General features: G+C 62.9%; 46 protein-coding genes and 1 pseudogene (2 of these 47 running past the window's edge). 27 read left to right on the top strand and 20 right to left on the bottom strand.

Translation table 11 applies throughout. The annotated features are described in order from the left end of the window. Positions 1-2,166, top strand: the 3' portion of a protein-coding gene (locus tag BV82_RS05925) for a membrane-targeted effector domain-containing toxin (protein WP_036993997.1). 765 nt of this gene lie to the left of the window's left edge; only the last 2,166 of its 2,931 coding nucleotides appear in the window; its start codon lies beyond the left edge, outside the window; its stop codon occupies positions 2,164-2,166. A 65-nt stretch (positions 2,167-2,231) separates the two neighbouring features. Here BV82_RS05925 and guaA read toward each other — a convergent pair whose 3' ends face one another. The 4 genes from guaA to BV82_RS05905 all read right to left on the bottom strand — a co-directional run bounded on the left by guaA (position 2,232) and on the right by BV82_RS05905 (position 6,849). Next, complete coding sequence (gene guaA, locus BV82_RS05920; RefSeq protein WP_010220149.1) at positions 2,232-3,809, bottom strand: glutamine-hydrolyzing GMP synthase; 1,578 nt, start codon at positions 3,807-3,809, stop codon at positions 2,232-2,234. 126 nt (positions 3,810-3,935) lie between these two features. Further along, positions 3,936-5,405, bottom strand: coding sequence for an IMP dehydrogenase (gene guaB, locus BV82_RS05915; RefSeq protein WP_010220150.1), 1,470 nt, complete (start codon positions 5,403-5,405; stop codon positions 3,936-3,938). An 85-nt stretch (positions 5,406-5,490) separates the two neighbouring features. Beyond that, positions 5,491-6,048, bottom strand: a complete 558-nt coding sequence (locus BV82_RS05910) for a hypothetical protein (RefSeq protein WP_026001132.1) — start codon at positions 6,046-6,048, stop codon at positions 5,491-5,493. A gap of 18 nt (positions 6,049-6,066) precedes the next feature. Further along, positions 6,067-6,849, bottom strand: coding sequence for a sulfite exporter TauE/SafE family protein (locus BV82_RS05905; protein ID WP_103143271.1), 783 nt, complete (start codon positions 6,847-6,849; stop codon positions 6,067-6,069). 102 nt (positions 6,850-6,951) lie between these two features. Between BV82_RS05905 and BV82_RS05900 the strand changes: the two genes are divergently transcribed. From BV82_RS05900 to BV82_RS05870, 7 genes are all read left to right on the top strand, one after another. Next, positions 6,952-7,833, top strand: a complete 882-nt coding sequence (locus tag BV82_RS05900) for a LysR family transcriptional regulator (protein ID WP_036993993.1) — start codon at positions 6,952-6,954, stop codon at positions 7,831-7,833. Between the two features lie 85 nt (positions 7,834-7,918). Next, entirely contained in the window at positions 7,919-9,298 is a 1,380-nt protein-coding gene (gene xseA, locus BV82_RS05895; protein WP_010220154.1) for an exodeoxyribonuclease VII large subunit, read from the top strand. A 3-nt stretch (positions 9,299-9,301) separates the two neighbouring features. After that, positions 9,302-10,126: a M23 family metallopeptidase gene (locus BV82_RS05890; protein ID WP_010220155.1), complete on the top strand. Its 825-nt coding sequence runs from the start codon at positions 9,302-9,304 to the stop codon at positions 10,124-10,126. A gap of 311 nt (positions 10,127-10,437) precedes the next feature. After that, positions 10,438-12,111, top strand: a complete 1,674-nt coding sequence (gene leuA / locus BV82_RS05885) for a 2-isopropylmalate synthase (protein ID WP_010220156.1) — start codon at positions 10,438-10,440, stop codon at positions 12,109-12,111. 165 nt (positions 12,112-12,276) lie between these two features. Further along, a complete protein-coding gene (locus tag BV82_RS05880) occupies positions 12,277-13,416 on the top strand; it encodes a hypothetical protein (RefSeq protein ID WP_036993991.1) in 1,140 nt (379 codons plus the stop codon). Next, entirely contained in the window at positions 13,416-14,855 is a 1,440-nt protein-coding gene (locus BV82_RS26310; protein ID WP_051636697.1) for a DUF6384 family protein, read from the top strand. The genes BV82_RS05880 and BV82_RS26310 overlap by 1 nt, the downstream gene beginning before the upstream one ends. A 4-nt stretch (positions 14,856-14,859) precedes the next feature. Then, a complete protein-coding gene (locus BV82_RS05870) occupies positions 14,860-16,206 on the top strand; it encodes a coiled-coil domain-containing protein (RefSeq protein ID WP_036993989.1) in 1,347 nt (448 codons plus the stop codon). A 66-nt stretch (positions 16,207-16,272) separates the two neighbouring features. Here the strand turns inward: BV82_RS05870 and BV82_RS05865 are convergent, their stop codons facing one another. The 5 genes from BV82_RS05865 to zwf form a co-directional block, all read right to left on the bottom strand. Next, positions 16,273-16,983, bottom strand: a complete 711-nt coding sequence (locus BV82_RS05865) for a monalysin family beta-barrel pore-forming toxin (RefSeq protein ID WP_036993988.1) — start codon at positions 16,981-16,983, stop codon at positions 16,273-16,275. 56 nt (positions 16,984-17,039) lie between these two features. Next, positions 17,040-17,774, bottom strand: a complete 735-nt coding sequence (locus BV82_RS05860; RefSeq protein ID WP_036993986.1) for a monalysin family beta-barrel pore-forming toxin — start codon at positions 17,772-17,774, stop codon at positions 17,040-17,042. A 174-nt stretch (positions 17,775-17,948) separates the two neighbouring features. Beyond that, positions 17,949-18,623 carry a bifunctional 4-hydroxy-2-oxoglutarate aldolase/2-dehydro-3-deoxy-phosphogluconate aldolase gene (locus BV82_RS05855; protein ID WP_010220162.1) on the bottom strand — a complete coding sequence of 225 codons (675 nt, stop codon included), beginning with the start codon at positions 18,621-18,623 and terminating at the stop codon, positions 17,949-17,951. Positions 18,624-18,640: 17 nt separating this feature from the next. Continuing rightward, positions 18,641-19,354 (bottom strand): 6-phosphogluconolactonase, encoded by a 714-nt coding sequence (gene pgl / locus BV82_RS05850; protein WP_010220163.1) that lies wholly within the window; start codon positions 19,352-19,354, stop codon positions 18,641-18,643. Beyond that, positions 19,341-20,810, bottom strand: coding sequence for a glucose-6-phosphate dehydrogenase (zwf, locus tag BV82_RS05845; RefSeq protein ID WP_010220164.1), 1,470 nt, complete (start codon positions 20,808-20,810; stop codon positions 19,341-19,343). The genes pgl and zwf overlap by 14 nt, the downstream gene beginning before the upstream one ends. A gap of 213 nt (positions 20,811-21,023) precedes the next feature. Between zwf and hexR the strand changes: the two genes are divergently transcribed. Continuing rightward, complete coding sequence (gene hexR / locus BV82_RS05840) at positions 21,024-21,884, top strand: DNA-binding transcriptional regulator HexR (protein ID WP_174242320.1); 861 nt, start codon at positions 21,024-21,026, stop codon at positions 21,882-21,884. Here the strand turns inward: hexR and BV82_RS05835 are convergent. From BV82_RS05835 to edd, 10 genes are all read right to left on the bottom strand, one after another. After that, positions 21,877-22,731 carry a D-hexose-6-phosphate mutarotase gene (locus BV82_RS05835; RefSeq protein WP_010220167.1) on the bottom strand — a complete coding sequence of 285 codons (855 nt, stop codon included), beginning with the start codon at positions 22,729-22,731 and terminating at the stop codon, positions 21,877-21,879. The genes hexR and BV82_RS05835 overlap by 8 nt on opposite strands. Positions 22,732-22,874: 143 nt before the next feature. Further along, a complete protein-coding gene (locus tag BV82_RS05830; RefSeq protein ID WP_010220169.1) occupies positions 22,875-24,221 on the bottom strand; it encodes a carbohydrate porin in 1,347 nt (448 codons plus the stop codon). 54 nt (positions 24,222-24,275) lie between these two features. Beyond that, the gene (locus tag BV82_RS05825; protein WP_010220170.1) at positions 24,276-25,436 is read right to left on the bottom strand and encodes an ABC transporter ATP-binding protein; all 1,161 of its coding nucleotides are present in this window, start codon (positions 25,434-25,436) and stop codon (positions 24,276-24,278) included. Positions 25,437-25,441: 5 nt separating this feature from the next. Further along, positions 25,442-26,287, bottom strand: coding sequence for a carbohydrate ABC transporter permease (locus tag BV82_RS05820; RefSeq protein WP_036993984.1), 846 nt, complete (start codon positions 26,285-26,287; stop codon positions 25,442-25,444). Continuing rightward, the gene (locus tag BV82_RS05815) at positions 26,280-27,188 is read right to left on the bottom strand and encodes a carbohydrate ABC transporter permease (RefSeq protein ID WP_010220172.1); all 909 of its coding nucleotides are present in this window, start codon (positions 27,186-27,188) and stop codon (positions 26,280-26,282) included. The genes BV82_RS05820 and BV82_RS05815 overlap by 8 nt, the downstream gene beginning before the upstream one ends. 135 nt (positions 27,189-27,323) lie before the next feature. Continuing rightward, positions 27,324-28,586, bottom strand: a complete 1,263-nt coding sequence (locus BV82_RS05810) for an ABC transporter substrate-binding protein (RefSeq protein ID WP_036993982.1) — start codon at positions 28,584-28,586, stop codon at positions 27,324-27,326. A gap of 134 nt (positions 28,587-28,720) precedes the next feature. Then, positions 28,721-30,115, bottom strand: a complete 1,395-nt coding sequence (locus tag BV82_RS05805) for an ATP-binding protein (RefSeq protein WP_269467562.1) — start codon at positions 30,113-30,115, stop codon at positions 28,721-28,723. 43 nt (positions 30,116-30,158) lie between these two features. Beyond that, positions 30,159-30,857: a response regulator gene (locus BV82_RS05800; RefSeq protein ID WP_036994276.1), complete on the bottom strand. Its 699-nt coding sequence runs from the start codon at positions 30,855-30,857 to the stop codon at positions 30,159-30,161. Positions 30,858-30,932: 75 nt separating this feature from the next. Beyond that, positions 30,933-31,886 (bottom strand): glucokinase, encoded by a 954-nt coding sequence (locus BV82_RS05795; RefSeq protein ID WP_036993980.1) that lies wholly within the window; start codon positions 31,884-31,886, stop codon positions 30,933-30,935. Then, the gene (gene edd / locus BV82_RS05790) at positions 31,883-33,709 is read right to left on the bottom strand and encodes a phosphogluconate dehydratase (protein ID WP_036993978.1); all 1,827 of its coding nucleotides are present in this window, start codon (positions 33,707-33,709) and stop codon (positions 31,883-31,885) included. Before edd ends, BV82_RS05795 begins: the two co-directional genes overlap by 4 nt. Positions 33,710-33,978: 269 nt before the next feature. Here edd and gap point away from each other — a divergent pair, with 269 nt between their 5' ends. The 9 genes and pseudogenes from gap to BV82_RS05750 all read left to right on the top strand — a co-directional run bounded on the left by gap (position 33,979) and on the right by BV82_RS05750 (position 44,239). Next, complete coding sequence (gene gap, locus BV82_RS05785; RefSeq protein ID WP_010220178.1) at positions 33,979-34,980, top strand: type I glyceraldehyde-3-phosphate dehydrogenase; 1,002 nt, start codon at positions 33,979-33,981, stop codon at positions 34,978-34,980. Positions 34,981-35,106: 126 nt separating this feature from the next. Beyond that, on the top strand, positions 35,107-35,619 hold the full coding sequence (locus BV82_RS05780) for an RNA polymerase sigma factor (RefSeq protein ID WP_010220179.1): 513 nt from the start codon (positions 35,107-35,109) through the stop codon (positions 35,617-35,619). A gap of 93 nt (positions 35,620-35,712) precedes the next feature. Continuing rightward, positions 35,713-36,675 carry a FecR family protein gene (locus BV82_RS05775; RefSeq protein WP_026001135.1) on the top strand — a complete coding sequence of 321 codons (963 nt, stop codon included), beginning with the start codon at positions 35,713-35,715 and terminating at the stop codon, positions 36,673-36,675. A 119-nt stretch (positions 36,676-36,794) separates the two neighbouring features. Continuing rightward, the gene (locus tag BV82_RS05770) at positions 36,795-39,389 is read left to right on the top strand and encodes a TonB-dependent receptor (protein WP_036993973.1); all 2,595 of its coding nucleotides are present in this window, start codon (positions 36,795-36,797) and stop codon (positions 39,387-39,389) included. A 114-nt stretch (positions 39,390-39,503) separates the two neighbouring features. Further along, positions 39,504-40,118 carry a biliverdin-producing heme oxygenase gene (locus BV82_RS05765; RefSeq protein ID WP_010220183.1) on the top strand — a complete coding sequence of 205 codons (615 nt, stop codon included), beginning with the start codon at positions 39,504-39,506 and terminating at the stop codon, positions 40,116-40,118. A 60-nt stretch (positions 40,119-40,178) separates the two neighbouring features. Further along, positions 40,179-40,604 (top strand): YbaN family protein, encoded by a 426-nt coding sequence (locus BV82_RS05760; protein ID WP_010220184.1) that lies wholly within the window; start codon positions 40,179-40,181, stop codon positions 40,602-40,604. Positions 40,605-40,635: 31 nt separating this feature from the next. Then, a pseudogene (locus tag BV82_RS26660) lies at positions 40,636-41,973 on the top strand (methyl-accepting chemotaxis protein); the annotation flags it as partial. Between the two features lie 102 nt (positions 41,974-42,075). Continuing rightward, positions 42,076-42,831, top strand: coding sequence for a methyl-accepting chemotaxis protein (locus BV82_RS26655; RefSeq protein WP_371128687.1), 756 nt, complete (start codon positions 42,076-42,078; stop codon positions 42,829-42,831). Between the two features lie 49 nt (positions 42,832-42,880). After that, on the top strand, positions 42,881-44,239 hold the full coding sequence (locus tag BV82_RS05750) for a CoA transferase (RefSeq protein ID WP_010220186.1): 1,359 nt from the start codon (positions 42,881-42,883) through the stop codon (positions 44,237-44,239). 105 nt (positions 44,240-44,344) lie between these two features. Here the strand turns inward: BV82_RS05750 and arcD (BV82_RS05745) are convergent, their stop codons facing one another. Continuing rightward, positions 44,345-45,772, bottom strand: coding sequence for an arginine-ornithine antiporter (arcD, locus tag BV82_RS05745; RefSeq protein WP_036993970.1), 1,428 nt, complete (start codon positions 45,770-45,772; stop codon positions 44,345-44,347). A gap of 443 nt (positions 45,773-46,215) precedes the next feature. On the opposite strand from arcD (BV82_RS05745), the gene arcD (BV82_RS05740) reads away from it, so the two are divergent. The 9 genes from arcD (BV82_RS05740) to BV82_RS05700 form a co-directional block, all read left to right on the top strand. Then, a complete protein-coding gene (arcD, locus tag BV82_RS05740; RefSeq protein WP_036993969.1) occupies positions 46,216-47,643 on the top strand; it encodes an arginine-ornithine antiporter in 1,428 nt (475 codons plus the stop codon). Between the two features lie 33 nt (positions 47,644-47,676). Then, entirely contained in the window at positions 47,677-48,933 is a 1,257-nt protein-coding gene (gene arcA, locus BV82_RS05735) for an arginine deiminase (protein WP_010220189.1), read from the top strand. 80 nt (positions 48,934-49,013) lie between these two features. Continuing rightward, positions 49,014-50,024: an ornithine carbamoyltransferase gene (locus BV82_RS05730; RefSeq protein ID WP_010220190.1), complete on the top strand. Its 1,011-nt coding sequence runs from the start codon at positions 49,014-49,016 to the stop codon at positions 50,022-50,024. Positions 50,025-50,155: 131 nt separating this feature from the next. Beyond that, entirely contained in the window at positions 50,156-51,085 is a 930-nt protein-coding gene (gene arcC / locus BV82_RS05725; protein ID WP_010220191.1) for a carbamate kinase, read from the top strand. A 55-nt stretch (positions 51,086-51,140) separates the two neighbouring features. Beyond that, positions 51,141-51,509, top strand: a complete 369-nt coding sequence (locus BV82_RS05720) for a DUF5064 family protein (protein ID WP_010220192.1) — start codon at positions 51,141-51,143, stop codon at positions 51,507-51,509. A 143-nt stretch (positions 51,510-51,652) separates the two neighbouring features. Further along, positions 51,653-53,161 (top strand): sigma-54-dependent transcriptional regulator, encoded by a 1,509-nt coding sequence (locus BV82_RS05715; protein ID WP_036993966.1) that lies wholly within the window; start codon positions 51,653-51,655, stop codon positions 53,159-53,161. A 274-nt stretch (positions 53,162-53,435) separates the two neighbouring features. Continuing rightward, a complete protein-coding gene (gene gcvH, locus BV82_RS05710) occupies positions 53,436-53,819 on the top strand; it encodes a glycine cleavage system protein GcvH (RefSeq protein WP_010220195.1) in 384 nt (127 codons plus the stop codon). A gap of 9 nt (positions 53,820-53,828) precedes the next feature. Further along, complete coding sequence (gene gcvP / locus BV82_RS05705; protein WP_010220196.1) at positions 53,829-56,684, top strand: aminomethyl-transferring glycine dehydrogenase; 2,856 nt, start codon at positions 53,829-53,831, stop codon at positions 56,682-56,684. 120 nt (positions 56,685-56,804) lie between these two features. Continuing rightward, on the top strand, positions 56,805-57,671 hold the 5' portion of the coding sequence (locus BV82_RS05700) for an L-serine ammonia-lyase (RefSeq protein ID WP_036993965.1). The gene runs 510 nt beyond the window's last position; only the first 867 of its 1,377 coding nucleotides appear in the window; the start codon lies at positions 56,805-56,807; its stop codon lies beyond the right edge, outside the window.

Here is a 57,671-nt window from a genome sequence, read left to right as displayed (position 1 = left end):
ACAACCAGCCTGCACAGCTTCGAAACCAACAACGACCTGCACATCTGGGTACTGCAACAGGCCTGTACCGACCTGGTCAGCCTCGCCCGCTTCGAATCGCATTTTCCATTGTCGGCCCACCCGCCACGGGGCTCGGGTGTCGGCCTGAACAGCCTTATCGAACTGTTAGTAACCAGTTACGGTCATGGTGACCATTCGTTGATCAACCAGCTCGACCGGCCAATCGCCGGAGATCTGTTCAGCTACCTGCGAGACCAGGCCCGCGAACGCATGTATGCCGACGCTGATACGGCACTGCGCTCGAACACCGAACTGCGCAAACAGATGTGGATCGGGTATCTCAATGCCTTTACCAACACCTTTGGTGTCATCGGTGCGATGTGCTGGCCAGTGGCATTGGCGGTGGTAGGCGCGGACCTGGCCAGCCTGGGCCTGAACATTGATCAGGCGGTGAACGGCGACACCACGGCGCAACGCAAGGCCGGTGTCACTGGCGCCATCGTCAGCGCGGTCAGTGCCGCCTTCGACGCCACCCTGGTATTCGGTGCCAGCCCCGCCGGCGAAGTCGCGGAAATCATCGACCCACTCGAAGCCGAACGCAGCGCCAGCGCTGCAGGCACACCTCGACCGCCCTTCGCCAGTGAAACCCGTCCACTGCCGCAGGTGCTGGACCTGCCCCTGGAGCGGCCGATCGCCAACGTCATTGTCGATGGGCAACACCCACAACTGGAGGGCAAGCTGCGCGGCACGTACCTGCTCAATAGGCAGACCTACATCACCCTCAACGGTGATCCTTATGCAGTTCGCTACGTTGGTGAAATGAAAACCTGGGTGATCGTCGATGAACAGAACCCGTACGCGTTCTACCGCAGTCAACCCGTGAGGCTCAACGCCAATGGCCAGTGGGAACTGCCACCCAGGCCCGGCCTGCGAGGGGGAGGCAAGTTCTGGAGCAAACATCCCTGGGGCTCGAGCCCCGTAGCGCCAACACCCGTCGTACTGCCCCCGTCGCCCTACGAAGTACCCGTCGAATTACGCGTAAAACTGCAAAACGCCGCCAACAAGCCGGGCGACCGGTTCCTCAGCGGCTACACAGACATGGATGATCGCGAGCTCAACGCAGCGGCCGCCTCTTTCACTCGGATACGCCAGCAGTTGGCTGAGGAAAGCCGTACGTACCTTCGTAGGGTGCAGGTGCCGCCCCGTGTAGAGATCCCGTCGCTACCGACAAACAGCACGCCCAAGTCAATTATCAAGGAGGCTTTTCAGCGCGCCGAAGGGCTGGTGATTGGTGAGCGTCACAGCTCGATTGCGAGCAAGAAGTTCCTGATCGAGAACATGGAGGTGCTTGCCAAGCAAAGAGTTCGCACGCTGTACATGGAGCATTTACTGACCGACTTCCATCAGGCCGACCTGGATACTTTCATGCGCACAGGGACGATGCCCCAAGGCCTGAACAAATACCTGGAGAGCCTTGATAGCGGGTTCGGAACCGACCCGTCAGGCCAGTTCACCTTTCTCAACCTGGTCAAGACCGCGCAGCGCAACCACCTGCGTATCCAGGCAATTGACTGCATGGCCAGCTACCGTCAGACGGGCCTGGTGGATCCGAAAGACACCCTGCGCATCGAAATGATGAATCGCTATGCCACTTCAATCATCAGTGCTGTAGAACAGCAAAGCCCGGGACGCTGGATTGCACTGGTAGGCGAAACCCACGCCAATACCTTCGAGCAGGTGCCAGGGCTCAGTGAGTTGAACCAGGCCATTGGCCTGCGGGTAGCCGATGCCGAGGCAGGAACCACTGTCGGCCTGTTTGTCGATGAAGGCAGGTTTGGCGAGCTGTCCAAAAACGGGCCACCACGCTTCATCAAGAACGACCTGGTCCTGCGAATGGTGACTCCGGGCTCGTGGGCTGCCGATGTAGTGGCTACCCACGAAGCTCGCCTGCCGCGGACCGGTATGTTCCTGATCGAACGCCAGGGCGACCAAACCCTGCTGTTCCATCGCAGCATCGACCGTTCGATCGTACGCACCGTTATTCGCGTTACCGAGGACCATGTCTCAATCGACCGCCCCTCCTGGCCGCGCGTCCACAGGCGGCGCTTCAACGACCTGCGCGAACTGGCCGCGGCGCTCAAGCTCATGGGGATGACCGAGGCCTGAAAAAACAAACGCCCCGACATGTCGGGGCGTTTGCTTCACGCGCTACAGCGCTTCACGCAGCGGGATCATTCCCACTCGATGGTCGCTGGCGGCTTGCTCGACACGTCGTAGGTGACGCGGGAGATGCCTTCGATCTCGTTGATGATCCGGCCGCTGACGGTTTCCAGCAGCTCGTAAGGCAGGTGCGCCCAACGGGCGGTCATGAAGTCGATGGTCTCGACCGCACGCAGGGCCACGACCCAGGCGTAACGACGGCCGTCACCGACCACGCCCACCGATTTCACCGGCTGGAACACCACGAAGGCCTGGCTGACCTTGTGGTACCAGTCGGCCTTGCGCAGTTCTTCGATGAAGATGTGGTCGGCGCGACGCAGCAGGTCGGCGTATTCCTTCTTCACTTCACCGAGGATGCGCACACCCAGGCCCGGGCCCGGGAACGGATGACGGTAGACCATGTCGTACGGCAGGCCCAGCTCTAGGCCAAGGCGGCGAACCTCGTCCTTGAACAGCTCGCGCAGCGGCTCGACCAGCTTGAGGTTCATCTCTTCCGGCAGGCCACCGACGTTGTGGTGCGACTTGATCACGTGGGCCTTGCCGCTCTTGGCGCCAGCCGACTCGATCACGTCCGGGTAGATGGTGCCCTGGGCCAGGTACTTGATGTTGTGCAGCTTGTTCGACTCGGCATCGAACACGTCGATGAAGGTGCGACCGATGATCTTGCGCTTCTTCTCAGGGTCAGCCTCGCCGGCCAGGTTGGTCAGGAACTGCTCTTCGGCGTTGGCGCGGATTACCTTGACGCCCATGTTCTCGGCGAACATGGCCATCACTTGCTCGCCTTCATGCAGGCGCAGCAGGCCGTTGTCGACGAACACGCAGGTCAGCTGGTCGCCGATGGCCTTGTGCAGCAGGGCTGCGACCACCGAGGAGTCGACGCCGCCGGACAGGCCGAGCAGGACGTTGTCGCTGCCAACCTGGGCGCGGATCTGGGCGATGGCGTCTTCAGCGATGTGCGACGGCGTCCACAGTGCTTCGCAGCCGCAGATGTCGAGGATGAAGCGCGAGAGGATGCGACCGCCCTGCTTGGTGTGGGTCACTTCCGGGTGGAACTGCACGCCGTAGTAGCCGCGGGTGTCGTCGGCCATGCCGGCGATCGGGCAGCTCGGGGTGCTGGCCAGGATGTGGAACTCTTCCGGGATGCGGGTGACCTTGTCACCGTGGCTCATCCACACGTCCAGGCCGAGGACGCCGTCGGCATCGACGTGGTCTTCGATGCCATCGAGCAGGCGGCTCTTGCCGACTACATCGACGCGGGCATAGCCGAACTCACGCAGCTCGGAGCCTTCAACCTTGCCGCCCAGCTGTTCGGCCATGGTCTGCATGCCGTAGCAGATACCGAACACCGGTACGCCCAGGTCCCAGACGGCCTGTGGCGCGCGCGGGCTGTCGGCTTCGTGCACGGACTCGGGGCCACCGGCGAGGATGATGCCGCGCGGGGCGAATTCGCGAATCGCTTCATCGTCCATGTCGAACGGGTGCAGTTCGCAATACACGCCGATTTCGCGCACGCGGCGGGCGATCAGCTGGGTGTACTGGGAACCGAAGTCGAGGATCAGGATGCGGTGAGCGTGAATGTCGAGGGCCATGACTCAATCTCTGATGCAGCTGCAAGCTTCAAGCTGCAAGCCGCAAGTTGTTCGGGAATTACGCGGTAGCCGCTGCAGAGCAACTACCGCTTGGAGCTAGAAGCTTGTCACTTGCCGCTGGAGGCGTTAGCCGACCCGATAGTTTGGCGCTTCTTTGGTGATCTGTACGTCATGCACGTGGGACTCGGCCATGCCGGCACCGGTGATGCGCACGAACTCAGGCTTGGTGCGCATCTCTTCGATGTTGGCACTGCCGGTGTAACCCATCGAGGAGCGCAGGCCGCCCATCAGCTGGTGGATGATCGCGGTCAGGGTGCCCTTGTACGGCACGCGGCCTTCGATACCTTCCGGTACCAGCTTCTCGGCGCCGGCCGAGGAGTCCTGGAAGTAACGGTCGGAGGAACCCTGGGCCTGGGACATGGCGCCCAGCGAACCCATGCCGCGATAAGCCTTGTAGGAGCGACCCTGGAACAGTTCGATCTCGCCCGGAGCCTCTTCGGTACCGGCGAACATCGAGCCCATCATCACGGCCGAAGCACCGGCAACGATGGCCTTGGACAGGTCACCGGAGAAGCGGATGCCACCGTCGGCGATCAACGGGATGCCAGTGCCTTCAAGGGCCGCAGCGACGTTGGCGATGGCGCTGATCTGCGGCACACCGACACCGGCGACGATACGGGTGGTGCAGATCGAGCCCGGGCCGATACCGACCTTGACCGCGTCAGCGCCGGCTTCGGCCAGGGCCTTGGCGGCAGCGCCGGTGGCGATGTTGCCGCCGATGACCTGAACCTGCGGGAAGTTCTCTTTGACCCAGCGAACGCGATCGATCACGCCCTTGGAGTGACCGTGCGCAGTGTCGACCACCACCACGTCAACGCCAGCGGCAACCAGCGCCGCAACGCGGTCACCGGTGTCTTTGCCGGTACCGACCGCAGCACCGACGCGCAGGCGACCCTGGTCGTCCTTGCTGGCCAGCGGGTAGGCCTTGGCTTTTTCGATGTCGTTGACGGTCATCATGCCCTTGAGGGCGAAGTTGTCGTCGACGATCAGCACGCGCTCGATGCGGTGCTTGTGCAGCAGCTCGCGGGCTTCGTTCTTGTCGGCGCCTTCCTTGACCGTGACCAGGCGCTCTTTAGGCGTCATCACTTCACGGACGGTGGCATCCAGACGGTTTTCGAAGCGCACGTCACGGGAGGTGACGATGCCGACCAGGTCGCCATCGTGCAGCACCGGTACGCCGGAGATGTTGTTCAGCCGGGTCAGGTCGAACAGGTCACGTACCGTGGCGTCGGCCTCGATGGTGATCGGGTCCTTGACCACGCCAGCCTCGAACTTCTTGACCTTGCGCACTTCGGCAGCTTGCTGCTCGATGGTCATGTTCTTGTGAATGATGCCGATGCCGCCTTCCTGGGCCATGGCAATGGCCAGACGGGCTTCGGTCACGGTATCCATGGCGGCGGAAACCAACGGAATATTCAGCTCGATGCCACGGGTCAAACGGGTCTTGAGACTGACTTCATTGGGTAGCACCTCTGAATAACCAGGCACTAGGAGAATGTCGTCGAAGGTCAGGGCTTCTTGGCTGATACGCAGCATCGCGGGGGCTCCCGGGCGGGAAAAATGGAAGCGCGCCATTATACTCATCCAGTGCCCTTCGCTCAATGCAAAGATGGGCCTTCGGTCAGTTGCCTGCGCGAGTTACCTGCACCACGGCTACCGGGTGGTCCAGCCAATCGGCGAAGTTATCCAGAAAAGCCTGCTTGAACCCCGCTGCGCTCCAGTTATTGAAGATGAAACCGAGATTGGAAAATGCGCACGGTTGCAGGAACAGAAAGCCGTTGATGTCGTCTTCATGACCACACAATGGGCAGATGAAGTTTTCCGTTCGCCCGGGCATCCAGTCCTCCAGGCTTTCGAACAGCGCCACGCCGACTTCCTTGCGGCACTCGGCGCAGCCGGCTTCTTCGAGAAACCCTTCGGTCGGGGTATAGATGCAGCGCTTGGTAATGACCTCAAGGCCATTGACCGGCTGACCATACGGCAGCAACTCGGGATGCTCGACCACTTTGCGCGCACCTTCGGCGATGGCGTAGGCCATGCGGTTGCCGGTGCTGCCGCAGGTGCTCAGTTGCTCCTCGACGACCTTCTCGCGCACCAGCCAGCGCAGGATTGCCCGGGCGCGGGCCTCATGCACGGGGACGGTGGAAATCTTCGGGACAATAATGCTCTGGGTTGTCATGACAGCGGCCAAACAGGTTCAAAGGTACCAGTTTACCGCACTCAGGTAGCGGCCGATCAGGGCAATGCCGCTGGCCAGCACCAGCCAGGTGACCAGGCGTACGAAGGTGTCGCGCGACATGTTCAGGGTCAGGCGCCGGCCCAGGTACACCCCGAACGCCATCATCGGCAACAAGCACAGCGCCAGCAGCAACAGCGGCCGGTCGGCATACACACCGGCAATCAGGAACAGGCTCAGGCGCACCACCGTGCTGCAACTGATCAAGGCGCTCTGGGTTGCCCGCGCCTGTTCCTTGGAAGGCAGGCGGGCATTGAGGTAAAGGGCGTATAGAAAGCCACCGCTGCCGAACAAGGCACCGAACAGGCCGCCTGCCGTCCCCATCGGCACCGACCAGGCGGCAGACAACTGCGTCGGCTTGACCTTCACCGCCAGGCTGTACAGGGCATAGGCGCTGATGAACAAACCCATCAGCAACAGCAACAGGTCGGACTTGAGGTTGAGCAAAAACACCACGCCCAGGGTGCAGCCCAACGCCATGCACGGCAGCAGGCGCATCAGTTCCGGGCGCGCCACCGCTTTGCGCGCCGGCAGCCAGTTACCGAAGGCGGCGACAAAGTCCAGCAACACCAGCAAAGGGATGATCCGCGACAGCGGCATGAAGTTGATCAGCACGGGGCCGGCCACCAACGCGGTGCCGAAACCGGCGATGCCGAAGACGACATAGGCTGCGGCCACGCCGAGCAGGATCGGCAGCCAGTCGAGGGAGGTAAAGGGCAATTGGGCAAACAGGGTCGGGATCATGGCGGCTTTCATCAGAGGAGGTCGGGAAACTTTAGCCAGAGGCAAGCCATGCCGACTAATATGCAATTACCTGATCAGCCATCTTGAAACGGCATAGCACCAATGATTTCTACCCGTCAGCTGCGTTACTTCGTCGAAATCGCCGAAAGCGGTAGCTTCAGCGCTGCGGCCGAACGCCTGTTCATCGCCCAGTCGGCCCTGAGCCGGCAGGTCAAGGAGCTGGAATCGCAGCTCGACACCCTGCTGTTCGAGCGCACCGCCCGCCAGCCGCGCCTCACCGCAGCGGGCCAGGCCTTTTTGCCCAGGGCGCGGACCTTGCTGGTGGACCTGGAAAAAGCCGAACGCCTGGCCCGTGAGGTTGGCCAGGGCGTGCGTGGCAGCCTGCGCCTCAACCATTCCAGCACCGTACCATTGACCGGGCAGTTGCTGGCACGGCTCAGCGGCTATCTGCACGACAACCCGGGCGTGTCCATGGAAATCGCCCAACAGTCGTCCGAGGCGCAGTTGGTGGAATTGGCTGAAGGTCGCCTGGAAGTCGGCCTGCTGCGCTTGCCGGTCCTGCGTCAACATGAAGGCCTGTGCGTGCAACCTCTGTTCGAAGAGCCGTTGCTGCTGGCGGTCGCCGAGGATCATCAATTGGCGCGGGAAACCAGCGTGCGCCTGGCGCAGTTGCGTGAGCAGGCGTTTATTTCCATCCCCCATCGCCAGCGTGGCGGCCTGAGTTACCTGTCAGCCGAACTGTGCATGCGTGAAGGGTTCTTTCCCAGGGCGGCGCGGGTGGTATCGCGCAAGACCACCCAGTTGCAGTTGATCCAGGCAGGCTTTGGGGTGGCCTTGCTGCCGCAATGCATGGCGCAGATTGCCCCGCCTTCGCTGCGCTTCATTGCGCTGGCCGATGAGGGTTGCCGCAGCACGGTGGCGATGGCCTATCGGCGCGATGCAGGGGCTTTGGTTGAGCAGTTTGTGAGTCATATTCAAGGCTAAGGGCCCCAATCGCTGGCAAGCCAGCGATGCAGACACCACTGCCCCCACTGACACCCCCAAGCCACAATCCTTTATGATGCAGCCCATGATCAAAGACCCCTTCGAAAGACTCGGCCTGGACCGCGAAGTCCTGACCGTCAGCCAACTCAACGGCCGCGCCCGGGTGCTGCTGGAAGACGTGTTCCGCAATGTCTGGGTCGAAGGCGAGATTTCCAACCTCGCCCGCCCGGCCTCCGGTCATGTCTACTTCACCCTCAAGGACAGCGGCGCCCAGGTGCGCTGCGCACTGTTCCGCCAGAACGCCGCTCGGGTCCGCCAGGCCCTGCGTGACGGCCTGGCGGTCAAGGTGCGCGGCAAGGTCTCGCTGTTCGAAGGCCGTGGCGACTACCAACTGATCCTCGACACCGTCGAGCCGGCCGGCGACGGTGCCCTGCGCCTGGCCTTCGAAGCGCTGAAGGAAAAGCTCGGTGGCGAAGGCCTGTTCAGTGCTGAAAACAAGCTCGCCCTGCCCGCTCACCCGCAGCGCATCGGCATCGTCAGCTCGCCCACCGGCGCGGTGATCCGCGACATCATCAGCGTGTTCCGACGCCGTGCGCCGCAAGTCGAGCTGACCCTGATCCCCACCGCCGTGCAGGGCCGCGAAGCCATCAGCCAGATCGTCCGCGCCCTGCAACTGGCCGACAGCCGCGGCTTCGACGCACTGATCCTGGCCCGCGGCGGCGGCTCGCTGGAAGACCTCTGGTGCTTCAACGAAGAGGCCGTGGCCCGCGCCATCGCCGCCTGCAAGACCCCCATCGTCAGCGCTGTCGGGCATGAAACCGATGTCTCGATCAGTGACTTCGTCGCCGACGTCCGCGCCCCGACGCCGTCTGCCGCCGCCGAGCTGCTGGCGCCGGACAGCAGCGACCTGCAACGGCGCATCGACAGCCTCAAGCGCCGCCTGCTGCTACGCATCCAGAGCCGCCTGCTGCACGAGCGCCTGCGCCTGGACAGCCTGACCCGGCGCCTGCGTCATCCGGGCGAACGCCTGCGCCAGCAGGCCCAGCGCCTGGACGATCTGGACATGCGCCTGCGCCGCGCCTTCGCGCAGCGCCTGAACCAGCGTCGCGAGCACCTCGCGCGCCTGGACACACGCCTGGCCGCGCAACACCCCGGGCGCACCCTGGCCCTGCTCAAGCAGCGTCTGGACAGCCTCGCCGAACGCCTGCCGCGGGCCATGCGCGAGACGCTCAAGGATCGTCGCCAACGCCTGCAAGCGCAGGCCCAAACCCTGCACGTGGTCAGTCCCCTGGCGACCCTGGGCCGTGGCTACAGCATCCTGCTCGATGAGCGTGGCCAGGCCATCCGCACTGCCACCCAGACCCACAATGGCCAGCGCCTGACCGCCCGCCTGGGCGAAGGCGAACTGCAGGTGCGGGTCGAAGACAACCACCTGACTCCGGTCACGCTCTCTTTACTGGACTGAATCATGCGCCGTCTGTTTGCCCCACTGTTACTGCTATGCCTGATGTTCGCCAGCAATGCCCAGGCCAGCTACATCACCCGCCAACTGAACAAGCCGGTACCCGGCGGCGTCGCCGTGATCGATCTGGGCCCGGCCGCCACGGCACCCAGCGCCCGCTTCGATGGCAAGCCGGTGCTGGTGGTCAGGGAACAGGACACCTGGCTGGCCATCGTCGGCCTGCCGCTGACGCAAAAGCCCGGCACTGCACAGCTCACCCTGGGCAGCCGCACCCTTAGCTTCACCGTGGGCAGCAAGAAGTACCCGGAGCAGCGCATCACCCTGAAGAACAAACGCCAGGTCAATCCCGACCCGGCCGACCTCAAGCGCATCGATGCCGAGCTTGCCGAGCAGATCAAGGCCTATCGCAGCTTCAGCCCCACCCTGCCGAGCAACCTGATCCTCGACAAACCAGTCAATGGCCCGCTGTCGAGCAAGTTCGGCGTGCGCCGCTTCTTCAATGGTGAGGAGCGCAACCCGCACGCCGGCCTGGACTTCGCCGTACCCGCCGGCACGCCGATCAAGACTCCGGCCAACGGCAAGGTGATCCTGATCGGCAACTACTTCTTCAACGGCAACACGGTGTTCGTCGACCATGGCCAGGGCTTCATCAGCATGTTCTGCCACATGTCCAGGATCGACGTGAAGCCCGGCCAGCAGCTCAGCCGCGGCGCCGTGGTTGGCCGCGTCGGCGCGACCGGCCGCGCCACCGGTCCGCACATGCACTGGAACGTCAGCCTCAACGATGCGCGGGTCGATCCGGCGATCTTCATCGGTGCCTTCCAGCCCTGATGCCTGGTTTGCGCCATTCAAAAAGACCGCGCAACTGGCGCGGTCTTTTCATAAATTACCCGCCATAAAATCTCGACAATCTGCATTTTTTAAGCATTTCTCTCAATCTTTTTGCAAGGCTTGCCATCTTTAACCCCACTGGTTAGGGTTGAAGCCATGAAAACCTTTCAGACCCTCATCCTGCTTCGTCAACACCGCAGCCTCTGCCTGGTCAGTGCACGACTACCAAGCTGAATCGCGTCGCCTCGCCTTTTCATCTCGTTTTCGTTCGGCGGGCCCCTTTCAAGGCCGCACATTCAAGGATTGCCTTCATGACCATGCTCAAAGACCCTTCGAAAAAATACAGCGCCTTCGCGACCGTCAACTTGCCGGACCGCACCTGGCCTTCGAAGACCATCACCCAGGCGCCGATCTGGTGCAGCTCGGACCTGCGTGATGGCAACCAGTCGTTGATCGAACCGATGGATGCGGTGAAGAAGCTGCGCTTCTGGAAGACCTTGGTCAGCGTTGGCGTCAAGGAAATCGAAGCCTCGTTCCCGTCCGCGTCGCAAACCGATTTCGACTTCGTGCGTACCCTGATTGAAGATGGCCACATTCCGGACGACACCACCATCCAGGTGCTGACCCAGGCCCGTGAAGACCTGATCGCGCGCACCTTCGAATCCCTGCGCGGGGCGAAAAAGGCCATCGTTCACCTGTACAACGCCACCAGCCCGTCGTTCCGCCGCATTGTCTTCAACCAGGACAAGCAAGGCGTGAAAGACATCGCGGTGAACGCGGCAAAATTGTTCGTCAAATACGCCGCCCAGCAGCCGGAAACCCAGTGGACCTTCCAGTACTCGCCGGAGACTTTCAGCGCCACCGAGCTTGAGTTCGCCAAGGAAGTCTGCGACGCAGTGATCGAGGTGTGGAACCCGACCCCTGAGCACAAGATCATCCTCAACCTGCCGGCTACCGTCGAAGTCTCGACGCCGAATATCTATGCCGACCAGATCGAATGGTTCGGCCGCAACGTCAACCGCCGCGACAGCGTGATCATCAGCCTGCACACCCACAACGACCGTGGCACTGGCGTAGCCGCCACCGAGCTGGGCCTGATGGCTGGCGCCGACCGTGTCGAAGGCTGCCTGTTCGGCAACGGCGAGCGCACCGGCAACGTCGACCTGGTGACCCTGGCGTTGAACCTCTACACCCAGGGCATCGACCCTGAGCTGGATTTCTCCGACATCGACGGCGTGCGCAAGGTGGTCGAGGAGTGCAACCAGATCCCCGTGCACCCACGTCATCCGTACGTCGGTGACCTGGTGCACACCGCGTTCTCCGGCTCGCACCAGGACGCCATCCGCAAAGGCTTCACCCAGCAGAAAGAAGACGCCAAGTGGGAAGTGCCGTACCTGCCGATCGACCCGGCTGACATCGGCCGCAGCTACGAAGCTGTGATTCGCGTCAACAGCCAGTCGGGCAAGGGCGGCATCACCTACCTGCTCGAACAGGAATACGGCATCAGCCTGCCACGGCGCATGCAGATCGAGTTCAGCCAGGTGGTGCAGGGCGAAACCGACCGCCTGGGCCTGGAAATGACCGCCCAGCAGATCCACTCGCTGTTGCACCGCGAGTACCTGCAGGCCAACTCGCCATACGCCCTGGTCAGCCATCGCCTGCAGGAAGAGAACGGCCACAGCGCGGTGGAGGTGGAAGTCGCCGCAGAGGGCGAAACCACCCTGCACTGGCGCGGCAAGGGCAACGGCGCCCTCGAAGCCCTGGTGGCCGGCTTGCCGATCGCCGTGGAAATCATGGACTACAACGAGCACGCCATTGGTGCCGGCACCAACGCCAAGGCGGCGGCCTACATCGAACTGCGCGTCGCTGGTGGCCGCCCAGTGCACGGCGTGGGTATCGATGAAAACATCACCACGGCCAGCTTCAAGGCACTGTTCAGTGCCCTGAACCGCTCGCTGAGCCAACAAGCAGCCAAGGCCGCCTGAGCCACAGCCTGAGCTGTACGCTGCAACTGAAGTGCCCGCCTCCTTCCCGAGGCGGGCACTTTCGTTTGCGCCTGTGAAAATCGTCGGTCAGCTTACCGACAAGCCCCGGTATACTCCCCTCCTCGCTTTACCTTGCGCTGCGCGCACATCATGAAAGGACACTCGATGAGCAACTACCTCGAGCGGGCACTGAGCGGCCTGCGCACCATCGGCATCAACCTCGTTCGCCCCGTTCAGGACGCGCCTGTCCTGGTGTTGCTGGACCGCGTTGCACAATACGACACCACCAAGGTCACCTCCATCGCCACGGTTCTGCAGCAGTCCACCGCCTTCAACAGCATGGTTCGCGAGCAGATCGAGGGCATGGACATCTCCACCCGCTTCATGGACATCACCCAGAGCTTCACCTCGATCCGTGAAGACGCTGCCGCCATGGCCGGCTGGATGGACGACGGGCGCCTGGACAGCATGGAAAAACTCAAGCTGGCCTGGATGAACATGCGCCGCGGCTCGATCCCCAGCCGCTTCAACGACATTCGCGACAACTACCTGCAGGTGTGCAAGTCAGCCAACGACCAGATCAGCCGCGAGACGGTGATCCTCGAATCCTATATGGACTTTCGCATGGCCATGAAAGCCGCCGAGGTCGAAGCCCAGCAGGTGCTGGCCATTGCCGGCCAGGCCCTGGAACAGCGCACCGCCGAACTGAATGAGGCCAACCAGCAGGTCGCCGCCGCCGAATCGTCCGAGCCGGCCCAACGCGCGGCCCTGGAACTGCGCCGCGACGAAGCCGTGCGCGCCCTGCAGGATGAAGACAAGCGCTACCAGATCGTCAAGGACATCGCCGATGACCTCAAGGTCGGCTACAACACTGCCGAGATGGTCTTCGCCCGGATCAACCAGGTGCACGTGATCAAGGAGCGCCAGTACCAGCGCATGGTCTCGTTCTTCTCGACCAACGAAGTGGTACTCACCGGCCTGGCCGTGTCGTTCACCGCCAACAGCGGCCTGACCGAGGCCACCCATACCCTCAACGCCACCACTGACGGTATCAGCAAGGGCCTCGAAGCCCTGGGCAGCACCGGCAACCAGCAGCTTGAAGCCGCGGTCAAGGCCAGCTACGGCTCGACCATCAAGGTCGATTCGGTGCGCGCCCTGGCCGATGCCACGCTGTCGTTCCAGACCGACATGAACAGCCTCACCGAAACCTACCGGGCAGAATCGAGCAACGCTTCGCGCGACATCGCCGCCGCGGTCGAGGATGCCAAACGTAAATTCGCCGCGCTGCTCAGCAAGGCGGCCTGATGAGTAGCATTCCACTCTCCGAACAGCTCGGAGCGATGGCGTTCGTCGACGAATTGCGCCACCAGCAGATGCAGCTCCAGGAACACCTGAACCTGCCCAAGCGCCGCGCCGAAGTCGCGGCGCGTATTCGTGACTACTACCAGAGCCACAACATCGCCTTCGACGAGGCGCTGATCGACCAGGGCGTGCGCGAGTTCTTCGCCCGTCGGCTGATGTTCGAAGCCCCGCCGCTGAGCGGGTGGCAAAGGCTGCTGAGCAAGGCATCAATGGCGCGCAGCCAGCTCTACAAGCTATTTCTGGCGCTCATTGCCGCGGCGCTGATCACCCAGTGCACACGCATCGCCCATGACACCGGCGTGACGGTGGAAGTCCAGAACAGTGCCCGTGAGCTGCTTCGTCGTGATCAAGACCTGCGCAGCAACATCCAGCAGCAGCACGAGAAGCTTGAGCAATTGCAGCAAAAGGCTGTGGCACAGCCCGATGCCGCTGTCAGCCGCCTGCTCGAGTACGTCCGGCAAACCTTGCCGCCACTGGATCAGAGCTTTGCCAGCGATGTGCCGGATTTCATCCACAAGACCAACCGCGACAGCGTCAAGGCGCTGGTCGAGCAGCGTGAGGCGCAGCTCGAGCAGGCCCGCGACAACCTGTACGAGAGCCGGTACGCCTTAGCCACGGTCGAGGGCATCTACAAACAGCGCGATGAGCTGGCCAGCCTGTTGGCCACACCGACCTACCTGGAAGGCATCAAGCGGTTTGCCAAGCTCAAGGAGCTTGCCAGCTTGGCCGACCAGCAACTGCTGCAGGTCAAGGACGATAAAACGCTGAAAACAGCCACCCGGCAGGTCAACGAACTGGCTGAGCAGATCCTTTATACCAGCAGCTTGCTGGAGCAGTTCACCCTGCGCGAGCAACTGCTGCAGCGCTTCAAGGCGATGCCCCTGGCCGCTGGCGATCGTGCGCAACTGCAAGCGCTGTTCGCGCAAGCCAGCAACAGCCTGGACACCCAGGACACCTTCCAGGCCCAAGGTCAGCTTAAGCATCTTGAGCAGATGCTCGACTTCGCGGCCGTTGCGCTGACGATCCAGGTCGTGGACCGCACCGGGATCAAGTCCGGGGTCGAGCGTTGCTACGACGCCGCCGGTTGCAACCGCGGCGAGGCCACCGACAAAGGCAAGAGCTGGTTCCTGGTGGTCGAGGCCACCGACCCGGCTGGCATCAGCGCCAATGTCCCGGTCACCAGCTCTGAAACCGGCAAACAACGCTGGACCCGCTTGTTCGGCGTGCGCGTCAGCCAGGCCGAATACCTCAAGGTCAAGCAGGACAAGCTCGACGACGGCCATGTCGATGAGCGCATGATGGGCAGCAAGGCTGCCAATTCGCTGACCCTGCGCTTCAACCAGCGCACCACAAGCAACCCTGACATGATCCTGGACTGGTGAACACATGACGCCTAGTACCCTCACCAGCACCGTGGCACAGAACGCCCGCAGCAGCGAGGCCTTGCTGCGCAGTGCCGAACAGATGTTGTCGGCCCTGAGCGATCAGGAAGCACGCCTGGAGCAGGACATCCTCACGCGCCTGAGCAATATCGTCACGCTCAAGCTTGAACATCGCCCGGCCCTCGACCAGGACACCTTGCTGCAATTGCAGGCACGCCAGGAGGCCGAAGTGCAACTGCGCGCGGAGCTTGCCCAGGTCGAAAGCGATATTGCCGCCTCGCTGACCAGCCAGCACACCGTGCGCGAGCGTATTGAAAGCATCGAGCGCCAGGTGAAGGAGCAACTGGCGCTCGAACCTGCCTGGTGCGAGCTGGAGGAGCAACTGCTCGCCGCGCAAGAGGCCAATCGCGAAGCGATTACCGGCTACGCCGAGATCCGCCAGGAGTGCGTCGACAAGCTGCCCTCCTACAGTGCCAACCCGATCTATTACCACCTGCTCAAACGTGATTACGGCACCGACCAGTACCGCTACAACTTTCTGCACCGCTGGCTCGACAACAAGCTGGCCAAGCGCGTCAACTACCAGGGTAACCGCAGCAACGAGCTGATCCTGCGCGCCATGCAGACGCGCAACGAAGAACAGCAAGGCGAGCGCCTGGCCCTGATTGCCACGCGGCAAGCCGCGGTTGACCAGCACCTGGCCCAGGCGCGAACGGCGGCGGGCATGGACCCTTTGACCTGCGAAGACACCACGCTGAACAAACATATCGCCGCTGCCAAGGCGCGGGCCAACGAGCAGCACCAGCAATTGGCCGCTTTTGCCGGCAAGCAGGACCCGCACTACCTGCGGATCCGCCAGAACATCACCGAGCGCCTGCAGGCGCAAACGATCGAACAACTGCTGGTCGAAGTGCAAAAAACCCCGGACAGCAACGATGACAAGATCGCCGCCCAGCTCAAGGAACTGTACCCGCGCCTGCAGGATGTACAGGCGCGCTTGCCGGACCTGCGCGACCAGCATGACCGCGCCCTGCGTGACTACGAACGAGCCAAGGAACTGGAGCGGGCACTGCGCACCGATTACTACCGGGACAGCGATTACAGCTATAACACCAGCTTGAGCTTCGACCGCTTGCTGGCCGACTACATGACGCGCGATCTCAGCCTGCACGCCCTGGAAACCCTGCTGCAAAGTGGCCGGCGCCTGGTGCCGCGCAGCTCGTCATCCAGCGGCTCTTCGTCGAGCAGTTGGTCGAGCTCAGGCTCCAGTAGTTCAAGTTCGAGCAGTAGCGGTTTTTCCAGCTCCAGCAGCAGCGGTGGTGGGGGCTTCAGCACCAGCGACAGCTTTTGAGTACCCAGCCAGCCACGCCCGGATTTCAGGCGTGGCTGGCGTACAGGCCATCAGCCTCTGAGGTGGTCAAAAACTCCAGAATCCGATATCGCCCTGCTCTTCGTTATAGTGCTGGTAGCCCTCAAACAGGACCGCTTTTTTGATCTGCTCCCAGCTGAAGGGATTGATGGATGCGTCGCTGGGCAACATGACAATTTTCTGCGTAGCAAACGACGTGAGAAAGACCAGGTCTTCTCGAACCACGCGATTATATTCATCAACGACCAGGTCGACGAGATTGTTATCCGCCGCCTGTTTAAGCTTGCCGCCCGCCAGCATCTTGTGCGCATAGACCATGTTGACTTGATAAACATAGTTCGTCGCATGGGCCGGAACAGACAATGAACACTCGTCAGTGCTGGACTCGGAAAAGGCCTCGCCGTAGACGCTGGCCTCAGTGATCTCCGCACCTATTTTGATCGCCCCCAGCTTTACCCCAGCGCCGTAGGTTTTCGAGACGGCGGTCGCATAACTTTTGCTCATCCCCTGCTGGGTAGTGACTTTAAAGGTCTGTTCAACACTGAGCTTGTTGACCAGCGGCCTGAGGTACTCAAGGTAAGCAAAGATGGGTCGTGTCTGAACGTTCCAAGAAGAACCCAGGTAGCTGACACCACCTTCTACTGTCAGGCCCTCTACCCAGCATCCATAACTGGATGCGCCTTCTGCAAACAAGTAGCGATCAATTTCATAGGCGCCTTCTTTAAAAGGCAAGTCGCGTATTGCCGGTTGCTGATTCATCGGTGAACTCCTTGTCAAAACGGGTAACGTCGGTAATGTCCAGGCACGCCTGCTGATCAGTAGCGTTTACGCGGATCGTTAAGCGCGTCCATATCAAAACTCCAGGCGCCGGCATTGACAGCCGCGGAGTACTTGTCGAGCAATATCAATTTGAACAGATCGTCTCTGGACAGAGGCTGTTCCACCTCTCGATCCAGTTCGCGGGCGCAAAGCCGATTGGTTGTCACCGAGGAAAGGAACAACAAGTCCTTTCGCCCCTCAGTCCGCGTGACGCAGGTATGATTGGAGCTGAACAGGCTGCCGATAGTGTCAGCAGCACCGAATGCGCGATGGGCATAGACCAGTGCCACCTGATAAACCAGGTAGGTCTCGCCACCCGGGACGAGTAACGATTGTTTTTGCGGCCGTGCGGGTGCCCAGGCCTGCTCGGAATTCATCCCGGTTTGAAGGTTTGAAAACGCATTGACTTGATCAATCGCCGGCGCCACGGAACAGTCTTTGGCCGTGCCCTTGAAGAACCAAAGGTGATGCCCCTGAGCAGCGGTGACTTCCATGGTCTGATTGCCAGTACCCTGTATCACCCGCGTATCAACATAAGCCAGATAGGCAAAAACCGGCCGGCTGATGGTCGGCCATTTGCGCTCCTTGAAGTTGACGTCGCCGTAGATTGACTGCCCGTCAAGCCAGCAGCCCCGGGTGAAGTTCTGATCACCGATCAAATAGCGTTCAATTTCGTATGACCCGCACTTGAGCGGGAACCCGACTGCCTCATGTACTTCTTCGTCTTGCATAACGCACCTCAGTTAAAAGTCGTTCAGCCTTTTAACCGTACGGCGCGGTCGATCATCTCGACAGCCGGACATGCTTCCCTTGAGCGTCAACACCCTCGACAAAATCACAGGCAAAAAAAAAGGTGCGCCGACCAAGCGCACCTCAAAGCCGTGTAGCACACAACGAATTCGGTTTCAGTCCAGCAGGGCCAGGGCCTCGGCGCTGCAAGCCTGGATGCGGGCCCAGTCGCGGTTGTTGATCCAGCTGCTGTCGAGCATCCAGGTACCGCCCACGCACATCACATTGGCCAGGGCCATGTACTGTTTCACATTGCCCGGATTGACCCCACCGGTGGGGCAGAAGCGCACGTCGCCGAACGGGCCGCCATAGGCCTTGATCGCCGCCACGCCGCCGCTGATCTCGGCCGGGAACAGCTTGAAGCGCCGGTAGCCGAGGGCGTAGCCCATCATGATTTCCGACGGCGTGCTGATGCCGGGCAGCAGCGGAATGTCGCTGTCGACGCCCGCTTCGAGCAAGTCCTGGGTGATGCCCGGGGTGACCACGAACTGCGCGCCGGCCGCTTGCACGGCGGCAAACATGTTGCGGTCCAGTACCGTGCCCGCCCCGATACACAGCTGCGGGCGCTGCTCACGCAGCACCTGGATGGCCTTGAGGCCGTGGGCGGAGCGCAAGGTCACTTCCAGGGTCTTGATGCCACCGGCGGCCAGAGCGTCGGCCAGGGGCAGAATGTCTTCTTCGCGAGCGATGGTGATCACCGGCAAAATGCGCGCCTGGGTGCAGATCTGATCGATCCGGGCAATCTTGTCGGCCATGGAAGCTCCCGGCTGTTTCAGTTCATGCGTGGTCATAACGGCAGATCCTTGGCTCATGGGCACCAGTAAATATCCAGAGGGTCTTGTAAGAAGGCGCGAATCGGCATTTGCGCCGAGTCGTCGCCGGCCAGCGCGGCGCGCAGGGTAGCGAGTTTGCCCGCACCTTGCACCGACAAGGCGGTAAAGCCGGCACGGGCCAGCAGTGCGCGGGTCATGCTCAAGCGCTGATGCGGCACCGCCGGCGCCCGCATCGCCAGGCAGCGACGCGGGCTGCTTGGGTCAAGGCCTTCGGCAAGGTTCGGGCTGTTGGGGAACAGCGAGGCGGTATGGCCATCGTCGCCCATGCCCAGCACCAGTACGTCGATCCCTGGCAGTTCGGCCAGGGCCTGATCGGCTTCCTGCGCAGCGGCCTCAAGACTGCCTGCGGCGCGATAGAGGCTGAGGAAACGCGCCTTGGCAGCAGGACCGGTCAACAAATGGCGCTTGAGCAGGCCGGCATTGCTGTCAGCATGCTCGACCGGCACCCAGCGCTCGTCAGCCAGGGTCACCAGCACCTTCGACCAGTCCAGCGGCTGCTTGAGCAGCGCCGCAAAGAAAGCCACCGGGCTGCGTCCACCGGACACTACCAGGGTGGCCTGGCCTTTAGCTGCAATGGCCATATTCAGGCGCCCGGCCACGTCCTTGGCCAGCCCTTCGGCCAATTGCGGCGCGGTGTTGAAATCATGTGCCGTGACGGTTGCCGGCAGTTGCAGTTCAGATATCGCCATACCAGGACCTCCCATCGCGGGTAATCAGTGCAATCGAGCTCATCGGCCCCCAGGAACCGGCGGCATAGGGCTTGGGCGCGTCGCCCGACTGTTTCCAGCCGGCGATCAGCTGATCGCACCACTTCCACGCGTATTCGATTTCATCCTTGCGCACAAACAGGTTCTGATTGCCGCGCATCACTTCCAGCAACAACCGCTCGTAGGCATCGGGGATCCGCGCGCTACGCCAGGTATCGGAGAAATTCAGCTGCAAGGGCCCGCTGCGCAGTTGCATGCCTTTGTCCAGGCCCTGCTCCTTGGTCATCACCCGCAGCGAGATACCTTCGTCCGGTTGCAGGCGGATGATCAGCTTGTTGCCAATCTGCAAACGCTGTTCCGGGGCGAAGATGTAGTGCGGGGTTTCCTTGAAGTGGATGACGATCTGCGACAGCTTCTGCGGCATGCGCTTGCCGGTGCGCAGGTAGAACGGCACCCCGGCCCAGCGCCAGTTGCGGATATCGGCGCGCAGAGCGACGAAGGTTTCGGTGTCGCTCTGGGCGTTGGCGTTGTCTTCTTCCAGGTAACCGGGCACCGGCTTGCCTTCGCTGTAACCGGCAATGTACTGGCCGCGCACCACTTGCGTGCTCAAGCCCTCGCCCTTGATCGGCGCCAGGGCCTTGAGCACCTTGACCTTCTCGTCACGGATACTGTCGGCCGAGAGATCGCTGGGCGGGTCCATGGCAATCAGGCAGAGCAGTTGCAGCAGGTGGTTCTGGATCATGTCGCGCAGTTGCCCGGCCTTGTCGAAGTAGCCCCAGCGCCCTTCGATGCCGACTTTTTCGGCGACGGTGATCTCCACGTGGGAGATCGAGTTCTGGTTCCACTGGGTTTCGAACAGGCTGTTGGCAAAACGCAGGGCAATGAGGTTCTGCACCGTCTCCTTGCCCAGGTAATGGTCAATGCGGTAGACGCGGTTTTCTGGAAAGTACTGGGCCACGGCGTCGTTGACCCGCCGTGAGGATTCCAGGTCATGGCCGATGGGTTTTTCCAGCACCACCCGGGTACGGGCGCTGAGGCCAACCTTGTCGAGGTTCTCGCAGATGCCGCCATACACCGCCGCCGGGGTGGCGAAGTAGGCGATCAACTGGCTGTCGCTGCCAACCTGCTCGGCCAGGGCCTGATAGTCATCGGCCTGGAGAAAATCCACGTGCAGGTAGCTCAGGCGGGCCAGGAAGCGCTGCAACACCGGCGCCTCGATCTGCCCGGCGGGCACGAACTCCCGCAGATGCGCTTCTATCGACGCCAGGTGTTGTTCAACGCTGCCCGCCTCGCGGGCCAGGGCCAGCACGCGGGTGTCGGCGTGCAGCAAATCGGCCCGGTCGAGCTGATAAAGCGCCGGAAATAGCTTGCGCAAGGCCAGGTCGCCAAGGGCGCCAAACAGGGCAAAGGTGCAGGGTTCAACGCTGATCGAAGCCATGATGTTGGTTCTTTTATCAAGTTGACGTAGAAATACCGTTTTCAATCGCAGTTTTCAAGGAATAATGTAGTAAAAACCACAACATTTTACCCAGTGGACAGATTCAAGTGGTGTGCCACCCATGCCATCAGTACGATAGGCCACCGTGTCAAAAGCCCGCAGCTGTCACCAGCCGGGTGCCTCATCGACCCAAGGAAAACACCCATGGACCGCGTGCGAAACCTCCTGGAGCAGATCCAGGGCCGCCTCGAAGAGCTGAACAAGGCTGAGCGTAAAGTCGCCGAAGTCATCCTGCTCAACCCCCAGCAAGCCACCCGTTTCAGCATTGCCGCCCTGGCCCAGGCCGCCAAGGTCAGCGAGCCGACGGTCAATCGCTTTTGCCGCTCGTTCGGCGTCAGCGGCTACCCCGAACTGAAGCTGCAACTGGCGCAGAGCCTGGCCAGCGGCGCTGCCTACGTCAGCCGGGCAGTGGAAGCCGACGATGATCCGGCGTCCTACACCCAGAAAATCTTCGGCAGCGCCATCGCCTCGCTGGACAGTGCCTGCCAGCAACTGGATCCGCAGCTGATCAGCCGCGCCGTCGACATGCTGATCCAGGCCCGGCAGATCCACTTCTTCGGCCTCGGCGCCTCGGCCCCGGTGGCGCTGGATGCCCAGCACAAGTTCTTCCGCTTCAACCTGGCGGTGTCGGCCCACGCCGATGTGCTGATGCAACGCATGCTGGCCTCGGTGGCCCACACCGGCGAGCTGTTCGTGATCATCTCCTACACCGGGCGCACCCGCGAGCTGGTTGAAGTCGCGCGCCTGGCCCGGGAAAACGGCGCCTCGGTACTCGGCCTGACCGCCGCCGACTCGCCATTGGCCAAGGCCAGCAGCCTGAGCCTGAACATCCCGCTGCCGGAAGACACCGACATCTATATGCCGATGACCTCGCGAATCATCCAGCTGACCGTGCTCGACGTGCTGGCCACCGGCATGACCTTGCGCCGCGGCGTCGACTTCCAGCCGCACCTGCGCAAAATCAAGGAAAGCCTCAACGCCAGCCGTTACCCGATCGACGACGAACTCAACTGAGCAGGTGCGCCTGCAAACGCAGGTGTGCTTGCTCCCCTGGCGCCAGGCTCAGGCTGTCACTGCTGCCACTGGCCGCCTCGACACAGACGAAGCCCAGGGTTTCGCTGCCACTGACACCCATCAACGGCCGACTGCCGGGGTGCCAGACCACGGTATCCTCGCTGTCACCGGTATCGATGCACAGCTGGCGCTGCCAAGCCGGATCGTGCAACTGCAGGGTCGCCGCATTGGGAAACACCCGCTGGCAACCGCCGTGGACCTTCAAAGCGCCCTTCTGGCGACAGGATTGACGGTTCAAACGGTCGTAACCTTCAATGTTTTCCAGCCCAGATAGCGCTATCTCAGAAACGTCACTAATACGCCAGTAAGCCAGCAGAGCATGACTCAACTGACAAGGCTGGCTGTCCTGGTGTTCGGTACTCAGCTGCAGCTCCATGCGTTTACCCAGCCTGGCCAACAGGTCGACCTGCCAGTCGCACAGTTGCAGGCGCCATTTGAGGGTCACGCCGTGTTCATCTTCGCTGCTGTCGATCAGCTTCCAGTCGAGCAAGCGCGCCCAGCCGTGGGCCGGCCACATGTCCTCGCTGGGATGACGGCCATACCAGGGCCAGCACACCGGCACGCCGCCACGGATGGCGCCAACTTGCGGCCACTGCGCCGCACACCACAGCCACGGGCGCTCGCCCTGCGGTTGGAAGTGCAACAATTGCGCACCCTGACGGCTGAACACCGCCTGGCATTGCGGGTGATCGATGATCAGCACATCGCGCTGCTGGTAACGCTCCCACTCGAAGGTCGGCCGCGGCCTCTGCGAGGTGAAGAAACGTTGTAGCGGGTGCTCTGGCATGGCTGGGAACTCTTGTTATTCAGTGGGAACGCTATCGCAGGCAAGCCAGCTCCCACAGGATCTGCGCAACCCATGTGGGAGCTGGCTTGCCAGCGATCGACCGCACAGCGGTCGCAATATGCGTAAATTTACAACATATCACCTCAGAACGACGACTGAATCTTCAACCCGGCGACCAGCGCGTTATCCACCTCATCGACCCCGCCCGGGCTCTTGATGTACTGCAGGTTCGGCCGCACGGTCAGCCAGTTGGTGACGTGGAAGCCGTAGTACAGCTCGGCGTTGTATTCGGTCTTCTGGATCGGCACGAAACCGGCGTCGTTGTAATCCTCGATGCCGCTTTGCTGATTGAGCAGTTGCGCGCGATCCTTCACATCATCGTTGACGTGAATGCGCGCCACGCCAAAGCCGATGTCATCCTTGGGCCGGCCATCGAAGGCCCCCTTGTAGACCATGCCCACCTGCTGGTAGTTGTCCACCACGTTGGTGGCCTTGTCGTGCACGGTGAAGTTGGCGAACAGGCTCAGGCCGCGGTTGGCATCGCCGTTGTGCGCGGTGACCTGCTGCTGGGCCACCACCCACCAGCCATGCTTGCTCGAATGCGACTTGAAGGCGGCGCCGGTCAGCGCCTGGGGCTGGCCATTGACATCGTCATACAGGTCATCGGCCTTGGCCGTGCTGTAGTAGTAACCCAGGCGGTACTCGCCCGGCAGGCCATTGACCTGCGGCGACCAGACCAGTTCCACCGGCAGGATCATGCCCTTGGTGCCGCTGCCGCTGAGCTTGAAGCCGTTGCCGGTCTCGAGGTTGGAGGGGTTCTGCTCATACACGCCGACCTGGGCGAAGAACTCCGGGGTGATGTTGTACTTGACCCGCATCGCCCATTGGCTGACCGGCCAGTTGTACCAGATGCCACCCACCCAGTTGCCCACTTGCGAGCCGCAGAACGCCAGGTTCTGGAAGTCGCAGGGGAAGCTGTTGAAGTCCTCGCCTTCGCCAAAGCGCCCGACCTTCACGTCCAGGGCGCCGTCGAAGTACTTCTGTTTGACCCACATCTGCGTCAGGCGCCAGGTCTGGCCGCGGCCCCAGACCTCCTGAACCGAACTGAACTGCCCGGCGCGCGGGTCGCTGATACGGTCGTTGGACAGGTTGCGACCGCTACGCTCAGTGATCGCCAGCTTGAACTCGGCATCCTGCCAACCGAAGATCTTCTCCAGGTCCAGGTGCGCGCCGAGGGCGAACTGGTCACTGTAGCGGGCAGTCTTGTCGTCGTTGTAGCCACCGTTGAGGTTGCCGGCCACCTCACCGACGTAATCGAGGGTGAAGTCGTAGCCCTTCTCCAGCAATTCGGTACGGGTACCGCCCCAATCGCCGCTCATCCATTTCGACTCCGGGGCAAAGGCGCCGGCCGCCTGCACCCCGCAACTGACGCCCAGGGCCGCCAGCAGGGTCAATGGCGCCAGCGGCTTGATACGCTTGAAGTGATCCATCCCTTGTTTCCTCGTTTTATTGTTCTCGATGGGTTTCTACGTTCTCTAACGAATTCAGCGGCCCTTGAATTGGGCGACATTATCCTTGCCCGCCTGGGCCAGTACCGGCGCAGCGACGCCCAGGCGCTCGCCAGTGGCGGCATCGAACAGCAGCACCCGCGCCGGGTCGAACTGCAGGTTCAGGGTGTCGCCCACCTGGGTCGGTACATCCGGAGCCAGGCGGCAGCAGACTTTGGTCTGGTTCAAGGTAACGAACACCAGCAGGTCCGGGCCGGTGGGTTCGGTGACTTGCACCTCGGCACGAATACTCGGCAAACCATTGGCCTGGGCCGGGGCCAGGGCGATCTGTTCCGGGCGAATGCCGAGGATCACTTCACGGTCCTCCAGGCCCGCCGTCTCGATACCCAAGGGTAGCTCGCAGCGCGCCTGGCCACTGTCGAGCAGCGCCAGCAGGCGGCCGTCCTGGCGTTGCAGGCGCAGGGGAATGAAGTTCATCGGTGGCGAACCGATGAAGCTGGCGACGAACAGGTTGGCCGGATCGTTGTAGATCTGCTGCGGGGTGCCGAACTGCTGGATCAGCCCGTCCTTCATCACCGCCACCTTGTCGCCCAGGGTCATGGCCTCGATCTGATCGTGGGTGACGTACACCGTGGTGGTCTTCAGGCGTTGATGCATCAGCTTGATTTCAGTGCGCATCTCCACCCGCAACTTGGCGTCGAGGTTGGACAGCGGCTCATCGAACAGGTAGATCTTCGGTCGCCGCGCCAAGGCCCGGCCCATGGCCACGCGCTGCTGCTGCCCCCCGGACAGCTGACCGGGCTTGCGCGTCAGCAGGTGCTCGATCTGCAGCAGCTTGGCCACCCGTGCCACCTCTTCATCGATGGCGGCGGCGGGCATCTTGCGCATCTTCAGGCCGAAGGCGATGTTGTCGCGCACGTTCATGGTCGGGTACAGCGCGTAAGACTGAAACACCATGGCGATGTCGCGATCCTTGGGGCTCATCCCGCTAATGTCAGCATCGTCCACCAGGATCGCCCCGCCGCTGATCTGTTCGAGGCCGGCGATGCAGTTCATCAGGGTCGATTTACCACAACCGGACGGGCCGACCAGGATCAGGAACTCGCCGGAGTCGATCGACAGTTCGATGTTTTTCAAGGTGTCCGGCAGGCCGCTGCCGTAGCTCTTGTTGACGTTGCGCAGTTCAAGCGTTGCCATTGTGTTTACCCCTTGACCGCGCCGGCCGTGAGCCCGCGCAGGAAATACTTGCCAGCCAGCACATAGACCAACAGGGTCGGTAACCCGGCGATCATCGCCGCCGCCATGTCGACGTTGTATTCCTTGACCCCGGTGCTGGTATTGACCAGGTTGTTCAGGGCCACGGTGATCGGTTGTGCGTCGCCGCTGGCGAACACCACGCCGAAGAGAAAGTCGTTCCAGATCTGGGTGAACTGCCAGATCAGGCAGACCATGATGATCGGCACCGACATCGGCAGCAGGATGCGCCCGAAGATGGTGAAGAACCCCGCGCCATCGAGCCGCGCCGCCCGCACCAGGGCATCCGGCACGCTGCAGTAGTAGTTGCGGAAAAACAGCGTGGTAAAGGCCAGGCCATAGACGATGTGTACCAGCACCAGGCCGGTGGTGGTGCTTGCCAGGCCAAGCTTGCCGAGGGTGAACGAGGCCGGCAGCAGCACGGTCTGGAACGGCAGGAAGCAACCGAACAGCAGCAGCCCGAAGAACAGCTGCGAGCCCCTGAAGCGCCACATCGACAGCACATAGCCATTGAGCGCACCGAGCAGGGTCGAGATCACCACCGCCGGCACGGTGATCTTCACCGAGTTCCAGAAGTAGCCGCCGACCGTGTCCCAGGCCTTGATCCAGCCGATGCCGGTGATCACCTCGGGCCAGCTCAGCAGGTTGCCGGTACGGATGTCTTCCGGCGACTTGAAGCTGGTCAGCAGCATCACGATCAGCGGGATCAGGTACAGCGCGCAGGCCAGGATCAGGGTCGAATAGATGGCCAGGCGGCTGAGGCTCAATGAGCGGGGAGCGAGGGACCTAGTCATGGCGCTTGTTCCTCAGTTCCGAATACAGGTAAGGCACCAGGATCGACAGGATCGCGCCGAGCATCAGGATCGCACTGGCCGAGCCCATGCCCATCTGCCCGCGGCTGAAGGTGAAGGAGTACATGAACATCGCCGGCAGGTCCGAGGCATAGCCCGGGCCGCCCGCGGTCATCGCCGCGACCAGGTCGAAGCTCTTGATCGCGATGTGCGCAAGGATCATCAACGCACTGAAAAATACCGGACGCAGGCTCGGCAGGACGATACGCAGGTAGATGCTCGGCAGGCTGGCGCCATCGACTTGCGCGGCGCGAATGATCGATTGATCGACGCCGCGCAGGCCGGCCAGGAACAGCGCCATGACAAAGCCCGAGGCCTGCCACACGGCGGCGATCACCAGGCAGTAGACGACCCGGTCGGGGTCCACCAGCCAGTCCAGGCGAAAGCCTTCCCAGCCCCAGTCGCGGAGCATCTTGTCCAGGCCCAGGCCGGGGTTGAGCAGCCATTTCCAGGCGGTGCCGGTGACGATCATCGACAGCGCCATCGGGTACAGGTAAATGGTGCGAATGAACCCTTCGCGGCGGATGCGCTGGTCGAGCAGCACCGCCAGCAGCACGCCGATCACCAGGCTGATGGCGATGAACATACCGCCGAACAGCAGCAGGTTCTTGCTCGCCACCCACCAGCGGTCGTTCTCCATCAGCCGCGCGTACTGCGCCAGGCCCACCCACTTGTAGCTGGGCATGAAGCTTGAGTTGGTGAAGGACAGGACGAAGGTCCAGAGGATGTAGCCGTAAAAGCCCACCAGGACGATCAGCATGCTCGGCGCCAGTACCAGTTTCGGTAGCCAGCGCTGCAGGGCGTCCAGGGGTGAGGCCTTGTTGATTGTGGCAACAGTGCTCATCAGAAAGTCTCGGTTGAAGGGCGGCGCTGCGCACCGCATCGCTGGCAAGCCAGCTCCCACAATGGACTGCATGCACCGACCCTATGGGAGCTGGCTTGCCAGCGATGAAGCCCCGCAGAGTCGTTGCCTACACCATCACTTGGCCGACTTGATCGCCGAATTCAGCTGTTTGACCGCCGTCGCCGGGTCGGCTTTCGGGTCGTTGAAGAAGTTGGTGACAACATCGAAGATCGCCCCTTGCACCGCCAGGGAGGTCGCCATGTTGTGGGCCATGCTCGGTTGCAGGCCGTCACCTTTTTCCGCTTCCTTGAAGTCCGCCGCCGACTTCTGCGTACAGGCGTCGAACTGGCTCATGTCCATGTCCTGGCGCACCGGCAGGGAGCCCTTGTTCTGGTTGAACACGGTCTGGAACCGCGGCTCCAGGGCGACCTTGGCCAGGTCGTTCTGGGCCTTGATGTCGTTCGCGTTCTTGAGCTTGAACATCGCCAGCGAATCGATGTTGTAGGCGAAGCTGCCCTGGGTGCCGGGGAAGGCCACGCACTGGTAGTCCTTGCCCGCGACCTTGCCGGCGGCAGTCCATTCGCTCTTGGCCCAGTCGCCCATGATCTGCATGCCGGCCTTGCCGTTGATGACCTCGCCAGCGGCAATGTTCCAGTCACGTCCGGCGCGGTTTGGGTCCATGTAGGTGCCCAGGCGTTGCAGGGTCTTGAACACCTCGATCATTTTTTCGCCGGTCAGGGTGTCTTCGTCCAGTTCGACAAAGGCTTGGTGATAGCCCTGGGGCCCGAGGATGCTCAGCACCAGGTCTTCGAACACGGTGCTGTCCTGCCACGGCTGGCCACCATGGGCCAGCGGGGTGAAGCCGGCAGCCTTGAGCTTGTCGGCGGCAGCGAACAGTTCGTCGAGGGTGGTCGGCACCTTGGCACCGGCCTTGTCAAACACCTGCGGATTGATCCACAACCAGTTGACCCGGTGGATGTTCACCGGCACCGCTACATAGTGGCCGTCGTACTGCATGAGCTGCGCAACTTTCTTTGGCAGCAGGGCATCCCAGTTGTTGGTTTTGGCGACATCATCGAGCTCAGTGAGCAGGCCCAGCGCGCCCCATTCCTGGATATCCGGCCCCTTGATCTGGGCGGCGCCCGGCGGGTTGCCGGCGACCGCGCGGCTTTTCAGCACGGTCATGGCCGCGGCGCCACCGCCACCGGCGACGGCGTTGTCCTTCCAGGTGAAGCCGTCTTTCTCGACTTGTTCCTTGAGGGTTTTCACCGCCGCGGCTTCACCGCCGGAGGTCCACCAGTGGGTGACTTCGACCGTACCGTTAGCGGCAGCAACAGCACTCAAGGGCAACAAGGAGGCGAGAGAAATGACAGCGGCGAGGCGATTGATCGCATTCATCGAGAGGAACCTTTTCTTGTTGTTATGCAGGTGCAAGTCGTGGTGCTTGCGCTTGCATCAGAGTCTAACCAGCGGCACCTATGCCGGAGGTAACGAAGGGATGCGCGAATGTCACAGGCTGGTGACATTCGCTATCAGTCACTGCTGCGCGGCAGGCTCAGGGTCACCCGCAAGCCGCCCTCACGCAGGTTGCGCAGGCTCACTTCACCGCCATGGCTGTGCGCGATGTTGCGCGCGATACCCAGCCCCAGACCGTAACCCTGCTGCTGCCCGGCCAGGCGAAAGTGCGGCTCGAACACCTGTTCCTGACGCTGCTCAGGCACGCCCGGGCCCTCGTCGTCGACCTGCAAAACGAAGTCACTGTCGCTGTCGAGGATGCGCAGGTGAGCACGCTCGCCATACTTCAGGGCGTTGTCGATCAGGTTGCCGATGCAGCGCTTGAGCGCCAGTGGCTTGCCGGGATACGGCGCCAGCGCGCGACCTTCAAGCGTGATCTGGCCGCTGCCCAGGTACGGCTCGACCAGGCATTCGAGCACCTGGTTGAGGTCGATACGCTCGATGTTCTCGTGGATGTCGGTGTCTTTCACGCATTGCAGTGCGCCCTTGACCAACATCTCCAGCTCATCCAGGTCGCGGCCGAACTTGGCCTGCAACGGCTCGTCATCCAGCAGCTCGACCCGCAGGCGCAAACGCGTGATCGGCGTGCGCAGGTCGTGGGAGATGGCGCTGAACAACTGGCTGCGTTCGGTCAGGTAGCGGCTGATGCGCTCGCGCATGGCATTGAAGGCCCGGCCCACCTCCTCCACTTCGCTGCCACCGCCTTCCGTCACCGGCTCGACATCGGCCCCCAGTGACATTTCCCTGGCAGCCAGGGCCAGGCGCTTGAGCGGGCGGCTCTGCCAGTGCACCAGTAAACCGATGAACAACAGCAGGAACGAGCTGGTGAGCACGATGAACCACAGCTGCTGACTCGGCAGGCCCTGTTCTTCGAGGCTGGTGTAGGGCTCGGGCAGCAACGAGGCGATGTACAGCCATTCGTCTTCATCCAGGCGGATCTGGGTCACCAGCACTGGCGGGTTGATCGGCTCCAGGGTCAACGCATAGTGCGCCCAGGAGCGCGGCAGCTCATCGAGTTTCAGGCCGCTGTTGAAGATCCGCAGATCCTGCGGGCTGACGAACTGGATGGAGATTTCCAGCTGCGCGCCAAGGCGCTGGTGCAGCACGTCGCCGACGGCATCGATCACCGCTTGCTTGCGCGGCGTGGCCGCCAGCACCTGCATGCCCAGGGGTTTGTCATTGAGGGAAACGACAAAACGGGTGCCGCCCATGCTGCGCAACTGGTCGAGCACCATCGGCCGGTACGCCACCGGCAGCGAACGAAAGTAACTGACGCTGGCACTCATCGAATGGGCCAGGCTGCGCGCGCTGGCGACCAGGCCCTCCATCTGGCTGGCGCGCAGTTGCGACAGCCAGATCAGGCTCGACAGGCCCTGCGCCAGCAGCACCACCAGCAGGGTCAACAGCAGCATCCGCCCCAGCAGCGAGCGCGGCAGCGGCAGTCGCCAGCGCCCGTCAGTGCGCAGGCGCAACGTTGGCCGCCAGCAGGTAACCACTGCCGCGTACGGTACGAATCAAACGCGGCGGTTTGTCTGTGTCGCGCAGGCGTTGGCGCAGGCGGCTGACCGCCATGTCGACGATACGGTCCAGGGGCATCGGCTCGCGACCGCGGGTGGCATTGCCGATGGTGTCGCGGTCGAGGATCTGTTGCGGGTGATCGAGGAACAGTTTGAGCAAGGCAAAGTCGGCGCCGGAAAGGATCACCTCTTCACCATCGCGGTGGAACAAGCGGTGGCTGATGGTATCCAGGCGCCAGTCATCGAAGGCCAGCACATCACCGCCATTGCGCTCCTGGCCAAAACCGGCACGGCGCAACAGGGCTTTGATCCGCGCCTGCAGTTCACGCGGACTGAAGGGTTTACCCAGGTAATCATCGGCGCCCAGCTCCAGGCCGATGACCCGGTCGGCCTCGTCGGAGCTGGCAGTGAGCATGATGATCGGCACCTGCGCCAGGCGCGGATGCTGACGCACCCAGCGGCACAAGCTGAAACCGTCTTCGTCGGGCAGCATCACATCGAGGATCACCAGGTCGCAATCGCTGGCATCCAGAGCCTGGCGAAAGCCGCGCCCGTCGGCCACCGCCTGGACGCTGAAACCGGCACGGCTCAGGTAGGTTTGCAACAGCTCACGGATGTCCTGGTCGTCGTCGACCATCAGTATCGACTTGCTCACGCATCACTCCTTGTCTATCAGGGAGAGGGCCTCGCGGGGCAAGCCCGCCCCCAGATATCAGCCGGCTTGTTGCAAAGCTACGCCAGCCCCGAGTAAACCGGAGAACTCAGCGGTTACCAACCATACCGGGACATCCTTGAAGTAGCCACTCATGCAGCCCTTGTCGGCAAAGCTGGCGCCAAAGCCGCTGCGCAAGAACAGTTCGGCAAAGCGCGGAATCACGCCGCCGACGATATACACCCCGGCGCGTGCGCCGAGAGTCAGGACATCATTGCCCGCTACTCGGCCCAGGAAGCAGCAGAACTGCTCGATCACCGCCAGGGCAACAGGCTCACCGGCCAGCGCCGCATCGGTGATCGCCGCCGGGCTCTGCAGCGGTGCGGGCTGGCCGTCCAGCGCGCAGATGGCCTGGTACAAACGCAACAGGCCGCCGCCGCTGAGGACGGATTCGGCGCTGACATGACCGATTTCGTTCTCGATCTGCTGACGAATCTGCGCTTCGCGGGCATTGCCCACCGGCAGGTCGACATGCCCGCCCTCGCCGGGCAAGGCCATCCAGCGGTCCTCTCCCAGGCTCAGCAAGGTGCCGACGCCAAGACCCGTGCCCGGGCCGATCACCAGGGCCGGGCGGCCGGCATCGGGCGTGCCGTCGCAAACGGTACGGTACTCGCCCGCCTGCAGACGGGTCATGCCCAGGGCCATGGCGGTGAAGTCGTTGATCAGCAGCAAGCGCTCGACCTGCAAGGTCTTGCAGAACGCCTGACGGCTGAGGCGCCAGTGGTTGTTGGTAAAGCGGAACTCATCGCCATCGACCGGCCCGGCCACCGCCAGGCACACCGCGCCCAGCTCACCGCGGGCCAGGCCATGATCGGCCAGATAGGCGCCGATGGCCTGTTCCGGGCTGGTGTAGTCGGCCGTGGCAAAGACCTGCACCGCGTGCATGCGGTTGTCTTCCCAGAGGGCAAAGCGCGCGTTGGTGCCGCCGATATCGCCGACCAGTGCGCGCTTCACTTGAGCGTCTCCAGTGCCGAGGTGAAGGCGCTGGCGCCCTTCTCCGCCGGGCTCAGGGCGGTACGCAGGAAGCCAAACAGCTCGCGGCCGCAGCCCAGGTCATTGCCGCTCGGCGCCGCCGGCAGTTCACGATCAGCCAGTTCGGCCGCACTGAGCTTCACGGTCAAGGTGCCGGCCACACCGTCGACGCGGACGATATCACCATCGCGCAGGCGTGCCAGCGGGCCGCCATCGAAGGCTTCAGGGCAAACATGAATGGCCGCGGGGATTTTCCCCGAAGCGCCGGACATACGCCCGTCGGTTACCAGTGCCACCTTGAAGCCACGATCCTGCAGCACGCCGAGGAACGGGGTCATCTTGTGCAACTCGGGCATGCCGTTGCAGCGCGGGCCCTGAAAGCGCATCACCGCGACAAAATCGCGCTCCAGCTCGCCGGCCTGGAACGCATCGGCCAGCGCCTGCTGGTCATGGAAGACCCGCGCCGGGGCTTCGACCACCTGATGTTCGGGAGCGACGGCGGAAACTTTCATCACCCCGCGCCCGAGGTTGCCTTCCATCACCCGCAGGCCGCCTTCGGGCGAGAACGGCCGCGCGACCGGACGCAGGATTGCCTCGTCCAGGCTCGCCTTTGGGCCTTCGCGCCAGACCAGCTTGCCACCCTCGAGGAACGGCTCCTGGGTGTAACGGCGCAGACCGTGGCCAGCGACGGTGTTGACGTCTTCGTGGAGCAAACCGGCATCGAGCAGTTCGCGAATCAGCAAGGCCATGCCGCCGGCGGCCTGGAAGTGGTTGATGTCGGCCTTGCCGTTCGGGTAGACGTGAGACAGGGTCGGCACCACCTCCGAAAGCTCGGCCATGTCCTGCCAGGTCAGCTGGATGCCCGCCGCCAGGGCAATCGCCGGCATGTGCAGGGTATGGTTGGTCGAGCCGCCGGTGGCGTGCAAGGCAACGATGGAGTTGACCAGGGCTTTCTCGTCGACGATCTCGCCCAGGGGCATGAAGTTACCGCTGGCCTTGGTCATGCGCGTGACCTGTTGGGCGGCCTCGGCGGTGAGGGCATCGCGCAGCGGCGTGTACGGGTTGACGAACGAGGCGCCCGGCAGGTGCAGGCCCATCACTTCCATCAGCAACTGGTTGGTGTTGGCGGTGCCGTAGAAGGTGCAGGTGCCGGGGCTGTGATAGGACTTCATCTCCGACTCCAGCAGCTCCTCGCGGCTGGCCTTGCCTTCGGCGTAACGCTGGCGCACATCGGCTTTCTCCTTGTTGGAGATGCCCGACGGCATTGGCCCGCCCGGGACGAACAGGGTCGGCAGATGGCCGAAGCGCAACGCGCCCATTAGCAGGCCGGGGACGATCTTGTCGCAGATACCGAGCATCAGCGCCGCGTCGAACATGTTGTGCGACAGGGCAATGGCGGTCGACATGGCGATCACTTCGCGGCTGGCGATGCCCAGCTCCATGCCTGGCTCACCCTGGGTGACCCCGTCGCACATGGCCGGCACGCCACCGGCGAACTGGCCGACCGAGCCAATCTCGCGCAGCGCCTGTTTGATCTGTTCGGGGTAATGCTCATAGGGCTGATGCGCCGAGAGCATGTCGTTGTAGGCGGAGACGATGGCGACGTTGGCCGCGTTCATCATTCGCAGGCTCTGTTTGTCCTGGCTGCCACAGCCGGCGACACCGTGAGCGAAGTTGGCGCATTGCAGCTTGGCGCGCATCGGCCCGTCGCTGGCGGCCCCGCGAATCAGTTCAAGGTAGCGTTCACGGGTGGGGCGACTGCGGGCGATCAGCCGTTGGGTGACCTCAAGAATGCGCGGATGCATGTACTGGACTCCAGGCTATCGGTGGTTGCGACCTCTGCGGCGGTTTCCCTTATCAACGATCGCGGCCTAGGCTCAAAAACAGGGGCGATGCGTTGCGGGAGGAACGGCTTGGCCGATCGCTCGTTGTAGATTGAACAAAATACTGCCAGCAAAAAGGCTTGTTTTCTATTTTTTTACGAATAATCTTGTAATTCCAACAACAAAAACAGATGCAGTGAAGCAAAACTTCAATTGCCACGGGCTTCACCCGGTCTGCCAGAGGTAGCTCCATGACCCTTCGTATCGCAATCAATGGCTTTGGCCGCATCGGCCGCAACATCCTTCGTGCACTCTATACCCAAGGCTACCGCCAGGACCTGCAGGTCGTCGCCATCAACGACCTGGGCGACAGTGCGATCAATGCCCATCTGCTCAAACACGACAGCGTCCACGGCAGCTTTGCTGCCACGGTTGAATCCGATCACGAGAGCATTACTGTCAACGGCGACCGCATTGCCGTCAGCGCCATCCGCAATCCGGCGGAGTTGCCATGGAAAGCCGAAGCCATCGATGTGGTGTTCGAATGCACCGGCTTGTTCACCGAACGCGCCAAGGCGGCCGCCCATCTTACTGCCGGGGCTGGCAAAGTCATTATCTCGGCACCGGCCAAGGGTGCTGATGCCACCGTGGTGTATGGGGTCAACCATGACATCCTGCGCCCTTCGCACCAAATCATCTCCAGTGCTTCGTGCACCACCAACTGCCTGGCGCCGCTGGCCCAGGTACTGCACCGCGAGTACGGTATCGAACAAGGCTTGATGACCACCATCCACGCCTACACCAACGACCAGAACCTGACCGATGTCTACCACAGCGACCCGTTCCGTGCCCGCTCGGCGACCCAGTCGATGATCCCGAGCAAGACCGGCGCGGCCGAAGCGGTGGGCCTGGTGCTGCCGGAGCTGGCCGGCAAGCTCACCGGCATGGCCGTGCGGGTGCCGGTGATCAACGTGTCGCTGGTCGACCTTACCGTCAACCTTGAGCGCGAGGCCACGGCCACGGCAGTCAATGAGTTGTTCAAGGAAGCCAGCCGGCATTCCAAGGTGCTGGGCTACAACAGCCTGCCGCTGGTGTCCTGTGATTTCAACCATAACCCGCTGTCGTCGATTTTCGATGCCAATCACACCCGCACCAACGGGCGCATGCTCAAGGTGCTGGCCTGGTACGACAACGAATGGGGCTTCTCCAATCGCATGCTGGATAACTGCCTGGCGCTGTGCAACGCCCGTTGACGATCGCTGTGGGAGCTGGCAAGCCAGTTCCCACAGGTCCAGTGTCGCAGGTTAAAAAACGCCAATACTTGACCAAGGCGTTGATGATAAGCATTATCATTCGCCACGCCATGGTCGGGTACCGCTGTGAGTCAGTCCCAGTTCAACGCCGTTTTCCTCGCGCAGCGCGTCAGCCTGCTGCGTACCCTGCAGCGCATGGTGGATAACCCCAGCACTGCCGAGGACCTGTTGCAGGAGACCTACCTGCGGGTGACCCGCGCCCTTGGCGAACGCCCCATCGAACACCTTGAACCCTTCGTGTTCCAGACTGCGCGCAACCTCGCCCTCGATCACTTGCGCGCACGCCGGGCGCAGTCGCGCAACCTGGTCGACGATGTACCCGAGCAGATCCTGCACAACGTCGCCGCGCCCAGCAGCAGCGCCGAAGACGCCGCCCACGCCGAACAATTGCTCAAGCGCCTGAGCGTCAGCCTCGCGCAATTGACCGAGCGCCAACAACGGATCTTCATCCTCAGCCGCCTGCATGGCGCCAGCTACCTGGAAATCGCCGAGCAGTTGAACGTCTCGGCAAGCACGGTTCAGAAGGAACTGAAACTGATCATGGCCATCTGTGTGGGGGTAGCCGACCGGCTGCAGTAAACAGCCTGTCGTCGATCGCAGCTAAACCCTTGCCATCCCCATGGATACCCCCGATCATTCGCGCAAAAGCGCCAACCCGCCAAGGACCCACCCGTGACCGACCGTCCCGCCCCTCGCCCCTCGCCACCTGGCCAAGGTGCCAGTGATCAGGCCATGGACCAGGCTCTGGACTGGCTGATTCGCCTGCAATGCGCGTCGGAACAAGATACCCAGGCCTTCGAAGCCTGGCTGGAAGCCGATCCGGCCAATGCCCGGGCCTACGTCGAGGCCGAAGCGATCTGGAACGGCGCGCCGTTGCGTCAGGTTGCCAGCCAGTTGCAACAGGGGCAGCGCCGCACGCTACGCTCACGCATCCGCCCGCACTACAAGCCCCTGGCCGCAGCCGCCGTGCTGCTGGTAGGGATTTTCACCCTTGGCAACCTGCCGCTGCGCCTGCAGGCCGACCACCTGACCGTGGTGGGTGAACGCCAGCGGCTACAGCTGGACGACGGCTCCAGGGTGTTGCTCAACACCAATTCGGCCTTTGCCAGCGACCTGCGCGACAACCGTCAGGTGGCCCGGCTGCTGCAGGGCGAGGCCTACTTCGAAGTGCCCGCCGGTACCCAACCGCCCCTGGAGCTGCAGGCCGGCCCGTTGCGGGCCAGCGTGCGCGACACCGATTTTGCCGTGCGCTACCTCAACGGCGAAGCCCAGGTGCGGGTGCAACGCGGTGACGTCGACCTGCAGGCCAGCAGCGACCAGCGCATTCGCCTGTCGGCGGGGGACAGTATCAGCGTCGGGCCCAACGGTTTCAGCCAACGCGGGCGCCTGGACGCGCAGAAGGACCTGGCCTGGGTCCAGGGCCGCCTGGTATTCGAAAATTGTCCGTTGAGCCAGGTGCTGGCCGAACTGCGCCGCTACTACCCCGGCTGGATCATCAACGGTAATGAGCACCTGGCAAACGTCGCGGTCACTGGCAACTACCGCCTCGACCAACCCCTGGAAACCCTGCGCGCCCTTGCCCACATCACCTCGGCGCAGTTGCACGAATACCCGGCACTGGTCATTCTCAACTGACGCAAAAGTTTTTTTACGCGATCCCTGAAGCTGTTACGTCTCGTTATAGCCAATGCAACTGATTCTTATTTTTGAGTCAGCCAGCACCTATAACATTTGCGCGACAGGGAGCGCTTTCGATGCCCACTGGTTTCACTCGTCGGTCTTCAGCCACTTCACCTACCCCCGGCCTGCAGCGTTGCACGTTCTCCCTGCTGACCCTGGCCCTGCTCGCCAGCGGCGCCTGCAGCCTGCCGGCGCTGGCCGCGGAACCGGCCCAGGCCAGTGCCCCGCGGATGGGCGACTACCGCTTCGCCATCAGCCAGCAACCACTGGTGTCGGCGCTCAATGCCTTTACTGTGGTGACCGGCTGGCAAGTGGGCTTCTCCGCTGAACTGGCCGAAGGCGTGGCCTCCCCGGGGGCGCAGGGTTCGCTGAAGCCGGAAGCCGCGTTACAGCAACTGCTGGCCGGCACCGGCTTGAGCTACCGCACCCTCGGCAGCGGCAACGTGGTGATTGAACGCAGCGCCAGCAAGGCCATCGCCCTGCAGCAGATCACCGTCAGTGCCACCCGCAGCGCCCAGGACATCAGCCAGGTGCCGAGCACCGTCAGCGTGCAGACCCGTGAGCAGCTCGACCGGCAGAACGTCAACAGCATCAAGGACCTGGTCCGTTACGAGCCGGGTGTGTCGGTCAGCGGCACCGGGCAGCGCAGCGGCCTGAACGGTTACAACATCCGTGGTATCGACGGTGAACGGGTACTGACCCAGATCGACGGCGTGTCGATCCCCGACAGTTTCTTCTTCGGCCCCTACGCCCAGACCCAGCGCAACTACGTCGACCCTGAGATCGTCAAGCGCGTGGAGATCCTCCGTGGCCCGGCCTCGGTGCTGTACGGCAGCAACGCCATCGGCGGCGCGGTCAGCTACTTCACCCTCGACCCCGACGACATCATCAAGCCTGGCCAGGACGTCGGCGCACGCCTGAAGACCGGCTACAGCTCGGCAGACGAAAGCTGGCTGAACTCGGCCACCGTCGCCGGCCGCCAGGGCGAGTTCGACGGCCTGCTGCACCTGAGCCAGCGCAACGGCCATGAAACCGAGTCCTACAGCAGCCACGGCGGCACAGGCCTGGCGCGTACCGCCGCCAACCCCGAAGACGTACGCACCACCAACATCCTCGCCAAGGCCGGCTGGAACTACGCTGACGACGCGCGCCTGGCCTTCACCTACGAAAGCTACAAGGACGACCGCGACCTGAAGCAGAAGAGCGCCGTGGGCGGGCCGTTCATTCCAGGCTTTGGCGCCATGAACTCGTACCGCGACCGCACCGGTAACGACACCGTGACCCGCGAGCGTTTCGGTATCAACCACGAATTCGCCCTGGGCAGCGTACTGGCCGACAACATGAAGTGGAGCCTGAACTACCAGATCGGCAAGACCGACCAGCGCACCGAAGAGCTCTACTTCGCATCGGGCCGCCAGGTGTTCCGTGACCGCCAGACCACCTACAAGGATCGCCAGTGGCTGTTCGACGCGCAACTGGACAAAGCCTTCAGCGTCGGCGCCACCGAGCACCTGCTGACCTACGGCACCACCCTCAAGCACCAGAAGGTCACCGGCTCGCGCAGCGGCACCGGCACCTGCCTGAACGTTGGTGGCGACTGTCAATTCATCGGCCAGGCCAGTGCCAAAGACAGCCAGGCCCTGGTCAGCGATTTCCCCGATCCGACCGTCAACACCTACAGCCTGTTCGCCCAGGACGAGATCCGCTGGAACCAGTGGACCTTCCTGCCGGGTGTGCGCTACGACTACACCGAACTCAAGCCGCACATGACCGACGAGTTCCTCCGCGGGGTTGGCGCCAGCGCCACCGACCCTGTCGATGACGACGCCAAGAAATGGCACCGGGTCTCGCCCAAGTTCGGCCTGACTTACGCCTTCAACGACAACTACACCTGGTACGGCCAGTACGCCGAAGGCTTCCGCACGCCAACCGCCAAGGCGCTGTACGGCCGCTTCGAGAACCCGGGGCTGGGCTACAGCGTGCGTGGCAACTCCAACCTCGAACCGGAAAAGAGCAAGAGCTACGAAACCGGTCTGCGCGGCAACTTCGAAGCGGGTAACTTCGATGTTGCGGTGTTCTACAACAAGTACCGCGACTTCATCAACGAAGACGCCGTGCAGGGCAGCAACCTGGGCCAGACCTTCGAAGCCAACAACATCAAGCACGCGACCATCAAGGGTGCCGAGTTCAAGGGCCGCCTGAACCTCGACGCCTTCGGTGCTCCGCACGGCGTGTACACCCAGGGCTCGCTGGCCTACGCCCACGGCCGCAACGACGACAGCGGCCAGCCACTCAACAGCGTCAACCCGCTGACCGCGGTGATGGGCCTGGGCTACGAGCAGGAACAATACGGCGCGCTGCTGAGCTGGACCCTGGTCAAGCGCAAGGACCGCGTCGACGACACCACCTTCTTTGCCCCCGACGGCACCAGCAAGCAGTTCCGCACCCCCGGCTACGGCGTGCTCGACCTGACCGGTTTCTACAAGGTCACTGACGACATCAGCGTCAACGCCGGTCTCTACAACCTGACCGACAAAAAGTACTGGCAGTGGGATGACGTGCGCGGCTACGACGGCCTCGGTGAAGCGGCAGTGACCGCCCCGGCCAACCTCGACCGCCTGACCATGCCGGGCCGCAACGTCGCCATCAACCTGGTCTGGGACATCTGACCGAGAACCTGCGGGGGGCTGCAAATGCAGCCCCCCGCAGGTGAGGTTTTTTTACTGTCACGCGTCTTCTCATTCGTCTAGTCATCAGGCACGCCCATTTCGCAAGGAATCACCATGACCGCCGCTACCACCGCCGAACGCGCCAGCCTGCGCTCGCAACGCTTGAACCAGCTGACCCACGCCCCGCACAGCGAACTGGACGCCCTGGTCAAATCCCACGCGCCGTTCGAAACCCGCGAGAGTTTCGCCCGCTTCGTGGTTGCCCAGTACCTGTTCCAGTCCGAGCTCAAAGCGCTGTACACCGATCCGGCACTGATCGCCATCGTCCCGGATCTGGCCGAACGCTGCCGCGCCGAACAGGCCGGCCTGGACCTGGCGGACCTGAACACCGAGATCCCGGCCGACTTCGCCGGCGCCCTGCAGAACCCAAGCCTGGGTGAAGCCATGGGCTGGATCTTCGTTTCCGAAGGTTCCAAGCTTGGCGCCGCGTTCCTGATCAAACGTGCCGTAGGCCTGGGCCTGTCGGACAGCTTCGGTGCCCGTCACCTGGGCGAACCGGCCGGTGGCCGCGCCGAAGGCTGGAAACAGTTCACCCGCATCCTCGACGGCCTGCAACTGAGCGCCGAAGAAGAAGCCAAGGCCGAGCAAGGCGCCGTGGCCGCCTTCGAGCGCTTCACCGAACTGCTCAAACACGCCTATGCAACTGCGCCTAAAGCCGAACTGGCCTGATGCGTCGTACCCGGTTACCCTCGCGGTAACCGGGCCTTGCCCGTGCACACCGACAAGCCCATGACCCGCCCAGCCGCTTCAAAACTCTCACGCCTGCTGTTTGGCCTGCTGGCTTACGTCAGCCTCGGCATCGGCCTGGTGGCAATCGTGATTCCCGGCCTGCCCACCACCGAATTCATCCTCCTTGCCGCTTGGGCCGCCACCCGCAGTTCGCCGCGCCTGAGCGCCTGGCTGGAAAACCATCGCTTGTTCGGGCCGATCCTGAGCAACTGGCGCAACGGCAAGGTGATCCAGCGCCGGGCCAAGGTCAGCGCCACGCTCAGCATGCTGCTGTGCGCCAGCCTCATGCTGGTGTTCCTCGACCATCGCTGGCCGGTATTTCTCGCCATTGCCGGCATGACCCTGGGCAACCTGTGGATCTGGTCGCGGCCAGAAGCCGCGCCCTTGAGCCTTGACGACCGTTCATCGGCACACACTCATGGCTAAGGCTATAAGGCCGATGAACTGTTATCGCTAAATGGATGTAGCGAATCGAGCCCGTACGGTGGCTCGGTCCCTGCCGGCCTGCCTTTTAGCGAGTACGTCCATGTTCGACACGCTCTCGATCCGCCTGAAAATCGTCCTGCTCTCCGGCCTCTGCCTGCTTGGCGTGGTCGCACTTGTCGTCGGTATCAACCTGTATCAATCGCACCAGAGCGATGAACTGGTCGCTGACGCCAGCACCACCATGCTCACCCGCAACGTCCAGGCCCTGCTGCAGGCCCGCGCGGGCGAGAAAGCCGAGATGCTGCGGCGCACCTTCAGCGACAGCCAGACCGTCATCACCGCCCTCGCCGACCAGGTCCAGGACCTGCAACAACTGGCCCGTGACCGCGGCCTGAGCGGCGGCGACCTGCGCGAAGCGATCAACCAGAGCCTGGCCACCAGCTTCAAGCGCAACCCCGACGTGCTCGGCATCTGGCTGGCCTTCGAGGCCGATGGCCTGGAGGGCGGCGACAGTGCTTTTGCCAACGACGCCAAGCGCCTGAGCAACGAAAGCGGGCGCTTTGCCAGTTACTGGAGCCGCGCCCAGGGCCAGGCCCTGAACACGGTGATCAGCGATGTCGACCTGAACAAGACCGAGATCAACCTCAGCGGCACGCCCTACAACGTCTGGTACACCTGCTCGCGCAACAGCGCCCGGGCGTGCCTGCTCGAACCCTACTCCGACACCGTCGGCGGCAAGCAGATGCTGATGACCAGTATCACCATGCCGGTGCTGCACAACGGCAAGGTGATCGCCGTGGCCGGCGTGGACATCTCCCTCGATGCCCTGCAATCCGCTGCCGCCAAAGCCCAGCAGGAGCTGTTCAACGGCGCCGGGCGCTTGATGATCGTCGCCCCCAGCGGCCTGCTGGCCGCCAACAGCAACGATGCCGGCAAGGTCGGCAAACCCATCGACCAGGACGGCCAGCAAGCACTGCAAAAGCTCGCCGCCAACCAGCCGCTGATCCTTGAGCAAGGCCAAACCATCCGTGCCGTCAACCCGGTGCAACCGATTGCCGACAGCAAACCCTGGGGCATTCTGATCGACCTGCCCAAGCAGGTACTGCTGGCCGACGCCACCAGCCTTCAGGCTACCCTCGAGGACGCCCGCACCAGCGGCACCGTCAAGGTGCTGCTGTTCGCCACCCTCGCCGGCCTCGGCGGCCTGCTGCTGATGTGGCTGACCGCCACCGGCGTGACCCGCCCGCTGAACAGCGTGGCGAGCATGCTCGAAGACATCGCCAGCGGCGACGGCGACCTGACCCAGCGCCTGCGCTACGCGCGCAAGGACGAACTGGGCCGGCTGACCGGCGGCTTCAACCGCTTCCTCGACAAGCTGCAGCCGACCATCGCCCAGATCAAGCAGAGCATCACCCAGGCCCGAGCCACCGCCGACCAGTCCTCGGCGATTGCCCAGCGCACCAGCGAAGGCATGCAGGTGCAGTTTCGCGAGATCGACCAGGTGGCCACCGCCTCCAACGAGATGAGCGCCACCGCCCATGACGTCGCCAACAGCGCCGCCAGTGCTGCCGATGCCGCCCGAGGGGCCGACCGCTCGGCCAAGGACGGCATGGCAATCATCGAGCGCAGCACCCGCGACATTACCGTGCTTGCCGAACAGGTCAGCAAGGCCGTCGGCGAAGTGGAAACCCTGGCGCAGAACAGCGAGCAGATCGGCTCGGTGCTGGAAGTGATCCGCAGCATCGCCGAACAGACCAACCTGCTGGCCCTCAACGCCGCGATCGAAGCGGCCCGCGCCGGCGAAAGCGGCCGTGGCTTTGCCGTGGTGGCCGATGAAGTGCGCAATCTGGCACGGCGCACCCAGGACTCGGTGGAAGAGATCCGCCAGGTGATCGAGCGCATCCAGAGCAACACCCGCGAGGTGGTCGCGACCATGCATTCGAGCCACGGCAAGGCCCAGGAAAACGCCGGGCAGATCCACCAGGCGGTGCAAGCGCTGGACAAAATCAGCGAGGCGGTCACGGTGATCAGCGACATGAACCTGCAGATCGCCAGTGCCGCCGAGCAGCAAAGCGCCGTGGCCGAAGAGGTCAACCGCAACGTCTCGGCGATCCGTGGCGTGACCGAGACCCTGACCGGCCAGGCCGCCGAATCGGCGCAGGTGAGCAGCCAGCTCAACACCCTGTCGTCGCAGCAGATGGCCCTGATGGATCAGTTCAGGGTTTGACCTGGCGCCGCTGATGGTCTGCAATGGCCCTTCTGCTGGAGGGCCATTGATGACCGCGCTACTCGACACCCTTGTCGCCGAACTGCAGCTGCCAACGGCACTGCGCAATACCCTGCGCTTTCACGGCAACGGCGCCCTGCCTTCGACTTTCGCCGTCACCGCGCTTGCCAGCAGCAGCGTTGCCGCCTGTGGCCTGGCAATCGCCGAACTGCTGCGGCGCCAGCTTGAGCAACAGCCTGCCGTTGAAGTTGACCGCCGCCTGAGCTCGTTCTGGTTCGCCACCAGCCTGCGCCCGCAAGGCTGGAGCACACCGCCCTTGTGGGACCCGATTGCCGGTGACTACCGCGCCGAGGACGGCTGGATTCGCCTGCATACCAACGCAGCTCATCATCGCGCCGCCGCCGAGAAGGTAGTGGGCCGTGCGGCTGATCGCGCACAAATGGCTGACCTGGTTGCGCGCTGGCGCGCAAGCGAGCTGGAAAGCGCGATAGTCACCGCTGGCGGTTGCGCCGCGCAAATGCACAGCGGGTCCGAATGGTCGGCCCATCCTCAGGGCCTGGCAGTGAATGCCGAGCCGTTGATTCACCGCCAACTGGCTCCAGCCTTTACAAGCAGACGCTGGAGCGGTAACGCCGTCCGACCTCTGGCCGGGGTCAAGGTGCTGGACCTGACCCGCATCCTCGCCGGCCCCACAGCCAGCCGCCTGCTGGCTGGCTTCGGCGCTGAGGTACTGCGGATCGACCCGCCAGGCTGGGAGGAACCGGCGGTGGTTGCCGAGGTGACCCTGGGTAAACGTTGTGCGCACCTGGACTTGCACGATGGGGATGATCGACGGGTGTTTGAACGCCTGCTCAGTGAAGCCGATATTCTCCTGCATGGTTACCGCGCCGATGCCCTCGAACGACTGGGGTATGCCAGCGAACAGCGCCGCCAGCTCAACCCCGGGCTCATCGATGTGAGCCTCAACGCCTACGGCTGGAGCGGCCCTTGGCAGCAGCGCCGGGGCTTCGACAGCCTGGTGCAGATGAGTTGCGGCATCGCTTGCGAAGGCATGCGCTGGCAACAGGCCGACCAGCCCGTGCCGCTGCCGGTGCAGGCGCTGGACCATGGCACCGGCTACCTGATGGCGGCTGCGGCGATCAAGGCGTACAGCGATCGCCTGGGCAGCGGTTGCGGGGCAACCTTGCGCCTGTCGCTGGCGCGCACGGCGAAGTTGTTGATCGATCAGGGCACCGTGGTAGCGGATGTGCCGTTGCAGGTAGAGACGGCGGCGGATCTGAACCCGCTACTGGAGCAGACGCCCTGGGGGACGGCGCGACGGCTAAAAGCGCCGCTGCGGGTTGCAGGGGCGCCGCTGGTTTGGGAGCGGGGGGCTTGTGAGCTGGGTTCTGCTGCTGCCTGTTGGTGAATGCGAGGGCCTCTCGCGGGCAAAGCCAGCCCCCACAGAGTGTGCTGCACACCGGTCTACTGTGGGAGCCGGCCTTGCCGGCGATGGGCTGCGCCGCAGCCCTGATTAAAGGCTCAACACCCCACTGTACAAGCCATAAGCCGCCAACCCCGCGCCCACCAGCACCGCAGCAAAGATCAGCTTCTCCCAAGTGGTAAACAGCGCCTGCCCCTGCTCATGCTTGGCCCTGGCGAACAGGATCACCCCCGGCGCGTACAGCAGCGCCGACAACAACAGGTACTTGAGCCCGCCGGCGTACAACAGCCAAATCGCATACACCAGGGCGATACCGGCAATCACCAAGTCCTTGCGTCGCGCCCCCGGGTGCCCTTCGTACGATTCCCCGCGCACCGCCAGCAATACCGCATAAGCCGCCGACCACAGATAGGGCACCAGGATCATCGACGACGCCAGGTAGATCAGGCTGGTGTAGGTCCCGGCAGAGAACAGCGTGATCAGCAGGAACAGCTGAATCATCACGTTGGTCAGCCACAGCGCATTGGAGGGAACGTGGTTGGCGTTTTCCCTGGCCAGAAAGCGCGGCATGGTCTGGTCGCGAGCGGTGGCAAAGAGAATCTCGGCACACAGCAAGGCCCACGACAGCAAGGCGCCGAGCAGCGACACCGCCAGGCCGATACTGATCAGCAAGGCCCCCCAGGGCCCGACAATATGTTCAAGCACCGAGGCCAGCGACGGGTTCTGCAAGGCCGCCAGTTCCGGCTGGGTCATCACCCCGAGCGACAGCACGTTGACCAGCACCAGCAGGGCCAGCACGCCAAGAAAGCCGACCACCGTGGCCTTGCCGACGTCCGAGCGCTTTGCCGCGCGCCCCGAATAGACGCTGGCACCCTCGATACCGATGAACACGAACACCGTCACCAGCATCATGTTGCGTACCTGGTCCAGCACCCCGCCGAACTTCGGGTTGCTCATGCCCCAGATATCACGAGTGAAGATGTCGGCGCGAAACGCCACGGCGGCAATGACGATGAACATCACCAGCGGCACGATCTTGGCCACGGTGGTGACCTGGTTGATGAACGCCGCCTCCTTGATTCCGCGCAGCACCAGAAAGTGCACCGCCCACAGCAGCAACGAGGCACAGGCAATGGCAATCGGCGTATTGCCCTCACCGAACACCGGAAAGTAGAAACCCAGGGTGCTGAACAGCAGCACGAAGTAGCCGACGTTGCCCAGCCAAGCGCTGATCCAGTAGCCCCAGGCCGAAGAAAAGCCCATGTAATCGCCAAAGCCGGCCTTGGCGTAGGCATACACCCCGGAGTCGAGCTCAGGTTTGCGGTTGGCCAGGGTCTGGAACACGAAGGCCAGCGCCAACATGCCCACCGCCGTAATCCCCCAGCCGATCAGTACCGCGCCGACGTCAGCACGTGCGGCCATGTTTTGCGGCAGCGAAAAAATCCCACCGCCGATCATCGAGCCGACCACCAAGGCGATCAACGCACCCAGGCGCAATTTCTGTCCAGGTTCGGACATGCAGATCCCCTTCTGTCTCGTGTTTGTAACGCCAGAGGTACACCCTGAGTTAAATACAAGCTCAGTCTTAGCGTCTATATATATTAAACCACTAAGCGCCCCCTGCTCATAACTAGTGCGTCTATGCCTGACGAACTAAACGGTGAGTTTTGGGCACAATTTCCGCCTCTTCAAGCTAATAAGAAATTTTCTCAGTGAAAATTTGCGATTCCCCCAAAACGGACTAGCTTCAATTCTCGCAGCCCCCGCAAGAGCGATTGCTCTAAAACGCCATGGAGGTGCCGGTGGACAAGGCTTGCAGCACTGTGGTCGGCGTACTCCGGGAAGCTGTTTCAGTCATTGATTTGCAATGGAATGTCCTCATGAACTGACCTGAATCAGCTAATGAATTCGCCGCTGGATTTATTCTAGCGCCATCTCTTCTCCTGGTACGGAGTTATTCAATGTCAGACGCTCCCGGAAAACTACGACTTGGTGCGCTGGTTGCACTTGTTGTCGGCTCGATGATCGGCGGCGGGATCTTTTCGCTGCCGCAAAACATGGCCGCAAGTGCCGATGTAGGCGCTGTTCTGATCGGCTGGGGCATCACTGCCATCGGCATGCTGACCCTGGCTTTCGTATTCCAGACATTGGCCAATCGCAAGCCTGACCTGGACGGCGGGGTGTACGCCTACGCCAAGGCCGGTTTCGGCGATTACATGGGCTTTTCTTCGGCCTGGGGCTACTGGATCAGTGCCTGGCTCGGCAACGTCGGCTACTTCGTATTGCTGTTCAGCACGCTTGGCTACTTCTTCCCGATCTTTGGCGAGGGCAACACCCCGGCGGCGGTCATTGGCGCCTCGGTACTGCTCTGGGCCGTGCATTTCCTGGTGCTGCGCGGCATCAAGGAAGCGGCCTTCATCAACCTGGTCACCACCGTGGCCAAGGTCGTGCCGCTGGCGCTGTTCGTGCTGATCGCGCTGTTCGCCTTCAAGCTGGACATCTTCACCGCTGACATCTGGGGTTCGATGAACCCGGACCTGGGCAGCGTGATGAACCAGGTGCGCAACATGATGCTGGTCACCGTCTGGGTGTTCATCGGCATCGAAGGCGCGAGCATCTTCTCGGCCCGGGCGGAAAAACGCTCGGACGTGGGCAAGGCCACGGTCATCGGCTTCATCACCGTGCTGCTGTTCCTGGTGCTGGTCAACGTGCTGTCGCTGGGCATCATGACTCAACCGGAACTGGCCAAGCTGCAGAACCCGTCGATGGCTGCCGTGCTTGAGCACGTGGTCGGTCACTGGGGCGCGGTCCTGATCAGCGTCGGCCTGATCATCTCGCTGCTCGGCGCGCTGCTGTCCTGGGTGCTGCTGTGCGCCGAGATCATGTTCGCCGCCGCCAAAGACCACACCATGCCGGAGTTCCTGCGCCGCGAGAACGCCAACCACGTACCGGCCAATGCCTTGTGGCTGACCAACGCCATGGTGCAGATCTTCCTGGTCATCACCCTGTTCTCGGCCAGTACCTACCTGTCACTGATCTACCTCGCCACCTCGATGATCCTGGTGCCTTACCTGTGGTCGGCAGCCTATGCCTTCCTGCTCGCCCTGCGCAGTGAAACCTACGAACAGGCCCTGGCCGAACGCAAGAAAGACCTGATCATCGGCGCCATCGCCCTGCTCTACGCGGTCTGGCTGCTGTATGCCGGCGGCGTCAAATACCTGCTGCTCTCGGCCCTGCTCTATGCCCCTGGCGTGATCCTGTTCGCCAAGGCCAAGCGCGAGGTCGGCCAACCGATTTTTACCAACGTGGAGAAGCTGATCTTCGCCGCCGTGGTCCTTGGCGCCCTGGTGGCGGCCTACGGCCTGTACGACGGCTTCCTGACTCTGTAACCACCCGTTTTCGCAACTTGGAGGAAATGAACCATGTCCACGGATAAAGTTAAGTACGGCGTACATTCCGAAGCCGGCAAACTGCGCAAAGTGATGGTCTGCTCCCCTGGCCTGGCGCACCAGCGCCTGACCCCGAGCAACTGCGACGAACTGCTGTTCGATGACGTCATCTGGGTCAACCAGGCCAAGCGCGACCACTTCGACTTCGTCACCAAAATGCGCGAGCGCGGCATCGAAGTGCTGGAAATGCACAACCTGCTGACCGAGACCGTACAGAACCCCGAAGCGCTGAAATGGATCCTCGACCGCAAGATCACCCCGGACACCGTCGGAGTCGGACTGACCAACGAAGTGCGCAGCTGGCTCGAAGGCCTGGAGCCACGAAAGCTCGCCGAATTCCTGATCGGCGGCGTGGCCGGTGAAGACCTGCCCGACAGCGAAGGCGCCAGCGTCATCAAGATGTACCGCGACTACCTGGGCCACTCCAGCTTCCTGCTCGACCCACTGCCCAACACCCAGTTCACCCGCGACACCACCTGCTGGATCTACGGCGGCGTGACCCTCAACCCGATGTACTGGCCGGCGCGACGTCAGGAAACCCTGCTGACCACCGCCATCTACAAGTTCCACCCCGAGTTCAGCGGTGCCGACTTTGAAGTCTGGTACGGCGACCCGGACCATGACCACGGCAAAGCCACCCTCGAAGGCGGCGACGTCATGCCGATCGGCAATGGCGTGGTCCTGATCGGCATGGGCGAGCGCACCTCGCGCCAGGCCATCGGTCAACTGGCGCAATCGCTGTTTGCCAAAGGCGCGGTCGAGAAGGTCGTGGTGGCCGGCTTGCCGAAATCCCGCGCAGCGATGCACCTGGACACCGTGTTCAGCTTCTGCGACCGCGACCTGGTCACGATCTTCCCGGAAGTGGTCAAGGAAATCGTCCCGTTCGTCATCCGTCCGGACAGCAGCAAGCCGTACGGCATGGACGTGCGCCGCGAGAACAAGTCGTTCCTCGACGTGGTCGCCGAGTCCCTCAACCTCAAGCAGCTGCGCGTAGTGGAAACCGGCGGCAACAGCTTCGCCGCCGAACGCGAGCAATGGGATGACGGCAACAACGTGGTGGCGGTAGAGCCTGGCGTGGTCATCGGCTACGACCGCAACACCTACACCAATACCCTGCTGCGCAAGGCCGGTGTCGAAGTCATCACCATCAGCGCCGGCGAACTGGGCCGCGGTCGCGGCGGCGGTCACTGCATGACCTGCCCGATCGTGCGTGACCCTATCGACTACTAAAACGACCATCCAACCGTCTGCACCCACGGGTGCAGGCGGGCCGATCACCGCTTTCCGTTCACACGAACAGGAGAATCATCATGGCGTTCAACATCCACAACCGTAACCTGCTGAGCCTGGAACACCACACCCCTCGCGAGTTGCGCTACCTGCTGGACCTGTCCCGCGACCTGAAACGTGCCAAGTACACCGGCACCGAGCAGCAGCACCTCAAAGGCAACAACATTGCGCTGATCTTCGAGAAAACCTCGACCCGCACCCGTTGCGCCTTTGAAGTGGCTGCCTACGACCAGGGCGCCAACGTCACCTACATCGACCCTAACTCCTCGCAGATCGGCCACAAGGAAAGCATGAAGGACACCGCCCGGGTGCTTGGGCGCATGTATGACGCCATCGAATACCGTGGCTTCAAGCAGGAAATCGTCGAAGAGCTGGCCAAGTTCGCCGGCGTCCCGGTGTTCAACGGCCTGACCGACGAATACCACCCGACCCAGATGATCGCCGACGTGCTGACCATGCGTGAACACGCCGACAAGCCGATCCACGACATCAGCTACGCCTACCTGGGCGATGCCCGCAACAACATGGGCAACTCGCTGCTGCTGGTCGGCGCCAAACTTGGCATGGACGTGCGCATCTGCGCGCCCAAAGCCCTGTGGCCGCACGACGACCTGGTCGCCCGTTGCAAGAAATACGCGGAAGAAAGCGGCGCACGCATCACCCTCACCGAAGACCCGAAAGCGGCGGTCAAGGGCGTCGATTTCATCCACACCGACGTCTGGGTATCGATGGGCGAGCCGGTTGAAGCCTGGGGCGAACGCATCCAGCAACTGCTGCCGTACCAGGTCAACGCCGAGCTGATGAAAGCCACCGGCAACCCGCGGACCAAGTTCATGCACTGCCTGCCAGCGTTCCACAACTCCGACACCAAGGTCGGCAAACAGATCGCCGAGCAGTACCCGAACCTGGCCAACGGTATCGAAGTGACCGACGACGTGTTCGAGTCGCCTGCCTGCATCGCCTTCGAGCAAGCGGAAAACCGCATGCACACCATCAAGGCGATCCTGGTCTCGACCCTGGCTGACCTGTAATCCAGCTGCCAATCTCTGTGGGAGCGGGCTTGCCCCGCGATAGCGTCACCGCGGTGCAGCAGATGCACCGCCATCGCGGGGCAAGCCCGCTCCTACAGGGTGGCATCTCCCTTTCCTAGAAGGACATCATCATGCGTATCGTTGTTGCATTGGGCGGCAACGCCCTGCTGCGCCGTGGCGAACCCATGACTGCAGACAATCAGCGCGCCAATATCCGCATCGCCGCCGAGCAGATCGCCAAGATCCACCCGGGCAACGAGCTGGTCATCGCCCACGGCAACGGCCCGCAAGTCGGTCTGCTGTCGTTGCAGGCGCAATCCTACAAGCCGGACGAAGCCTACCCATTGGACGTGCTCGGCGCTGAAACCGAAGGCATGATCGGTTACATCATCGAACAGGAGTTGGGTAACCTGCTGGACTTCGAAGTGCCGTTCGCCACCCTCCTGACCCAGGTGGAAGTGGACGCCAACGACCCGGCCTTCAAGGACCCGACCAAGTTCATCGGCCCGGTCTACAGCAAGGAAGACGCCGAGCGTCTGGCCAAGGAGAAAGGCTGGGTGGTCAAGGCCGACGGCGATAAATACCGCCGAGTGGTGGCCAGCCCCAAACCCAAGCGCATCTTCGAGATTCGCCCGATCAAATGGCTGCTGGAAAAGAGCAGCATCGTCATCTGCGCGGGCGGCGGCGGCATTCCGACCATGTATGACGCCGAGCGCAAGCTCAAGGGCATCGAAGCGGTAATCGACAAGGACCTGTGCTCGGCGCTGCTGGCCGAACAGCTCGAAGCCGACCTGCTGGTGATCGCCACCGACGTCAATGCCGCATTCATCGACTACGGCAAGCCGAGCCAGAAGGCCATTGCCCAGGCGCATCCGGACGAGCTCGAACGCCTCGGTTTCGCCGCCGGCTCCATGGGCCCGAAAGTCCAGGCCGCTTGCGACTTCGCCCGCCATACCGGCAAAGTGGCGGTCATCGGTTCGCTGGCTGACATCGAGGATATCGTCAAGGGGACCGCCGGTACCCGGGTGAGCACCTCGAAGCCTGGAATCAGCTACCGTTGAATGCAGTGGGCGGGCTTGAGGGCCCGCCATTTTCAACCTTCCGGAGGATTGCACCATGGCCCAGTTTCAACCTGGTCACGTCCATATCGAGCGCACCGCACTGAACCAGAATGATCACAGCTACGACCTGAACATCAATTACGAAGTGGCGCAGGACCCCAGGGAAGGTCGAGGCATTCAGTTCCACATGCATGGCAACATCGAAGGCAAGCCGGTGGACGAAAAATTCTTCCTGGCCAAAGATCAGGTCCTCCCCAGTTTTCTCAGCCTTACCACACGCAAGGCCCAGAGCTACCTGCCAGCGCCGAAGAAGTTCGAGAGCCTCGGGTCGCCACACAAGATCTATGACCTGATGTTCGAAGATATTCGGACTCAGCTGAATATGAAGTCTGGCGACTCGGTCAAGCCAGAACATCTGGAATAACCTTCGGGCCTCATCGCTGGCAAGCCAGCTCCCACAGGGAAATGCATGCGCCGATCCTGTGGGAGCTGGCTTGCCGGCGATTCGACCGCAAAGCGGTCGCAAGGCATACTTGGTGCCTTCGGCAGCCTTGAACCCCTCCCCCCATGCGCATCCACGTCAGTTTCATCGACCGCGTCGGCATCACCCAGGAAGTGCTGGCCCTGCTCGGCGCCCGCAACCTCAACCTGGACGCTGTGGAGATGGTGCCGCCGAACGTCTACATCGACGCCCCGACCCTCAGCCCCCACGTGCTCGAAGAGCTGCACGACGCGCTGTTCAACGTGCACGGCGTGCAAACCGTACAAGTGGTCGACATCCTCCCCGGCCAGCGTCGCCACCTGCAGCTCGATGCCTTGCTGGCGGCGATGAGCGACCCGGTGCTGGCCCTCGACAGCGCCGGCCACGTGTTGCTGGCCAACCCGGCGTTGGTGGCACTGTGCGGGCAGGAACCGTCCGACCGTTCGGTGGCCGACCTGTTTGGCGACCCCGGTTTGCTCGACGCCTTGATCGAACAGGGCTTTCATCTGCCCTTGCGCGAAGTGACCCTCAACGGCCAGACCCTGCTGCTCGATGCCACGCCGATCACCAACGCCGGCGCCCTGCTGACCCTGTACCAGCCCAACCGCATCGGTGAACGGTTGTCGGCGCTGCACCATGATCACGCCGAAGGTTTCGATGCGCTGCTGGGTGATTCGCCGCCGATCCGCACCCTCAAGGCCCGCGCCCTGCGCGTCGCAGCCCTGGATGCGCCGCTGCTGATTCACGGCGAAACCGGAACCGGCAAAGAGCTGGTGGCGCGCGCCTGCCACGCCATCAGCAGCCGTCATAACGCGCCCTTCCTGGCGCTCAACTGCGCGGCGCTGCCGGAGAACCTGGCCGAAAGCGAGCTGTTCGGCTACGTCCCCGGCGCCTTTACCGGCGCACAACGGGGCGGCAAGCCGGGGCTGATGGAGCTGGCCAACCAGGGCACGGTGTTTCTCGACGAGATCGGCGAAATGTCGCCGTACCTGCAAGCCAAGCTGCTGCGTTTTCTCAACGATGGCAGCTTTCGCCGGGTCGGCGGCGACCGTGAAGTGAAGGTCAACGTACGGATCCTCAGCGCCACCCACCGCGACCTGGAAAAGATGGTCGCCGAAGGCACCTTTCGCGAAGACCTGTTCTACCGCCTGAACGTACTCAACCTGCAGGTGCCGCCACTGCGCGAGCGCGGCCAGGACATCCTCCTGCTGGCGCGCTACTTCATGCAACAGGCCTGCACCCAGATCCAGCGCCCGCTGTGCCGCCTGGCCCCGGCCACTTACCCTGCGCTGCTGGGTAACCGCTGGCCGGGCAACGTGCGCCAGTTGCAGAACGTGATCTTCCGTGCCGCGGCCATCAGTGAAAGCAGCCTGGTGGACATCGGCGACCTGGACATCGCCGGCACCTCGGTGGCCCGCGGGCATGACGCTGAAGTCGATAGCCTGGAACAGGCAGTGGATGACTTCGAACGCAACCTGCTGACCAAGCTCTATATCAGTTACCCCTCAACCCGCCAGTTGGCCAGCCGCCTGCAAACCTCGCACACCGCCATTGCCCATCGCCTGCGCAAATACGGCATTCCGGCAAAGCCCTGAGCACCCGTATCGAAATCACTACACCGTAACGATATCAATACATCACAGTTTCAGGGCCGCAGTGCAAGGTTCTGATCCACTTGCGCTTTTTTTCCCGCCTTCTGGTGTAGCGATTTCGCTACAGCCAACCGAAACGCTCGCCCTTACAAATACATAACTTATTGTTTTATAACGATATTTAATAGATGGCCGCAATATTGCTATGGCATTACTCATCCCTGGGCTCATTTGAGCCACGCCCACAGCCGTCCCCTGCGGCCCTTGAGGAGTTTCCATGAGCGAGTTGCGTTTTACCGAAGATCACGAATGGCTGCGTAGCGAAGCGGACGGCAGCGTCACCGTCGGGATTACCGCCTTCGCCCAGAACGCCCTGGGCGATGTGGTCTACGTGCAACTGCCGGAGCTGCAACGCTACGAGCAAGGTGCCGAAGCCTCGACCGTCGAATCGGTCAAGGCCGCCAGCGGCGTGTACATGCCCCTGACCGGCGAAGTGGTAGCGGTCAATGACCAGCTCGAAGGCAACCCCGAGCTGGTCAACGAAGACCCGCTGGGTGAAGGCTGGTTCTTCCGTTTCATCCCGGCCGACGCCGGTGCCGTCGCGCAACTGCTCGACCAGGACGCCTACGACCGCCTGATCAAAGCCAACGCTGACGCCTGAGGAACCGCCATGACCATCAACCTCGGCACTGCCAACGAATTCATCGCCCGCCACATCGGCCCACGCCAGCGCGATGAGCAGCACATGCTCGCCACCCTCGGTTTCGACTCGCTGGAGGCCATGAGCGCTGCGGTCATTCCTGACAGCATCAAGGGCACCAGCGTCCTTGAGCTGGGCGCAGGGCAAAGCGAAGCCGACGCCCTGGCCTCGCTCAAGGCCATCGCCGGCAACAACCAGTTGTTCAAGAGCTTCATCGGCCAGGGTTACTACAACTGCCACACCCCGGCACCGATCCTGCGCAACCTGCTGGAAAACCCGGCCTGGTACACCGCCTACACCCCGTACCAGCCAGAGATTTCCCAGGGCCGCCTGGAAGCGCTGCTGAATTTCCAGACCCTGATCAGCGACCTCACCGGGCTGCCGATCGCCAACGCATCCTTGCTCGACGAAGCCACCGCCGCCGCCGAAGCCATGACCTTCTGCAAGCGCCTGAGCAAGAACAAGGGCAGCCACGCCTTCTTCGCTTCCGTGCATTGCCACCCGCAGACCCTCGACGTACTGCGCACCCGTGCCGAACCACTGGGTATCGAGGTAGTGGTGGGTGATGAGCGTGAATTGAGCGATGTCAGCGCCTTCTTTGGCGCCCTGCTGCAATACCCGGCCAGCAACGGTGAAGTGTTCGATTACCGGGAGCTGGTCGAGCGCTTGCACGCAGCCAATGCCCTGGTCGCCGTGGCTGCCGACCTGCTGGCCCTGACTCTGCTGACCCCACCGGGCGAATTCGGCGCCGACGTGGCCATCGGCAGCGCCCAGCGCTTTGGTGTACCACTGGGCTTCGGTGGCCCGCATGCGGCGTACTTCTCGACCCGCGACGCGTTCAAGCGCGACATGCCGGGCCGTCTGGTCGGCGTGTCGATCGACCGCTTCGGCAAGACCGCCCTGCGCCTGGCCATGCAGACCCGTGAGCAGCATATCCGCCGCGAGAAGGCCACCAGCAACATCTGCACCGCCCAGGTGCTGCTGGCCAACATCGCCAGCATGTACGCCGTGTACCACGGCCCGCAGGGCCTGAAGCAGATCGCCGAACGCACCCACGCACTGACCGCGATCCTCAAGGCCGGCCTGCAGCAGTTGGGCGTGAAGGTCGAAGTCGAGCACTTCTTCGACACCCTGACCCTGGCCACCGGCAGCGCCACCGCCGCCCTCCATGACCAGGCTCGTGCCCAGCGCCTGAACCTGCGCCAAATCGACGCCCAGCGCCTGGGCCTGTCGCTGGATGAAACCAGCACCCAGGCCGACGTCGAAGCGCTGTGGCAGCTGTTCGCCGATGCTAAGGCCACGCCAGACTTCGCCGCCCTCGCGGCCCGCGCTCAGGTGCAATTGCCTGCAGCCCTGCTGCGCCAGTCGGCGATTCTCGAGCACCCGGTGTTCAACCGCTACCACAGCGAAACCGAGCTGATGCGCTACCTGCGCCGCCTGGCCGACAAGGACCTGGCCCTGGACCGCACCATGATTGCGCTGGGCTCGTGCACCATGAAGCTCAACGCTGCCAGCGAAATGATTCCGGTGACCTGGGCCGAGTTCGGCAACCTGCACCCGTTCGCACCGGCCGAGCAGAGCCAGGGCTACCAGCAACTGACCAGCGAACTGGAAGCCATGCTCTGCGCCGCCACCGGCTATGACGCCGTGTCGCTGCAGCCCAACGCCGGTTCCCAGGGCGAGTACGCAGGCCTGCTGGCGATCCGCGCCTACCACCAGAGCCGTGGCGAAGCGCGCCGCGACATCTGCCTGATCCCCTCCTCAGCCCACGGCACCAACCCGGCTACCGCGCACATGGCCGGTATGCGCGTGGTGGTCACCGCCTGTGACGCCCGTGGCAACGTCGACATCGACGACCTGCGCGCCAAGGCCATCGAGCACCGCGAACACCTCGCTGCGCTGATGATCACCTACCCCTCGACCCACGGCGTGTTCGAAGAAGCCATCGGCGAGATCTGCGCAATCATCCACGACAACGGCGGCCAGGTGTACATCGACGGCGCCAACATGAACGCCATGGTCGGCCTCTGCGCACCGGGCAAGTTCGGTGGCGACGTTTCGCACCTGAACCTGCACAAGACCTTCTGCATCCCTCACGGCGGTGGCGGCCCGGGCGTCGGCCCGATCGGCGTCAAATCGCACCTGGCGCCGTTCCTGCCCGGCCATGCGCACATGGACAACAAGCAGGGCGCGGTCTGCGCCGCACCGTTCGGCAGCGCCAGTATCCTGCCGATCACCTGGATGTACATTCGTATGATGGGAGGTGCCGGGCTCAAGCGCGCTTCGCAGATGGCCATCCTCAACGCCAACTACATCGCCCGCCGCCTGGAAGAGCACTATCCTGTGTTGTACACCGGCAGCAACGGCCTGGTGGCGCACGAGTGCATCCTCGATTTGCGCCCCCTCAAGGACAGCAGCGGGATCAGCGTCGATGACGTCGCCAAGCGCCTGATCGACTTCGGCTTCCATGCCCCGACCATGTCCTTCCCGGTGGCCGGCACGCTGATGATCGAACCGACCGAAAGCGAGTCTAAAGAAGAACTGGACCGCTTCTGCGAGGCGATGATCCGCATCCGCGAAGAGATTCGCGCGGTGGAAAGCGGTAGCCTGGACAAGGACGACAACCCGCTGAAGAACGCCCCGCACACCGCCGCGGAAATCGCCGGTGAATGGAGCCACCCGTACAGCCGCGAGCAGGCGGTGTATCCGCTGGCGTCGCTGGTGGAAGGCAAGTACTGGCCACCGGTTGGCCGGGTCGACAACGTCTTCGGCGACCGCAACCTGGTCTGCGCCTGCCCGTCGATCGAGAGCTATCAGGACGTCTGAGTCCGGCCTGATGGCCTAATCGCTGACAAAGCCAGCTCCCACAGGTTCTGGAAATACCAAAGAACCCTGTGGGAGCCGGCCTTGCCGGCGATGCTTCTCCCCAACAATGAGGGTACGACCATGTCACTAAGCGTCTTCGACCTGTTCAAGATCGGCATCGGCCCCTCCAGCTCCCATACCGTTGGCCCGATGCGCGCCGCCGCGCGCTTTGCCGAAGGCCTGCGCCGCGACGACCTGCTGGCCGTCACGGCGTGCGTCAAGGTCGAGCTCTACGGCTCGCTCGGCGCCACCGGCAAGGGCCACGGCAGCGACAAGGCCGTGCTGCTTGGCCTGGAAGGCGAGCATCCGGACACGGTCGATACCGAAAGCATTCCCGCCCGCCTGCAGGCCATCCGCAGCAGCGGCCGGCTCACGCTGCTCGGCGAGCACGCGATCGACTTCGTCGAAAAACAGCACCTGGCGATGATCCGCAAACCCCTGGCCTTTCACCCCAACGGCATGATCTTCCGTGCCTTCGACGCCGCCGGTTTGCAGATTCGAAGCCGCGAATACTACTCGGTGGGCGGTGGCTTTGTAGTCGATGAGGACGCAGCCGGCGCCGATCGCATCGTCGAAGACAGCACCGTGCTGCCCTACCCGTTCAAGACCGCCAAAGAGCTGCTCGGCCATTGCACCGCACAGAACCTGTCGATCAGCCAGATCATGCTCGCCAACGAGGCGGCCTGGCGCCCGGAAAGCGAAACCCGCAGCGGCCTGCTGCACATCTGGCAAGTGATGCAGGACTGCGTGTCCGCCGGTTGCCGCAACGAAGGCATCCTGCCCGGCGGGCTCAAGGTCAAGCGCCGGGCCGCAGCGCTGTACCGCCAGCTGTGCAGCAACCCGGAGGCGAGCCTGCGCGACGCGCTGTCGGTGCTCGACTGGGTCAACCTGTATGCCCTGGCCGTCAATGAAGAAAACGCCTTTGGCGGACGCGTGGTCACCGCGCCG

Origin of the sequence: Pseudomonas donghuensis, from assembly GCF_000696345.2 — a bacterium.
In the GTDB taxonomy this organism is placed as follows: Bacteria; Pseudomonadota; Gammaproteobacteria; order Pseudomonadales; family Pseudomonadaceae; genus Aquipseudomonas; species Aquipseudomonas donghuensis.
This window is presented reverse-complemented; position numbering and strand designations above follow the sequence as displayed.

What these genes read in the sequence shown, in the direction of transcription:
- BV82_RS05770 (WP_036993973.1), top strand. Translation starts at nt 36,795, where the DNA reads ATGCCCACTGGTTTCACTCGTCGGTCTTCAGCCACTTCACCTACCCCC.
- zwf (WP_010220164.1), bottom strand. Translation starts at nt 20,810, where the DNA reads ATGGCTTCGATCAGCGTTGAACCCTGCACCTTTGCCCTGTTTGGCGCC.
- BV82_RS05760 (WP_010220184.1), top strand. Translation starts at nt 40,179, where the DNA reads ATGACCCGCCCAGCCGCTTCAAAACTCTCACGCCTGCTGTTTGGCCTG.
- BV82_RS26655 (WP_371128687.1), top strand. Translation starts at nt 42,076, where the DNA reads ATGCAGGTGCAGTTTCGCGAGATCGACCAGGTGGCCACCGCCTCCAAC.
- BV82_RS05855 (WP_010220162.1), bottom strand. Translation starts at nt 18,623, where the DNA reads ATGACCACGCATGAACTGAAACAGCCGGGAGCTTCCATGGCCGACAAG.
- gcvP (WP_010220196.1), top strand. Translation starts at nt 53,829, where the DNA reads ATGACCATCAACCTCGGCACTGCCAACGAATTCATCGCCCGCCACATC.
- BV82_RS05750 (WP_010220186.1), top strand. Translation starts at nt 42,881, where the DNA reads ATGACCGCGCTACTCGACACCCTTGTCGCCGAACTGCAGCTGCCAACG.
- BV82_RS05900 (WP_036993993.1), top strand. Translation starts at nt 6,952, where the DNA reads ATGATTTCTACCCGTCAGCTGCGTTACTTCGTCGAAATCGCCGAAAGC.
- BV82_RS05800 (WP_036994276.1), bottom strand. Translation starts at nt 30,857, where the DNA reads ATGGTCGACGACGACCAGGACATCCGTGAGCTGTTGCAAACCTACCTG.
- pgl (WP_010220163.1), bottom strand. Translation starts at nt 19,354, where the DNA reads ATGGCGATATCTGAACTGCAACTGCCGGCAACCGTCACGGCACATGAT.
- BV82_RS05715 (WP_036993966.1), top strand. Translation starts at nt 51,653, where the DNA reads ATGCGCATCCACGTCAGTTTCATCGACCGCGTCGGCATCACCCAGGAA.
- BV82_RS05880 (WP_036993991.1), top strand. Translation starts at nt 12,277, where the DNA reads ATGAGCAACTACCTCGAGCGGGCACTGAGCGGCCTGCGCACCATCGGC.
- BV82_RS05860 (WP_036993986.1), bottom strand. Translation starts at nt 17,774, where the DNA reads ATGCAAGACGAAGAAGTACATGAGGCAGTCGGGTTCCCGCTCAAGTGC.
- BV82_RS05890 (WP_010220155.1), top strand. Translation starts at nt 9,302, where the DNA reads ATGCGCCGTCTGTTTGCCCCACTGTTACTGCTATGCCTGATGTTCGCC.
- BV82_RS05825 (WP_010220170.1), bottom strand. Translation starts at nt 25,436, where the DNA reads ATGGCAACGCTTGAACTGCGCAACGTCAACAAGAGCTACGGCAGCGGC.
- BV82_RS05820 (WP_036993984.1), bottom strand. Translation starts at nt 26,287, where the DNA reads ATGACTAGGTCCCTCGCTCCCCGCTCATTGAGCCTCAGCCGCCTGGCC.
- edd (WP_036993978.1), bottom strand. Translation starts at nt 33,709, where the DNA reads ATGCATCCGCGCATTCTTGAGGTCACCCAACGGCTGATCGCCCGCAGT.
- BV82_RS05720 (WP_010220192.1), top strand. Translation starts at nt 51,141, where the DNA reads ATGGCCCAGTTTCAACCTGGTCACGTCCATATCGAGCGCACCGCACTG.
- leuA (WP_010220156.1), top strand. Translation starts at nt 10,438, where the DNA reads ATGACCATGCTCAAAGACCCTTCGAAAAAATACAGCGCCTTCGCGACC.
- BV82_RS05835 (WP_010220167.1), bottom strand. Translation starts at nt 22,731, where the DNA reads ATGCCAGAGCACCCGCTACAACGTTTCTTCACCTCGCAGAGGCCGCGG.
- arcC (WP_010220191.1), top strand. Translation starts at nt 50,156, where the DNA reads ATGCGTATCGTTGTTGCATTGGGCGGCAACGCCCTGCTGCGCCGTGGC.
- xseA (WP_010220154.1), top strand. Translation starts at nt 7,919, where the DNA reads ATGATCAAAGACCCCTTCGAAAGACTCGGCCTGGACCGCGAAGTCCTG.
- BV82_RS05730 (WP_010220190.1), top strand. Translation starts at nt 49,014, where the DNA reads ATGGCGTTCAACATCCACAACCGTAACCTGCTGAGCCTGGAACACCAC.
- arcD (WP_036993969.1), top strand. Translation starts at nt 46,216, where the DNA reads ATGTCAGACGCTCCCGGAAAACTACGACTTGGTGCGCTGGTTGCACTT.
- BV82_RS05870 (WP_036993989.1), top strand. Translation starts at nt 14,860, where the DNA reads ATGACGCCTAGTACCCTCACCAGCACCGTGGCACAGAACGCCCGCAGC.
- BV82_RS05910 (WP_026001132.1), bottom strand. Translation starts at nt 6,048, where the DNA reads ATGACAACCCAGAGCATTATTGTCCCGAAGATTTCCACCGTCCCCGTG.
- BV82_RS05765 (WP_010220183.1), top strand. Translation starts at nt 39,504, where the DNA reads ATGACCGCCGCTACCACCGCCGAACGCGCCAGCCTGCGCTCGCAACGC.
- BV82_RS05805 (WP_269467562.1), bottom strand. Translation starts at nt 30,115, where the DNA reads ATGCTGCTGTTGACCCTGCTGGTGGTGCTGCTGGCGCAGGGCCTGTCG.
- gap (WP_010220178.1), top strand. Translation starts at nt 33,979, where the DNA reads ATGACCCTTCGTATCGCAATCAATGGCTTTGGCCGCATCGGCCGCAAC.
- gcvH (WP_010220195.1), top strand. Translation starts at nt 53,436, where the DNA reads ATGAGCGAGTTGCGTTTTACCGAAGATCACGAATGGCTGCGTAGCGAA.
- BV82_RS05810 (WP_036993982.1), bottom strand. Translation starts at nt 28,586, where the DNA reads ATGAATGCGATCAATCGCCTCGCCGCTGTCATTTCTCTCGCCTCCTTG.
- BV82_RS05815 (WP_010220172.1), bottom strand. Translation starts at nt 27,188, where the DNA reads ATGAGCACTGTTGCCACAATCAACAAGGCCTCACCCCTGGACGCCCTG.
- BV82_RS05905 (WP_103143271.1), bottom strand. Translation starts at nt 6,849, where the DNA reads ATGATCCCGACCCTGTTTGCCCAATTGCCCTTTACCTCCCTCGACTGG.
- BV82_RS05830 (WP_010220169.1), bottom strand. Translation starts at nt 24,221, where the DNA reads ATGGATCACTTCAAGCGTATCAAGCCGCTGGCGCCATTGACCCTGCTG.
- guaA (WP_010220149.1), bottom strand. Translation starts at nt 3,809, where the DNA reads ATGGCCCTCGACATTCACGCTCACCGCATCCTGATCCTCGACTTCGGT.
- arcD (WP_036993970.1), bottom strand. Translation starts at nt 45,772, where the DNA reads ATGTCCGAACCTGGACAGAAATTGCGCCTGGGTGCGTTGATCGCCTTG.
- arcA (WP_010220189.1), top strand. Translation starts at nt 47,677, where the DNA reads ATGTCCACGGATAAAGTTAAGTACGGCGTACATTCCGAAGCCGGCAAA.
- guaB (WP_010220150.1), bottom strand. Translation starts at nt 5,405, where the DNA reads ATGCTGCGTATCAGCCAAGAAGCCCTGACCTTCGACGACATTCTCCTA.
- BV82_RS05865 (WP_036993988.1), bottom strand. Translation starts at nt 16,983, where the DNA reads ATGAATCAGCAACCGGCAATACGCGACTTGCCTTTTAAAGAAGGCGCC.
- BV82_RS26310 (WP_051636697.1), top strand. Translation starts at nt 13,416, where the DNA reads ATGAGTAGCATTCCACTCTCCGAACAGCTCGGAGCGATGGCGTTCGTC.